We start from the raw sequence: 56,957 nt of genomic DNA, 5'->3' as shown, positions 1-56,957 counted from the left end.
AGCTCGCGTCTGATCTCGTCCTTCGACTCCAGCGTGACCGCGCCGAAGAGCCCCGTCCTCTCGACCGTCTCGGTACGCTCGCAGGTGGGCAGGGCCGACGGGGATGTCGCCACGAGCAGGCACGTGCTCTCTCCGTCGTCCTTGGTCGCCGCCCAGATGACCGCGCCCTGTTCCACCGCGAGGGCGCGCAGGGATCCCTGATCGTAGCGCCCACCCGCGATCAGGGCGCTCTGCCATTCCTGCTGCTGCGCGGTCAGGGCGACCGAAGCGGTGCCGGATCTGCCGAAGAGCATCCAGCCGCATCCCACACCGACGACCAGCAGCACCGCGACGGCGATCGCGGCCGCCCGCCAGTGCACGCGCAGCAGTGGGAGGACGCGCGGGGCGATGTCGTGCGAGGCTGCGTCGTCGGCAGCCGTCCCCGCCGCAAGCGACGTCTCCGCATCCGATACCTCGGCGGCATGTGTGCCCTGGCGCTCGGTTCCGGTGTCCGGGAGATCGACCGGGGATCGTCCAGCCGCCTCCGACGCGGAGGAGGTCACGGCATCGACGGGTGACGCCTCGCCGCGCGGCGCGATCGGACGCGCGACCCGGCGCTCCTCCAGCTCGCGCAGTCTGGCCGCGTCGGCGCCCGTGAGCGAGGAGTCCCGGGCATAAGCCCGCGCCTGCAGGGAGCGCAGTTCCTCGAGCTCCGCCGCGTCCAGCACCGGTCAGCCGAGTCTCTCGAACTGCATGCCGGCCCAGACCAGCCAGCCCAGGCTGTAGACCGTCGCGCAGAGACCGAGCACGAGCGCCCACCGCGCGATCGCCCGGCTCTCGACAGGGCGACGCAGCGACATGATCGCCGCGATCACCGAGACCACCGCGACGGGGATACCCCAGCCGACGAAGAACGATGCCCCGAGAGCCACGATCGCGGCCAACAGCGCCCAGGGAGCGAGACGGGTGTCGTCGATCGGCACGGATCCCGTCGACGGCTCCCACTCCGTGTCATCGGGCGCATCGATGTCCGGACCGGTCGCGACGACCGGTTCGATGCCGACAGGCCCGGTCGGCATCTTGGTGTAGCCGTCACGGCGGGCGCCGGGCAGACGAGCGTTCCCGGCCGGATGCTCGACCTCGCCGCTGGGACGTTCGATGCGCGCCGCCGGCGTCGTCGAGGGTGTCGCCTCGGGAGAGCCGGAAACGTCGCTCATGCCGACACCGCCTCCGCGATCTGGATCTCGGTCACGGGAAGCGTCGAGTCCGCACCGAAGTCCAGGGTGGACGGACGGCGGCCGGACGAGATCAGCTCGGCGGCGAGCGCCGCGATCATCGCGCCGTTGTCGGTGCACAGGGACAGTGGCGGAATGCGCACCGTGACCCCCGCGGCTCCGGCCCGTTCCAGAGCGACCTCACGCAGACGCCGGTTGGCGATCACGCCGCCTCCGAGCAGCAGCCGCGGCACACCGAGGTCGGCGCAGGCGGCCAGCGCCTTCGTGACCAGAACGTCCACCACCGCTTCCCGGAAGCTCGCAGCGACATCGGCGACCGGGACGTCGACCCCCTCGGCTTCACAGCGCTCGACCCAACGGGCCACCGCGGTCTTCAGCCCCGAGAACGAGAAGTCGTAGCGGTGCTTCGCCAGGTCGGAGGCACGGGACAGCCCGCGGGGGAACCGGATCGCGTTCGGGTCGCCGTCGGCCGCTGCGCGGTCGATCTCCGGTCCGCCGGGATACGGCAGCGAGAGCAGGCGGGCGACCTTGTCGAAGGCCTCTCCCGCCGCGTCGTCCATCGTCTCCCCCAGCAGCTCGACGTCGGTGGTGAGGTCGCGCACATGCAGCAGCGAGGTGTGTCCACCGGACACGAGCAGCGCGACGGTCGGATATTCGAGCGGAGCGGAGTCGGCGGTGAGGATGTCGGCGGCGATGTGCCCGACCAGATGGTTCACCGCGTACAGGGGCTTGTCGAGCGAGACCGCCAGGCCCTTCGCCGCGCCGACGCCGACCATCAGGGCCCCGGCGAGCCCAGGGCCGCTCGTGACGGCGACCGCGTCGAGGTCGTCCAGGCGCACATCGGCCTCGGCGAGTGCCGCATCGATCGCCGGCTGCAGCGCCTCGAGGTGCGCTCGGGCGGCGACCTCGGGCACGACGCCGCCGTATCGCGCGTGCTCGTCCATGCTCGAGGCGATGGTGTTCGAGAGCAGGGTACGTCCGCGTACGATGCCGATCCCCGTCTCGTCGCAGCTCGTCTCGATGCCGAGGACCAGCGGTTCGCTCATGACTTCGCCTCCTCGGCCGTGGTGCCCGGCACCGGGTGACCTGGCAGTTCTCGACGCATCACGATCGCGTCGACGTCGTCGGGCTGATAGTAATGCGGGCGGCGGGCGATCTCTTCGAAACCCTCGGCCCGGTAGAGCCCCTCGGCAGAGGGGTTGTCGGCCCTCACCTCGAGGAAGATCTCGCGCGCACCACGCTCCGAGGCCGCCGCGAGCAGCGCACGCAGCAGCGTCCTGCCCCGCCCCTGGCCGCGGTACTCGGCGAGCAACGCGATGGTCTGGACGTCGGCGTCGGCGCTTCCCTGCAGGGCGCGCACCCCGCCGTACCCGACCACCGCCCCCTCATGCTCGTCGACCAGGTACCGTCCGTGCGGGCTCGCCAGCTCGGCGGCCATGGTCTCCGAGCTCCAGGCGTCCGACGGGAACGACCGGTTCTCGATCGCCATGATCGCGTCGAGGTCTTCGACGGTGGCGTGGCGAAGCGTCATGTGCCCACCTTCTTCGGGGCGCCGGGGAGCGTGACGTCGGGGTGACGCATGTAGAGAGGCTCGTCGCCGGCGAGGGTGCGACCGGCCGCGAGCGCGCGTGCGCCGACCCGCGCCAGATCCGTCCCCGAGAGCGTCGCCACATCGATACGTCGGATGCCGTCGAGGTGCGCGTCGGCCTCTGTGGCCCGCACGAGCACGGTGTCGGAGACGGTCACCGGGATGCCGTCGTCGTCGAGGCCGTGGAACACGGTGATGGCGACCTCGCGGCGGCGGGCGTCCGTCACGATCGCGAACGGTACGGTCGCGGCGTCGGCCTCGAGAGCAGTGAGTGCTGCCGCGAGATGGCTGGGAACGGGGATCACCGGCAGTCCGCGCCCGAGGGCGAAGGTGCGCGCTGCGGCGATGCCGATGCGCAGCCCGGTGAAGGGACCGGGTCCCATGCCCGCGACCACGTGGGTGATCTGGGCATCGCCCGCCTCGTGGAGAGCACGGACGAGGAGGTCGCCGATGACCTCGGCATGGCCGAGCGGGTCGACGGCACCGGCTTCGGCGCGTCGCGTCCCGTCGGCATCGATGAGGGCGACAGCCGTGCCCAGGGAAGTATCGACGGCAAGGATCACGACTCCAGATTAGCCGCCGTCCCCTGAGGAGAGCGGCCGACGCGAGCCCAGGTCCGGGGTCAGCCGAGCGGGGCGCGCAGCGGGTAGTCCTGATCCTCGAGGATCACCTGCGATGCGGCTCCCGTCGTCCGGTTGACGATCACCGGGGCGAGGAGATTCACGCTCACCCCCTCAGCGGACGGATGGGCGACCACGAGGATCAGCGCGTCATCCGGCGATCCCAGCGCAAGCCCCTCCGCCTGCTCGTCGGTCAGGATCGGCGCGTACTCGCTCAGAACGCTCCGGGGATCGACGAGGTAGAGGCGCAAGGCGGAGTCGTCGACGGCGCGCATCGAGAAGAGCCCGTCGGATCCGTCGACGGGTGCGAGCGCGAATTCGACGTGGGGGGCGAGTCCCGGCGGCGGGGCGAGGAAGGTCAGTGCGGCGGTCATCGGAGGAAGTCCATGAGCGAGGGCTGGAGGACGCGCGCATTCACGGCGAGCGCCGAGCGGTACACGAGCTCCTGTGCCTGCAGGCGCACGAGCACCTCGATCGAATCGACGTCCTCCACCGCCGTCCTGCGGGACTCGAGGGACACGGAATTCTGCACTGCCGCCTCCTTGGCGCGTTCGATCTGAGCCTGTCTGGTGCCCACGGAGCCCTGCACCGCGAGCATGGCCGTACGGCGACCGTCGATCTCGCCGAGACGGGGACCGACGTTCGTGCCGGATCGGAGGTCGGCGACGATCTTGTCGACGAGGGCGAAGACCGAGTCGTCTCCGGTGCCGTACACGGCGGCGCCGTCGGTGTCGACGCGGACGGATGCCGCGTCCGACACCCGTCGGGTGACCTCGGCTCCGGGCACCCCGCTGTGGCTGTAATCGGCAGCGAAGGCCGCGGTGTCGGAGGTACCGGCGAACACGGAGCGTCCGAGCAGCCGCGTGTTGGCCTGGGAGAGGAGCTCTTTGCGGATGCCCTCGAGCTCGACGGCGAGGGCCTCCTTGGCGGTGGCGTCGAGCGCGCCGTCGTTCGCGCCCTGGGCGGTGAGGTCGCGGACGCGCCCCAGCAGAGCCGTGCTCGCGGTGATGGCCGTGTCGGCGGCGGTGACCCATGCCAGGCCGTCGTCGATGTTGCGGGCATACTGCTCGGTGCGGCGCTGCTCGGCATGCAGTGCGAGTGCGGCTGCCGCGGCTGCCGGATCGTCGGATGGGGCGGCGAACGCGCGCTGGGACGTCGCCTGCTCCTGCAGACGCGCCAGCTCGGAGAGGTTGGACTGCAGCTGGCGCATGGCCGTCTGCGTCATCGCGGATGACGTCACTCGAGAGATCACGGTGCTCCTTCGCTCAGCGTCCGACGAGACCCGTGCGGTTGATGAGCACGTCGAGCGCCTCATCCACCGCGGTCATCACGCGGGCTGCGGCCTGGTAGGCGGTCTGGTAGGTGAGCAGGCTGATCGTCTCCTCGTCGCCGTCGACAGCCGCGACCGACTGCTGTGCGCCGACCGCGGCGACTGCAGCGGAATCGGAGAGCTTGGCGCGCTGCACGTCGGCGGCCGTCGCGACGCCGAACCGGGTGACCTGATCGGACCAGATCGCATCGGGAGAGCCGGCGCGCCGGCCGATCTGGGAGATCAGGTCGGCGTTCGTCGCGTCCAACGCCCCCGACCCCGGGGCGGCGAGCGCCAGTTCGGAGGCGGATCCGACCGCGACCTTCAGACCGAGCGCTGCGGATCCGGTGGCGGGGAGGGTGAAGAAGTCGCCGCCGGCCTGGCCCGTGGAGGTGACGCCCGCCCGGTGCTGCGCGTTCATCGCGTCGGCGAGGGCCGTCGCCACAGTGTCGTAGGTCGCCGCGAGTCCGGCGAGCATGCCGCCGTCGGCCGCGGGTGCCAGAACCGAGAGCGAGGCGCCGAGCTCGCCGCCGTCGATCGACACGGGGAGATCGGGCGCGGACGCCCAGGAAAGGCTGAAGCGCTGACCGGAGTCGATCGAGGCCGGGCCCGTCAACACGAGATGGCGGGCGTCGGAACCCGAGACCAGTGCGTTGCCCCCGAGGCGGACCGTCATCGTGCCGTCGGCCTCGATCGTGGCCGCTGCCCCGGACATCCTCGCCACGTTCTGCGCGAGGACGCTGCGCTGATCCATCAGCTCGTTCGCCGAGCGACCGGAGGCGAGCGCGTCGCGGATCTCGTCGTTGAGCACCGCGATCTGGTCGGCGGTCGCATTCACCTGCGAGACCGTGCGATCGGCGGAGTCGCGGGCGTTGCTCCATTGCGTGGCGACGTTGCGATACCCGCCGGCGATGTGCGAGGCGAGCTCCTTCGCCGATTCGAGGATGCTCGATGCCGCCGCACCCGAATCCGGGGTGTTCGCGAGATCCTGCCAGCCGGACCAGAACTTCGACAGCCGCGCCGCGAGTCCGTTCGCGGTCGGCTCGGCCAGCGATGCCTCGATCGTGGTCGCGGCCACGGCCCGGGTGGACCAGTACCCCGAGGCACCGAGGGCGTCACGCACCCTGGCGTCGAGAAGAGCGTCACCCAGTCGCGCCACCCCGTCGATGGACACGCCGTGCCCCGGGAGGGCACCGACGCTGAAACGGCCGGTCTGCGCGATCGCGGCGACCGCGGAGGTCGTCACGCGCTGGCGCGTGTATCCCTCGGTCTTCTGGTTGGCGATGTTCTGCCCGACCACGTCCATGCCGCGCCGGGCGGCGGCCAATCCGCTGGCCGCCGTGTTCAGTCCACTGAAGGTCGACATGATCCCCTCTCGGTCACATCTCGGTGTCGATGATGCGCGCAGCGTCGTCGCGTGCGCGGTCACCCTTGGTCGTGTACTCGCCGGTGTCGTGTCCGAGTGCGGCGATGGTCTCCTGCGTCGCGCGGAGCACGCCGCTGAGCTGCTCGGCATTGGCGTCGCGCATCTGCTCGACCTCGGCGGCGAGCTTCGTGAGCGCGCGCAGGTGGTCGGCGAACACCTCCTGCCATGCGCCTTCGGGGGCGTGCGCGATCAGTTCGCGGATGGTCGTCGCGTCGGGAGCTCCCCACTCCTCGGCGACGGTCGCGACCTCGACGGTGCGGGCGAGCCCCGCGCCACGCAGCCTGTCGAGTACCTGATCGATCTCGCGCGCGGCAAACTGGATCCATTGGGATCTTCCGGCGGCGAGCAGCAACTGCTGCTCATCGAGTTTGAAGAGCAGCATCTCGAGCAGTTCACGCTCGCGCCACAGCTGTATCGATAGTTCGTTGGCTCCCATGATCCCCTTTTCCCCAGTGATCGCCCCGCCTGACAACGCGGCCAAAGGTCACTATCGGCCAGCGCTCGCCTAACGTTACTATGTGGAACGGCGATGGACAGTTCTCCCCATGTACAGATCACGAGAAGTGTGATATGTGCATCTGTTCATCTCCTCGGAACTTCCGGAGTGCATCCAGAGAGGTGGATCATCCCCCATGTCGTCGCGCGCTGAGCGCAATCTGCTCATCGAGAGCAACCTCCCTCTGGTCGGATACCTCGCCGCCGAGACCCATGCCCGTGCCACCCACATCCCCCGCGACGAGCTCGCCGGCGTCGGAGCGCTCGCGCTCGTGACCGCGGCCGAGGCCTTCGACCCCGAGCTCGGAGTGCCCTTCGGCGCCTATGCCCGTCGTCGCATCCTCGGCGCCTTCGCCGACGAGATGCGCTCGATGGACTGGGCCTCCCGGGGCATCCGCAAACGCATCAAGGAGACCGTCGCCGTCCGCGAGACCCTGACCGCCGGTCTCGGCCGGACCGCCACGGCGACCGAGGTCGCCACGGCGATGGGCGTTCCGAAAGAGGTCGTCATCGAAGCGCTCGGCGATGCCGCCAGGACGCTCACCACCATCGACGATCCCTCGGCCCGGGACGTCGCCGCCGACATCCCCCTCCCCGAGGAATCCGCTCTGGTCGGGGAACGGCGCGAGGTGCTCGAACAGGCCGTCGCCGCCCTTCCCGAGCGGATGCGCCGGATCGTGCAGGCCGTCTACTTCGACGAGCGTCCGGTCAAGGAGATCGCCGAAGAGCTGGGCGTGACGCACTCGGCCGTGTCGCAGCAGCGATCGGAGGCGATCCGGTTGTTGCGCGACGCCCTGGATCGGTTCTTCGCCGAAGGGACCGCACCGACCACCACGACGCGGGTCTCCGCCGGCGCCCGCGATGCCTACTTCACACGGATCGCCGACGTCGCGGGTTCCCGGATCGCCGGGGTCTTCCGCGATCCGGCACCCGCCTGAGTCGATTCCCATACGCACGGCTAACGCCCGCGTCCCCTCCGCCGATAGGTGTGACCGGGAGACCACGGATGGTCTCCCGCACAACACCATTCACGGAGGAGAACCCTTATGGGTATGCAGATCAGCACGAACGTGTCGGCCCTCAACGCCTACCGCAACCTGTCCAACACCCAGAACGACCTGTCGAAGTCGCTCGAGAAGCTGTCCAGCGGCTTCCGCATCAACCGCGCGGCCGACGACGCTGCAGGCCTCGCGATCTCTGAGGGCCTGCGTTCGCAGGTCAACGGTCTGAACGTCGCGGCACGCAACGCCCAGGACGGCATCTCGGTCATCCAGACCGCGGAAGGCGCCCTGACCGAGGTCCACTCGATCCTGCAGCGCGTTCGCGACCTGACCGCTCAGGGTGCGAACGACTCGAACAACGCGAAGTCGCGCGACGCGATCCAGAAGGAGATCAACACCCTCGGTGATGAGCTCACCCGGATCGCCGGCAGCACGAACTTCAACGGCATCAAGCTGCTCTCGGGTGGCGACACGCTGACGTTCCAGGTCGGTGCGGGCTCCGTCGCCGCCGAGGACCAGATCTCGGTCGCCCTGACCGACTTCGCCACCCTCGGTGCCGACATCAAGACGCTCGCGGCGACCATGACGGACGCGGCGACGTACGGTACCGCACTGGCGGGCATCGACACGCAGATCCAGGCGGTCTCGACCGCACGTGCCGGCTATGGTGCGCTGCAGAACCGCTTCGAGTCGACCATCAACAGCCTCAACGTGTCGGCGGAGAACCTCGCCGCTGCCGAGAGCCGTATCCGCGACACCGACATGGCGTCCGAGATGGTCAAGTTCACGTCGAAGAACATCCTGTCCCAGGCAGGTACGGCGATGCTGGCCCAGGCCAACCAGGCCAACCAGGGCGTGCTCCAGCTCCTGCGCTGAACCATGCCATAGGGTCCGGGCGCCCACCGGCGCCCGGACCCTGTCCGCTCCCGACCTGGAAAGGCGACCATGTCCCTCTCGCTCGACGGCCTCGTCTCCGGCCTGAAGACCACCGAGGTCATCAAGGCGCTGATGGATGTCGCGGCCATCCCCCGTTCGCTGCTCAAGGCGAAGATGGATGACAAGAACGGCATCGTCACCCAGCTGCGGACACTGAACACCGCCGTGCAGAACCTCGCCACGGCGGCGGAGAAGGCCGCGACGCGCGACGGGCTGGCCCGCTTCACCACCACGTCGTCCTCTCCCACGGTCACCGTCGCCACCCGCGAGGGTGCGGCGCCGCTCGCGGCCGACATCGTCGTCGACAAGGTCGCCAAGAACCACACCATCGTCTCGGCCGCCTCCAACGGCTGGCCCGTCGACCCGCCCGTGATCACCCTCGAGAACGCGAAGGGCGAGCGCGTGCAGGTCACGGCCGACTCCACGTCGATGCAGGATGTCGCGCGGGCCGTGAACGAAGCGGGCTTCGGCATCGTCGCCGCGGCCGTTCCCGCCGGACGCGACGCCGACGGCAACCCCATGCACCGCCTGCAGCTGCGTGCCGCGGATTCCGGGGAAGCCGGACAGTTCCGCGCCTATCGCGGAGACACCGCGGCGGTCGCTGCGGGCACCGCCTCCGACATCTCCACCGAAGCAGGAGCAGCCGTCATCGACGTCGGCGCCGATGCGCAGGTGCGGCTGTGGGCGGGCACCAGCGCCGAGCAGGTGTTGACGTCGTCGAGCAACACGTTCACCGACCTGTTCGACGGCGTCGACGTGACCGTCTCCGCCGTCTCCGCGGCCCCCGTCACCATCGGCGTCGCCGTCGACACCGCGGCACGCACCAAGGCGTCCGCCGACTTCATCGCCGCCGTCAAGGACATCCTGACCCGCATCGACAACGGCTCGAAGGCGACCGTCGCCGCCAAGCAGGGCGACAAGACCACACTGGGCGTCTTCACCGGCGACAGCGCGGTCCGAGGACTCCGCACGGCCCTCGCCGACGCGGTGCAGCACCCCGTGAACGGCGTCTCCCCGTCGTCTATCGGCATCTCGACCGACATGTACGGCGTGCTCAGCTTCGACGAGAAGAAGTTCGCCGAGGCACTCGCGAAGGACCCCGACGCGGTCGCCGGGCTGTTCTCCGACATCGCCTCGCGGGTGCAGGACACCTCGAAGGTCTACTCCGACAAGTACGACGGCCTGCTCACCACGCGCATCACCGGCCAGGAGAGCGAGGTGAAGGGTCTCGGCGAGCAGATGGAACGCTGGGACGTCCGCCTCGCGCAGCGCAAGTCCACTCTCGAGCGCACCTACGCCCGCCTCGAGGTCATGCTGTCGCAGCTGCAGTCGCAGTCCTCGTACCTGTCGTCCCAGATCGCCGCCCTGCCGGGCTCGAGCTCGAACTCCGGGAAGTGAGCATGAACGCCGCCCTGCGCGCCCAGCAGCGCTACCGTGACGACGCCGTGCTGTCGGCACCGCCCGAGCGTCTCGTCACGATGCTCTACGACCGTCTCCTGCTCGACATCGAACGCGGAGAGGTCGCCCAGCGCGCCGAGGACTGGGAGGAGGCGAACGCCCAGCTGCAGCACGCGCAGGCGATCGTCTCGGAACTGTCCTCGTCGCTCACCGACGACTGGAACGGCAGTGCGGGTCTGCGCTCGCTGTACGTGTTCCTGTCGCAGACGCTCATCGGGGCCAACATCGGTCGCGATCCCGAGCGCACGCACGCCTGCCACGAGATCATCTCCCCCCTGCGCGACGCCTGGCACGAGGCCGCGCGCACGGTGGCCGAGGCGCGGGCGTGAGCGTGGAAGAGTGGACCTCGCTGCTCGACCGACTCGAGGAGGAGGCCGAGCAGATCCTCGACGCCGCCCCCGGTGCCGCCGCCGAGGCCACCCTCGCCCCATGGACGCCGCCGCGCACGCCGCTTCCCCCTTCTCTCGCCGACCACGCCCGGCGGGTGATCGACCTCCAGCGCTCAGCGATGGACCGTGCCCGTTCCGACCTCGACGGCATGCGTCGGCATCTCGGCGCCGTGAGCCGCATCCCGAGCACGCGCCGTCCCGAAGAGCCCGCCTACCTCGACGTCGACGGGTGAAACCGCTTCCTAACATCGCGGACGACCCTGCCGATAGAGCAGGGCGAGCACGGATGGCTCGCAAGACTCGGCCATGGATCGGCCATACCAGCCACACACGGGGAGCCGGTTCGTGTTCGATTCTGTGACCATCAACGCACTGACGAGTGCGCTCGACGGCCTCGCGCAGCGCCAGCGCGCGATCTCCGACAACATCGCCAACATCAACACCCCGAACTATCACGCCAAGCGCGTGCAGTTCGAAGAGGCGCTCGCCCGCTCGATCGATGCGGGCGACGGACGGGTTGGCGCGACGGTCGGCACCTCGCTCGAACCCACGCGCCTGAACGGCAACAACGTCAACCTCGACACCGAAACCCTGTCCAGCATCGACACGATGCTGCGCTATCAGTTCGCGACGCAGGCCGTGAACGGATCGTTCACGTCGATGCGCACCGCGATGAGGACCTCATGACCTTCGACGCCATCGGCATCGCCGGCACCGGCCTGACCGTGCACCGCAAGTGGCTCGACGCCATCAGCGACAACATCGCCAATATCAACACCGCCGCCCCCAGCAACGGGGCGGCCTTCCGGGCCAGGTACATCCTCGCCCAGACGAGCGATCAGTCCCCGGGCGTGTACGTGGCCGGAACCGCGCAGGGCAGCGCGCAGGGACGCCTCGTCCATCAGCCCGACCATCCTCTCGCGGACGCGGACGGCTACGTGCGCTACCCCGACATCGACCTGGGTGACCAGATGAGCCAGCTCATCCTCGCCCAGCGCGGCTACCAGGCGAGTGCGGCCATCGTCGACCGCGCACGCAACTCCTACGAATCCGCCCTCCAGATCGGACGCAGCTGATGGCCTCACTCCCCGGCATCGAAGCCATCTCCTCCGGTTTCACGCTCGCCCCGCCCGCCCCCGCGACGACCACGGCCACCGACGACACCGCCTTCGCGAGCAGCGTGACCGGGGCCATCGACGAGCTGCGTTCGCTGCAGTCCGAGTCCGACAAGCTCAAAGTCGCGGCCGTCACCGGCGACCTCGACGACATCCACTCCGCGATGATCGCGTCCTCGCGCGCATCCGTGACCCTCGAACTCGTCGCCGCCGTGCGCAACAAGGGTGTCGACGCGTTCAACGAGATCATGCGGATGCAAGCCTGATGCCCCAGGCCGTCACGAACGTGTTCCAGCGCATCGGACGCGTGATCGCGGGCTTCTCGCTCGCCCAGCGCACGATCGCCATCATCGGCGTCGCCGTGCTCGCCCTCGGCATCGTCGCGCTCTCCAGCTGGCTCAGCCGCCCGACGTACACGCCGCTGTTCTCCGGCATGAGCGCCTCCGACGCGAACGCCGTGGTCGAACAGCTGCGGTCGTCATCGGTGCCGTACGAACTCGCCGACGGAGGAGCGACCGTCCTCGTCCCCGAGAAGGACGTCTACGACCAGCGGCTCGCCGCCGCGTCGGCGGGGCTCCCCGGCACCAGCTCCGGCGGATACTCGCTGCTGGACAAGATGGGCGTCACGACGAGCGAGTTCCAGCAGTCGGTGACCTTCAAGCGGGCCATCGAGGGCGAGCTCGCCGCGACGATCTCCTCGATCAAGGGTGTGACCGCCGCATCGGTGCAGCTCGCGATCCCCGAGGAGAGCGTCTTCGTCTCGGAGACCGTCGATCCCACCGCCTCCGTCTTCGTGGAGACCTCCGGCAGCTCGACGCTGTCGCCGAAGCAGGTCGAGGCCATCGTGCACCTGACCTCTGCCGCGGTCAGCGGCATGAAGCCCGAGAACGTCGCCGTCGTGGACCAGAGCGGGCAGACCCTCTCCGCCGCGGGTGTCGGGACCACCGGCGGCATCGACCAGCAGGCCAGCGACTACGAGGCGCGGGTCACCGCGAACGTGCAGCAGATGCTCGACACCGTCGTCGGGCCCGGCAACGCCAAGGTGACCGTCGTCGCCGAGATCGACCACTCGGTCAACGAGCGCGTCGAAGAGACCTACACCCCGGCCGAAGGCGCTCCCCCGCTCACGGAGCAGACCAGGACCGACCGGCAGAACGGCTCGAGCTCGAACGCCGGCGTGCTCGGCCCCGACAACATCGCCGTCCCGTCCGCCGACGGCGACGGAACCTCCGAGTCCACCGAGACCTCGAAGACCAACGCCGTCAACAAGAGCACACAGAGCACGTCCACTCCCGCCGGATCGCTGCTGCGCCAGTCGGTCTCGGTCGCGGTCGACGCGGGGGCGGGCGGTGACCTGAGCACCGCTCAGCTGAGCGACCTCGTCGAGAGCGCCGCCGGTATAGACACCGAGCGCGGAGACTCGATCGCGGTCGAGCTCGTCTCGTTCAACCAGACCAGCTCCGAAGCGGCGCAGGCCGCGCTCCAGGCCGCGAAGGACGCCGAGGGGGCCGCACGTCAGGCCGCGCTGCTGAACACGATCATCATCGCCGCCGCCATCGCCATCCCCCTGCTCGCCGGCCTCGCCGCCCTCATCATCCGTGCACGCCGACGCAGCAGCGCCGACACCGAGTTCGACCAGCTCTTCGGCGAGCGCCCGCCCGCGCTCACCGTCCTCGATGCCGGTGCCACCGCGGCGATCGACCAGGCGCCGACCACTCCGCTCGCCTTCCTCGAGACGGCTCCCGACCCGGAGCCGGAGCCCGACCCGGAACCCGCGCAGGTCAGCCTCGAGCGCCGCCGCGCCGAGATCGACTCCCTCACCCGGCAGGACCCGAAGCGCACGGCCGACCTGCTGCGGACCCTCATCGACGACAGGCAGCAGGTATGACCGGACTGACCGACAGGCAGACAGCGGCGGTCGTGCTGATGAACCTCGATCGCGCGCAGGCGATCGAGGTGATGAAGCACCTCTCCGAATCCGAGGCGGAGGCCGTCGCCGCCGAGATCATCGACCTGCAGAACCTCGATGCGGCGACCACAGCGCAGGCTCTCGGACAGTTCCACCGGATCGCCTCGGGCCACCTGCCGCCCGCCCGTGGCGGCCGCGACATCGCCGCAGGACTGCTGGAGGCGACGTTCGGCGCCGAACGTGCCGCCGCCGTGCTCGGCAGAGTCGGTTCCTCCTCGATGACGTCGTCCTTCGAATTCCTCGGATCCGCCGACCCTGCGCAGCTGGCGACCCTTCTGGACGGCGAGCTCCCGCAGACCGTCGCCCTGGTGCTCGCCCACCTGCCGACCGACCGCGCCGCCGCGGTGCTGGCCGCCCTTCCCGACCCCACCCGCACCGATGTCGCGCATGCGATCGCGACGATGGGAACCGCATCGCAGGAGGCCATCGCGATCGTGGCGGATGCGCTCAAGGCGCGGACCGGGACGTTCGCCGCACGCGACACCCCCGAGGTGCTCGGCGGTGTGGAACCGCTCGTCGAGATCATCGCCCGCTCCGGGGCGACGGTCGAGAAGGCCCTCCTGGCGAGCATCGAGGACAGGGACAGTGCCCTCGCGGAGGACATCCGCTCGCGCATGTTCACCTTCGCCGACATCGTCAAGCTCGACGACCGCGACACGCAGCGCGTGCTGCGGGGCATGGACATCCGCTCGCTCGCCCTCGCGCTGAAGGGTGCGCACCAGCCCATCGCCGACCTCATCCGGCGCAACGTCTCCGAACGGAACAGGGAGAACCTCGACGAGGAAGCCCGCACCCTCGGCCCGGTGCGTGTGTCCCAGGTGGAGGAGGCCAGAGCCGAGATCGTGCGCACGATCCGCGCGCTCGAGGCGGCCGGCGACATCACTGTGCAGCGCGCGGACGAGGACGAGTATGTCTACTGACGCCTTCTCTCCGGTGCTGTTCCCGCGTCTCGACGGACGCGGGAGCGGAGAGGAGCATGCCAGGGCGAAAATGCGCGGCTATGCCGACGGACACGCGGAAGGCTTTCGCGCCGGCCGCGCCGAGGCGGAGGCGGCACAGCGCGTGGCGGAGGAGGCATGGGCCGCCCGTGAGGCGGTCGAAGCCGGAGAGGTCGCGCGCGCGGTCGCCGTGCTCCACGCCGCCGCTCGGTCGCTGAACGAGCGCGAACGCGAACTGACCACGGCCGCGCAGGACCACGTGCTGCGGTGCGCGATCGAGCTCGCGGAGCTGATCGTCGCCGGGGAGCTCTCCGATGCCGGCGCCTCCGCCGCAGCCGCCGCGCGACGAGCCGTCAGCGGTGTCGACCCGTCGGAGATCCGCGAGGTGCGCCTGCACCCGGACGACCTCCGGACGCTTCGAGGATCGGCAGCCGAACCGGCCGGCATCGCGCTCATCGCCGACGACACGCTCGCCCGGGGTGACGCCATCGCGACCCTGCCCCACGGGCACATCGACGCCCGCGTCGCCCGTGCGCTCGAGCGCGCCCGCCGCGCCCTCGCCGAGGCCGGTGCATGAACGCCTGGGACGCGGTGCGCGAAGCGGTGCGACCGGAGCGTGTCGGGGAGGTCTCCCAGGTGCGCGGGCTGAGTGTGCAGGTGCGCGGACTCGAGGGAGCGGTCGGCGACGTCGTGGCCCTCGACGGCATCGATGCCGAGGTTGTTGCGATCGGCGAGGGCGGACTGCGATGCATGCCGCTCGCCCCCGTCGCCGGCCTCACGGTCGGCGCTCCGGCGCGCGCACGCGGAGGGGCGCTGCGTGTACCGACCGGTACCGCGCTGCTCGGACGGGTCCTCGACGGGCTGGGGCGCCCGATCGACGGGAAGGGGCCCCTGACCGGTGCCGTCCCCGTGAGCCTCGACCATGCTCCGCCCTCGATCATGGGGCGCGACCGGATCGACTCGCCTCTTCCCCTCGGCGTACGCGCGCTCGACACGCTCGTGAGCGTCGGACGCGGGCAGCGTGTCGGCCTCTTCGCCGGCTCCGGTGTGGGCAAGTCCTCGCTGCTGTCGATGATCGCGCGCGGCACCGAGGCGGAAGTCACCGTGATCGCCCTCGTCGGCGAGCGCGGTCGCGAGGTGCGCGAGTTCATCGAAGACGATCTGGGACCCGACGGGCTCGCCCGCTCGGTCGTCGTCGTCTCGACCTCGGACCAGCCTGCCATGGCGCGCATCCGTGCGGCCTACACCGCCACGCGGATCGCCGAGGCGTTCCGCGACGACGGCGCCCACGCGATCCTGATGATGGACTCGCTCACCCGCGTGGCGATGGCGCAGCGGGAGATCGGCCTCTCAGCCGGGGAGCCTCCCGCCACCCGGGGCTATCCGCCTTCGACGTTCTCCCTCCTCGCCGGCCTGCTCGAGCGGGCGGGCACCGACACCCGCGGCTCGATCACCGGCATCTACACCGTGCTCGTCGACGGCGACGACCACAACGAGCCCATCGCCGACGCCGTCCGGTCGATCCTCGACGGTCACGTGGTGCTCGATCGCGCCCTCGCTCTCTCCGGTCACCATCCCGCGATCGACGTGCTCGGCTCGGTGTCACGGGTGGCCGGCAAGGTCACCGCTCCCGAACGCCGGGCGCATGCGGCCACGCTGCGCGCCGTGCTCGCGGCGCGGCGGCGCGCGAACGATCTCATCGACATCGGCGCGTACCAGGCCGGGGCGGACGCCCGCATCGACGCGGCGGTCGCCCACGAGAAGGCCATCAGCGCCTTCCTCACCCAGTCCCTCGACGAGACGAGCGAGATCGGCGAATCATGGCGGCGGCTGGACGAACTCGTCACGGCGTTCGGAGGAGTCTCATGACGCGGTCCTTCTCCCTGGCCGGTCTGCTGCGCGTACGCGAGATCCAGGAGCGCGCGGCAGCTCAGCGGCTCTCGCGCGCCGTGATCGACGCCCAGCACACCGAGGCCCGCGACCGCTCGCTGCGCGCGCACCTGTCGGGCGTCGGGAGCGAGGCCGTCGACGTGCGCTCCCTCGCCGCCCTCGCTGCCGCCCGTGTGGCCGGCCGGACCCTGCTCGCCGACCTCGCGACGCTTTCGGAGATGCAGGAGCAGACGGTCGATCAGGCACGAACCGAGCACGCGGACGCGCGGCGAGCGATGCGCGGACTCGACAGGCTCGCCCAGGCGCACGCACTGCAGGTGCGGGCCGCCGAGCTGCACGCGGAGCAGGCCGAACTCGACGAGATCGGCGCGCGCGCCCAGACGGACAGGGAGGGCCAGGCATGACGTCTCTCGGCATCGTGGATCTGCTCGGCGCGCGGACGAATCGCGCATCGGGTACACCCGCACACTCCCGGCAGGTCACGCCGGGAGCTGCGGCATTCGCCGACGTCATCCTGGATGCCTCGCGCGCCTCGACCGATGCTCTCGCCGGATCATCCGCCGCGTCGTCTGCCGGCGGATCATCGGCGGACGGTTCGGCGTCGGACGCGCCGATCCCGTCTCCCCCGCCTGTCCTCCCTGCGCCCACGCCGAGTCACCCGGCGTCTCCGGATGGTGCCGTGGTCGGCATCGACGGCTCTGCGGCCCGAGCCCCCCTCGTGCCGGGGCCTGCGCCCGACGGCGCGGATCCGACGACGATCGCCGAGGGGACGATCGAGGACGAGGCCGGTGCCGCAGGGCTTGCCGCGCACACCGGGTCGATCGGCGCTCCGGCTTCTCCGTCGGCGGCTCCGGCAGCGGTCCCCGCGAACGCAGAGACCCGCATGCTCGCGTCGTCGCAGAGTTCCACTCCCGGACCCACGGCCGCTCCTGTTCCGGGAGGCGTCGCGCCTGCGGTGACGGCCGCGATCGGCACGGCCGGCCACGCAGCGCCGTCGGCGACCCCGGCTCTCCCGACCGTCCCCCGCATCAGCGTCGGTGGGAATCCGAGCCCGACCGTCCTCGGCGGTCCCGGAACCCCGATCCCGACAACCCGGACAGGAACGTCGGAGACGTCCGTGACCGTCGGCGACAGCTTCCCGGATGCCGCGACATCCGCTGCTGCGGCGACCTCGACTCCCGTCGCCACGGCGTCTCCCTCGCCGACAGCCACGCCGACAGCGACGCCGGGTGACGCGGCCCTTCCTCCCGTGGGCACCACGCCCGCCCCTGCGCCCGTGACCTCCGTGGCGGCTCCGGTCGCGGTCCCCACCGCCCGGCCCGCGCTGCTCCCGCAGATCGCCGCGCCCGTGGTGTCGCTCGCCCAGGCTCCGGACGGCGACCACAGCCTCACCCTGACGGTGTCGCCCGAGAACCTCGGTCCCGTGACCGTGCGGGCGCACATCTCCGGCGGTGCCATCCACATCGAGCTGCACGCGCCGAACGACCTCGGCAGAGAGGCGCTCCGTGCGATCCTCATCGACCTGCGCCGCGACCTGGCCGCTGCGGCACCGCACGCCTCGCTCCTGCTGTCGAGCGCGGACGACGGCGCGGCGTCGTCGAACCCGCAGCATTCCGCCCCGGGCAACGGCACCGGTTCCGGGAGCAACGGCGGTTCCGGGAACGGCGCCACCGGGACTCACGGCGGCCAGCCGGGAACCGGCACGGGTCGCGACGCGAATGCCCTGCCCACCACGCCCGACGGCGCTCTGCCGACTGATCCGTCGTCACCCGCAGACCCCGCCTCTCCCCCGTCCCTCATCGCGCCGCACGGCGGCATCGACGTCTTCGCCTGATCCGAGAGGAACCCATGACCACGGTCGACCCCATCTCCGGCACCATCCCGCCCTCCGGCGTGCAGACGGGCAGCACCACGCCCCCGACGGAGCGCAAGAAGACTCTCGACTCCGAGGTGTTCCTGAAGCTGCTGGTCACACAGCTCACGAACCAGGATCCGAGTTCGCCCATGAACACCAACGAGATGATCTCGCAGACCACGCAGCTGGCCTCGATGGAGCAGTTGACCGCGCTCACGGCGACCTCGACCGAGAGCTTCGCGCTCAGCATGCGCCAGACCGCAGCCGCTCTGATCGGCCATGAAGCGCAGTACGTCGATGAGAAGGGTGTCACACAGAAGGGCATCGTCACCTCGGTGTCCTACGCCGGCGCCGTGCCCCTCGTCACCATCGGCGACGCCTCCATCCCTCTCGACGCCGTCTCCGGCGTCGCCCTCGCTCCCCGTTCGCAGTCCTGACCAGTCCCTTCCAGAAAGGCATCACCATGCTCCGCTCTCTGTTCGCCGGAATCTCGGGTCTGCGTTCGCACCAGACCATGCTCGACGTCACCGGCAACAACATCGCCAACGTCAACACGACCGGGTTCAAGGCCTCGGCCGTGCAGTTCCAGGACTCGCTCTCGCAGCTCGTGCGCAACTCGATGATGCCGCAGCAGGCCGCCGGCGGGCAGAACCCCGCCCAGGTCGGTCTCGGCGTGCAGGTCGCCGGCATCAGCACGAACTTCGCCTCCGGGGCTCCGCAGCCCACCGGCGTGCCGACCAACCTCATGATCGCCGGCGACGGGTTCTTCGTCGTGCGCTCGGGTGGCGAGACCCTGTACACCCGCAACGGCGGTTTCTCGTTCGACGCGAGCGGCAAGCTGGTCTCGGCGGACGGCGCTCTCGTGCAGGGTTGGACGGCCCAGAACGGAGTGATCGTGCCCGGTCAGGGCATCGGCGACATCCGCCTTCCGGTCGGAGCGCTCAGCCCCGCCACCGCCACCACCACCGCCCGCGTCACCGGCAACCTGCCCTCCGGTGCCGCCGTCGGCGAGCAGCTGGTGCGCGACATCAAGACCTACGACGCCGAGGGCACGGCCACGTCGCTCCGTCTCACCTTCACCCGCACCGCCACGGGCTGGAACGTCACCGAGCCCGGCGGCACCAACACCGCCCTCACGTTCACCGACGGCAAGCAGCCGGCGGCCTCCTCCATCGTCTCCGGCGGTGTCACGGTCGACCTCTCGGCGGTCACCGGGTTCGCAGACGTCAGCGATGTCGCGATCAAGGAGCAGAACGGCAAGCCGGCCGGCACGCTGAGCTCGTACGCGCTGATGAACGACGGCAGCCTCGTCGGCACGTTCAGCAACGGCGACACCGAGGTGCTCGCCCGCGTCGCACTGGCAGGATTCGTCAACCCGGGCGGACTCGAGAAGGCCGGATCCTCCCAGTACCGCCCGAGCGGGAACTCCGGAGAGCCGACGCTCGGTCAGGCCGGCACCGACGGGCTCGGCGGCATCATCAGCGGCGCGCTCGAGATGTCGAACGTCGACCTGTCGCAGGAGTTCACCAACCTGATCGTCGCGCAGCGCGGCTTCCAGGCGAACGCCCGCATCATCACCACCAGCGACGAGGTGCTGCAGGAGCTCACGAACCTCAAGCGCTGACCCCGCCCTCGCACATCACGTCTGCGTCGTCGCTCTCACCCGCTGCGGGTGAGAGCGACGACGCATCCCCTGGACCGCAGGTGTGCGCTTACATAGAATCCTCAGGACATGACCACGTGGGCTCCGGCGTCGCACCACATCTGATCCGCTCATGCGGCATCGGCAGCCTGTACTCCTTCGTTGCCCTCGCGGCTTCCCCACGAAACGAGCACAATGTCCAGGACGAATCGACCCGCCGAGAACCAGCTGCGCCGCTTCCTCTTGGCCCTCATCGCCATCATCGGGCTCGTCGGTGCCGGACTGGTCGTCCCGCTGGCCGCCCAGGCCGCAGAATCCTCGCTCCGCATCGACAAGCTCGTCGACGGACTCGATACGCAGGACTCCCTGCAGCCCGGCGATGAGTTCACCTACACGGTCGATCTGGTCTGCGACGATGTGGACTGCCTCAACGTGGTCCTCACCGACACCCTTCCGGCCGAGTTCGCCGGCTTCGAGTTCGTCGGCTCGTCGTACACCCCCTCCACTCTGCCGCTGAACGTCACGACGACCGGATGCGTCGAAGAAGGCGGTGTACCCGTCGAGGTCACCGACGACTGCTCGGTCAGGGTCGTCTTCGAGCAGCCCGTGGATGGCGGGGTCGGCCTCGAGGCCGGCGGAACCCTCAAGCTCAGCGTGGTGCTGCGCGCACCGCTCGACCTGCCCGCCGACTGGGCGTACAACGGCGACACCGTGACGAACACGGCGACGGCGGACTGGGACAACGGTCCAGGAGACGTCCCCGCGACCATCTCGGACACGGCGGATGCGGTCGTCACGATCGACACCGTGATCGGCGTCGAGGCCAGCAAGAACTGGTCGCCCGCCTCGCAGCAGTTCGACGCCGGTGCGACCTCCCAGATCACGATCGGCGCGCAGAACCAGTCGAACATCGGCGGCGACGCACTCGTGATCCAGGAGCCGACGGGCGCCGTCGACGGAGCGGCGACCCTCAGCGCCGACAATCCTTTCCGCATCGTCGACTTCCAAGGGTTCGTCTCCACGACCCTTCCCCCGGACGCGACCACGGTCCAGGTCGATGCGTATGTCTACGACGAGGGAACGGGGACGTGGAGTTGGCAGACCGGCACACCGGCCAGCACTCCCGGGCTGCCGACCGGCGTCGACCCCGGTGATGTCGGCGGCATCCGCCTGACCTATGCCGGTGGCACGATCGCCTCGGATTCCGCAGCCTCCACGGGCTTCACCGTGGAGCAGCGCGCGACGGATCGCAACGACGAGAGCTCGCTCGCCACGGGCGCCTCCGTCACGAACAGCGTCACGTCCACCGTGAACGCACCCGGCGGTGCGACGGCGAGCGACGAGGCAACGGCGCCCTACGAGATCGGTCCGCTGACCGTCGACGTGGTCGCGGGCAAGACGATCACTCCGGCGGAGCTCCCCGCCGGCGGAGACGCGATGGCGGAGCTCACGGCGACGAACACGTCGAACGGCCCTGTGCAGAGCCTCAGCATCTCCGATCTCGGCTTCTTCGACGCCGAGATGCTCTTCGGCGGCTTCCCCTCCGGCATCCCGTACCCGGACGGAGCCACCGCCGGCACGATCACCTGGTACATCGACGGGGTCGCGCAGCCTCCCGTCCCGTTCGCGGACGGGGACGCGCCGACCCCGCCCACAGGCACCGTCACCGGTTTCGTCATCGACTTCACCGGCCAGATCCCTGCCGGCACGGTCGCGACGATCGACGTGGGAATCGAGCCCTCGCTCGCGCTCGTCAGCACCGAAGCACCGACGCACCAGCGGACGAACAGCATCGACGTGACCGCGACCAACGACGTGGGTACCGCTGACGACGCAGCGGTCGATGACATCACGGTCTACTTCCCGCAGATCGGGGTCGCGCTCGACAAGCAGATCACGCCGGGCGGCGCCGTCGAACCGGGCAACAGTGTGGTCGCCAGCCTGACCGCGACCACCGAGACGGGCGTCGCGCAGGTGGATCCGACTCAGATCGTCGTCGAGGACTCCTGGCGAGACGACCAGGCGGACGACTTCTGGAACGCGTTCGACATCGTGGCGATCGCGCCCACCCAGGTCCCGCCGAACACCACCGCGACGGTCGAGTACCAGCGGCCGGACGGATCGTGGGCGACGCTCGCCACGGTCAGCACAGGCGAGACCGCGCAGACGTTCCAGATGAGCCGTGCAGAGTTCGCGGCCGCGCTCACACCACCCGATCTCCCCTCCGACGTCACCGGGATACGGTTCACCTTCGACAACCCGGACGGATTCTCCCAGGGGTTCAGCGTCGTGCCGAACGTCGTCTTCGATGCGCGGGCCGACCTGCGCGACGGATCCGGCCCTACCGACCCGCGGGATGCCCCCGAGGACGAGCAGTCCGCGCAGGAGCCCACCGTCTATGAGAACGAGGCGAGCGCGCAGAGCCACGGCGAGGTCGACGGCCTGCCTGAGGGGATCGACAGCGATGTCGTGACCGACCAGGACACGATCGGTGTGCAGACTCCCGCCACCGGCGAGGGCGTGGGCGTCGACGCGAACAAGCGGTGGGTCCAGACGAGCGACAAGACCACCGATGCCGACTTCCTCGATGCGCAGTCCGGCGCGATCGTCTCCACGCGCAACGAGTGGCGGACCGGGTCCCGCGGGATCGACACCCTCGTCCTCACCGATCCCGCCACGGCTCCGGACATGGATCCCCCGGGCGCAGCGAGCACCGTGTTCCAGGCTTTCGACCTGCTGAGCATCGATCCGGTCACTCTCGCCGACGATCCCCTGCTCGCCTGGGACGACATCACCGAGGTCTGGCTCTTCGTCGATGGCGTGTGGACCCCCATCGCCGCGCCGGGAGGAACCTGGATGGGAGCCGACGGATTCGTCGGCTACACGCTCACGCCCGCGCAGACCGCCGGGACGACGGGAGTCCGCCTGGTCTACGAGCCCGATGACGCCGCACGCACGGCGAGCACGGATCCCACGCGACCCGAACCAGGCTCCGGACTCGCGACCTCCGCTGTCGGAGAATATCGGCCGACCTTCCTCACCTGGGAGCTGCGCAACGTCGTGCGCGACGACACAGCGACAGGCGACCGCTGGGTGAGCGCCGACGAGACCTTCAACGACCCCGACCCCGGCATCGTGTGGAACAGCCTCCGCGGTGACTGGACCTCGGCAGCGGGCAACGGCAGCGACTCGGAGCAGGACAACATCACCCTGATCGACCAGCCGCCCCTCGTCTCGGTGGAGAAGACCGTCACGCCGTCGAGCGTGACGATCCCGGAGTCCGCCGACGTCGACCCCGCGAACTATCCGGACGTGACGTTCGACATCGATGCCAGAAACGACAGCACCGCACGCGCGTCGTACGTGCGCGTGACCGATCCGATCCCCTGCGCGGCCGGAGCGGCGGACCAGTGCGTGAGTGCTCCCGGCGCCTGGGCGGATGATCCGTTCGACGACGCGGTCTACGACGCGGACACCAACCCCTACGAGCGCCTCACCGTGCAATCGCTCACCTTCGCCTATCCGGTCGAACAGGTGGACCCCGCCGCGTCGACCGTCACGCTCTGGGACCGTGCGACCGATGGCACGCTCAGCACCCGCACGCTCTCCGTGACCGACGCGGGAACGCTCACCGCCGGCGATCTGGCCACCGTGGTCGGGGTCAGCGTCGTGTTCCACGGCATCGACCCCACGACCGAGGGCGGCAGCATCCGCGCCGGGGAGGACCTGAGCGTCGGGATCGTCACCAAGGTGCGGCAGTACGAGCGTTCGGATGCCGATCAGCTCGTGGAGCCCGGCACCGTCGCCAACGACGTGATCGCCCAGTCCTACGACCCGGTCCTGACTCCCTCCGGCAACGCGTCGACGCCGAGCGACACCGCGAACGACACCGTGGTGCTCGTCAGCGCCCTGCTCGACGCGACGCTCGCGAAGACCATCGATCCGGAATCGATTCTCGAGACCCAGCTGCAAGACCCCGTCACCGTGACGCTCGACGCGACGGACGGCTCCTCCACAGCGGCGACCCAGCAGGTCACCATCACGGATGCGGACGCCGCCTTCTGGAACGCGGTGCAGCTGGCTCCCGACCCTGCGCTGAGCGTGGTGCTGCCGGCCGGTGCCGACCAGGTGCGGATCGACGCGCTCGTGGGATCGACTTGGGTCGAAGGTGCGTTCGCGGCGACTGCGGCGCTCCCCACGGCGGCGGATCCGGCCGCGATCGTCGGCCTTCGGGCGGTGTTCCGCAATGCCGCCGGAGAGGTCTTCTCGCGCAATGCACCGCCCGACGACTGGACCGCGCAGCTCGCGTTCGACATCGTCGCGCTCACGACGCAGCGAGACGGCACCGACCTGTCGCTGCCGACGACGCTCCCGAACACGGCGACGGTCGTGAGCGAGCGACTCGATGGACTGTATGCGGATGCCGATGCCGACGCCGATGCCGACCTGACGATCGATCCCGGCACGCACGAGCTCGATGTCGTGAAGTCGCAGCCCGGAACCAGCCACGTCGTGTCCATCGGCGCCAGCCTCCCGTGGACGCTGCAGTTCACCAACACCGGCACCGGTTTCCTCACGATCGACCAGGTCGTCGACACGCTCCCCGAGTACCTCGACTGGGACTTCTCCCCGCCGACTTATCAGACCTCGGCGGGGGGCACGCTGTCGACGGACGTGTCGGCTCTGATCGACGACACCGGCAAGAACGTGACCTTCACCTGGCCGGAGGCCGGGAATCGGATGTCACCCGGTGAGGTCTTCACGATCACCGTGAACCTCGTGCTGGCCCCGGGACTCGCCCTCGACGAGTTCACGACCAACACGTTCGTCGTCACGACCGATGAGGCGCTCACCGCATGCACGAATGCGTCCGGCAACGGGGAGGGCACGGTATCCGGCCTCGACGACGACCAGTGCGGAACGACCAACTATGTCCAGCCGTCGCCGGGAGGATCCCTCGCGGCGTACAAGTACGTCAAGGGCGAAGTCGACGGCGACCTGGTCGACGGCGAGGTCAACCTGAACAACCCCGACGCGGCCTGTCCGCTCGACCCTGACGGCTACACCCGCACACCGTGCGCCGCCTACACCGCTGTCGGCGCCACGGACGACTGGCGGCTCTCCGTCGTGAACAGCGGCACGGTCGGATTCGAGACCGTATCGATCGTCGATCCCCTGCCGCGGATCGGCGACCGGCTGCTGGCGACCGGCGCTGCACGCAACACCACATTCGACCCGGTGCTCCTCCCCGAGTCCCTGGCCGCGAACATCCTCCCGGTCGGAGCGACCCTGACCCTGGACGTGACGACCTCGGCTTCGCCCTGCGTGGGCACGGGATCGAGCTCGGCATGGTTCGGCGATCTGCTCTGCGACACCACCGCGACCTGGGTGCCCGTCCGCTCCTACGCCGGCGCGTGGGAGGAGGTGACCGGAATCCGGGTCACGATCGACTTCACCGCCACGGCGGCCGGGTCGTTCGGCCCTGGCCAGGTGCTGTCGCTGCACTATGAGACGCAGAACGTCCCGGAATCGCCGGAGTATCCGGACCTCGCTCCGATCACCGTCCCCGATGCCGGGGGCTTCGCGTGGAATCAGATGGGCGCGGTGGGCACGGATGCAGGAGGGCGCGAGTACTCCGTGGCCCCCGTGCAGGCCGGGGTCACCCTGCTCGATGGCGACCTCGGGGTGCAGAAGGTGCTGGCCGGCGACACGGGGCGAGCTCCGGACAGCTTCGATTTCCTCGTCGAGTGCACGGTCGCCGGCGTTCCCCTCGTGCTCCCCGCGGGCGGCACCCTCACCGTGTCGAGCGCGGACGACCTTCGCACGCGCCTCGACGGTATCCCGCTGGGCTCGGTGTGCCGAGTGTCCGAGACCGGTGCGGTCGGTGCCTTCGGAGAGGGGTCGAGGCTCAACGACGGCCAGATCGTCACGATCACCGCCCCGGCCACCGGAGGCGAGCCGCCGACGTCTCAGATCGCGGCGATCACGAACGTGTACCTGGTTCCACCCCCGGATCCGGCTCCGGACGGCGGCGGCGGCCTCCCGTCCACCGGAGTCGACGCGCCCGCCGTGTCCCTGTTCGCAGGGATCGGGATCCTGCTCATCCTCGCCGGGGGACTCCTGGTCCGCCGTCGACGTCACGCGGTCGCCCTCACCTGACCGTCTCGTCGTCGGGAGGTTCGGTCCGGCTGTTCTGCCGCGGGATCCACACCTTGCGGATGACGATCAGCATCGATGCCGTCAACGGGATGGCGACGAGCGCCCCGAGCAGGCCCAGGAGGGTCGCCCCCACCATCGCACCGATGATCACGAGCACACCGGGCACGGCCGCCGCCTTGCCAATGATTCGCGGCGTGACGATGTAGGCCTCCACCTGGATGTACACGAGGTACGCGACCACGAAGACCACCGCGGCCGTCGGGCTGACGAACAGCGTCGCTACGCCGCCGATGATCAGGAACACGAGAGAGCCGATCATCGGCACCAGAGTGACGAAGAAGGCGATGATCGCCATCACCGCCGGAACCGACGAACCGACCGCGAGTTGGATCACGAAGACGACGAGGGCGTTAATCGCCGACAGGGTGACGCCGCCCGCGACCACACCGCCGACTGATCGCGTGATCTCCTCCAGCACCTCGGTGAACCGAGCCCGCCGATACAGCGGAACCAGTTGCGCCGCCGCTGCCTTGATGCTCTGCAGCGAGGAGACGAAGTACAGGGTGAGCACGACCACCATGACGAAGCTCGACACTGCTCCGATCACACCGAATCCCGCCTTCAGGACTCCTCCCGAGATCGCCAGGAAGGAGGACAGCGTCGTGAGGGAACGAATGCCCTCTGCGATGACGGCCGAGAGATCGATCCCGAGGCTCTCCTCGAGGGACAGGTACCACCCGCTCTGCTGCACCGCCGCGATGGTCTCCGGGGCCGCCTCGATCGCCGCCGAGATCTGACGGATCGTCGCCGGCACCAGCAGCAGCAGGATCACCGCGACGACGAGGAGGAAGATCACGGCCACGATCGTCACCCCCGCGGCACGACTCATCCCCCGGCGTTCGAAGGCTCGAACCGACGGATCGAGACCGAGCGCGAGGAACATCCCGAGGAAGATCGAGATGAGCACGGTCGAGATGCCGGCGACGGTGGCTGCCAGAGCGATCGCGAGGAGGACGCCGACCGCGACGGCGAATCCCGACGCCAGCGGCTTCGCGGGCAGCACCAGCTGCAGCCGCGACGGCTTCGGTCGGCCCTCTCGTTCCGGATCGGGCGCATCCATGCTCTCGTCCACACGCTGCACGCTACGCGCGGGCAACCGCGCACGCGCGCACTCCCTCACCCCTTCCTGATGATCGCCCCGCCCTCTCGCGACGAACCCGTCAGCAGAGCACGGCGTCTTCCGCGATCCTTCACCCCGGCAGGATGAACGAGCGCTTCCGTATCCCGCCGAAGAGCACGAGGATCGGGCCATGCCGCAGGAACCCAGGAAAGAGTCGGTCCGCACGACCCGCGTGCTCGATATCGTGACGGTCGTGCTGCTCTCGGTGACCGCGGTGCTGACGGCGTGGTGCGGGTTCGAGGCCTCGAAATGGGGCGGAGAGATGTCCATCGCGTTCAGCCAGGCGTCCAGCGCCCGTGTGCAAGCCGCCTCCGCGCAGTCGACGGCGCAAGCCGCGCGCCAGTACGACCTCACGCTCTACACCGAGTGGGTGCTCGCCGGGGCCGAGGGACGCGACGACCTGGTCCGGTTCGTCGAGGAACGCTTCACCGAAGAGTTCGCCGTCGCGTTCGACGCGTGGACGGCCGAAGGTCGCACTGCCCGAGGACCCTTCGTGATGAACGAGTACGTCCCGCCGGGTTCGGTCGAGTCCGAAGAGCTGAGCGCCCGCGCCGACGCGAAGTTCGACGAGGCTCTCGCCAACAATCAGCGCGGCGACGACTACTCCCTCCTCACGGTGCTCTTCGCCCTCGTCCTGTTCTTCGCCGCTCTCTCGCAGCACCAGGCGGCTCCATGGCGGCGCTGGGTGTTCCTCGGCTTGAGCGGGGTCATCGTCATCGCGGGGATCGCGACGCTGCTGACCTTCCCCATCAAGATCTGAGGCGAGCCCGTCCGGGTCACCCCCTGGGGGTGACGTGGGGCCCACAGACGGGACACGCCTGGGTAGCGTCGCGGATGGTGGCGGGTTCACCGCCCCATCTCGAGACGGGGGTACCGGCATGGCTGAACAGTTCAACGGCAAGATCGCGCTCGACGTGCGGGACTCGGTGCCGGACTGGAAGCCGTACCTCTTGCCGACCGCGCCCGAGAACGCCCCGAACGTCCTCGTGATCCTCTACGACGACACCGGGATGGCATCGTGGTCGCCGTACGGCGGCCGGATCAACATGCCCACTCTCGACCGGCTCGCCGCGAACGGACTCACGTACACGCAGTGGCACACCACCGCGCTGTGCTCGCCCACTCGCTCCGTCTTCCTCACGGGGCGCAACCACACGCGCAACAGCATCGCCTCGCTGATGGAGTCGACCAACGGGTTTCCGGGCAACTCCGGCCGGATCCCCGATGACTGCGCATCGATGGCTCACATCCTGCAGGACAACGGCTACTCGACGTTCTGGCTCGGCAAAGATCACAACGTCCCGGAACAGGACAACGCCGCCGGCGGCAGCCGCCGCCAATGGCCGCTGCAGATGGGATACGACCGCTTCTACGGATTCCTCGGTGGTGAGACGAACCAGTGGTATCCGGACCTCGCTGAGGACAATCACTTCATCGAGCAGCCGTACACCCCGGAAGAGGGGTACCACCTCTCCAAAGACCTCGCGGATCAGGCGTTGCAGATGTTGCGCGCCCAGCAGGCGACCAACCCGTCCAAGCCCTGGTACATGTGGTTCTGCCCTGGGGCCAACCACGCGCCGCACCAGGCGCCCCAGGAGTACATCGACAAGTACAAGGGCGCCTTCGACGACGGATACGACGCCTACCGCGAATGGGTTCTCGGCCGCATGATCGAGCGCGGCATCATGCCCGCGGACACCGACCTGACGCCGTTCAATCCGATGCCGGAAGATCAGGCGAACTCCGCGGACCATGTGAAGCCCTGGGACACGCTCAGCGAAGACGAGAAGACGCTCTTCCGTCGCATGGCGGAGGTCTTCGCCGGGTTCAGCGAGTACACCGACTCACAGATCGGACGCATCGTCGACTACCTGGAGGAGACGGGCCAGCTCGACAACACGATCATCTTCTACTGCGCCGACAACGGCGCGTCCGGAGAGGGGTCGTCCGATGGTTCCGTGAACGAGAACAAGTTCTTCAACAACTACCCCGACGACCTCGCGGAGAACCTCACCCGCATCGACGACCTCGGAGGGCCCGAGGCCTACAACCACTATCCGACGGGCTGGGCAGCAGCTTTCTCCACCCCGTTCCAGATGTTCAAGCGCTACAGCCAGTATTCCGGCGGCACCTGCGATCCGATGATCATCCACTGGCCCGCCGGCATAGAAGCGAAGGGTGAGATCCGCCACCAGTACCACCACGCCACGGACATCGTGCCCACGATCCTCGACGTCGCCGGCTTGGAGATGCCCGAGGTGTATCGCGGTGTCGAGCAAGCCCCGCTGCCCGGCGTCTCTATGCGGTACTCGTTCGACGCCGCCCCCGACGCTCCCACTCGGAAGAAGCGCCAGTACTACAACATGATCGGCACCAGGGGACTCTGGCAAGACGGCTGGAAGGTCGCCGCCACGCACGCCCCGATCACCGGACACGGTCGCTTCGACGAGGACGCGTGGGAGCTGTACCACGTGGACCGAGACCGCTCGGAATCGAAGAACGTCGCGGCGGACCACCCCGAGAAGGTCAGAGAGCTCGTCGACGCCTGGTTCGAAGAAGCCGACGTCAACTTCGGACTCCCCATCGATGACCGCACCGCGATGGAGCAGCTCACGATCGAGCGCCCCTCTTCCGAACCTCCGCGCCACCGCTACATCTACTACCCCGACAGCGGGGCGGTGCCGGAGGGTGTCGCCGTGAACGTGCGGGGCCGATCGTTCAAGATCATCGCGGACGTCGAGATCGAACACGACACCGAAGGCGTGATCTTCGCCCACGGGTCACGGTTCGGCGGCCACGCGCTGTTCATCCAGGACGGACGACTGCACTATGTCTACAACTTCCTCGGCATCCCGCCGGAACAGACGTTCGTGTCGGAGCCCCTCACCGCAGGGAAGCACTCCCTCGGCATGGAGTTCCATCGCGAGGGACCGGGCGAGTACAAGGAGTCCATCGGCACCACGACGCTCTATGTCGACGACCACGCGGTGGCGAGCGGCCCCATGCGCGCCCAGGTCGGGAAGTTCACCTTGTGCGGAGACGGACTGTGCATCGGATACGACAGCGCGGACTCGGTGAGCCGTTCCTATCGTGCTCCCTTCGCGTTCACCGCTGGAAGGATCCACGGTGTGGCGGTCGATGTGAGCGAGGAGCAGTACCTCGACCTCGAACTCGAAGCGCAGGCCGCCTTCGCACGGGAGTAGGGACCGCGGAGCAGTCCGCGCGAACCTCTTCGATCCGCGCGGACGATGCTCCCGGTTGCGGGTCGTCCGGCTATCCGAATTCGCGCAGCTCCGCGGTCATCTCGCCGCCGGCATCGCCCGTGTTGACGGTGCCCTTCGGCTCGAAGAGGATCGCGTGGACCTCGTGGTCGGCGCGCGGGCAGTGCTCGACGCCCTTCGGGACGACGAACACATCGTTCGGTCCGAGCACGACATCGCGGTCGCGCAGCTGGATCGTCAGCTCTCCCTGCACCACCATGAAGAGCTCGTCGGTATCGGGGTGGGTGTGCCAGACGAACTCGCCGAGCAGTTTGACGACCTTGACGTCGTAGTCGTTGATGCTCGTCAATCGATGGGGCTGCCAGTGCTCGGTGATGCTCGCCAGCGCCGCCTGCACGTTCCGTGTGTCTTCGTCCACCCCGTCAGCCTAGGCCGCCGGGTTTCGCCGGTACTGTCGTCTGAGGGAGAACGGAGCCGGTCATGAACGCGGTCGACGCTGTCGGCACCATCGCCGAGGTCCTCTCGTGGATCGGCCTCGGCATCGGGCTCCCGCTGCTCGCGATCGTGCTCCTGGTGAAACTGCACGACGGCTCCTGGGTGCCGCACGAGGTGGTCATCGTCGAGGACGACGGCGGCCGGGCGCGAGCACGCTGGTTCGCCGCCGGTGACTTCTGGGAGCGCCCGCTGCGCGCGGAGGAATCGGTCCATTGGCACGGGCGGGAAGAAGCCGACGCGTTCCTCAGCGAACGGCACCCGAGCCTGATGCGGTTCGAACCCCGACGGCCCCTGCTGCATGCGTTCCAGGTGCTGGGGATCACCCTGGCCGGGGTCGGCGCGGCCTCCGTCATCCTGTCGATCGTGCTCCTCTTCCTCGGCTGAACGGATGCGGTGTCCGCTGAGAGGGATCCCGGGCAGGATGGAGGCATGCCCGAATCCCCGCTCGCCTCCCGACCCTGGCTCGACTCCTACGCGGAGGGTGTCCCCGCGGAGATCGCGGATCCGTCGCAGACTCTGCCCGAGATGCTGTCGGCGAGTGTGAAGTCTTTCGGGCGGCGCCCGGCACTGGACTTCTTCGGAGCGGTCACGACCTATCGCGAGCTCGGGGAGCAGGTCGAACGGGCGGCAGAGGGTCTGCGGCGCCTCGGCGTCGGCCACGGCGACAGGGTCGCGCTGGTGCTGCCCAACTGCCCACAGCACGTGGTCGCCTTCTACGCGATCCTCCGGCTCGGCGCGATCGTGGTCGAGCACAACCCGCTCTACACCGCGCGCGAGCTGCGGCATCAGTTCGAGGATCACGGCGCCCGCGTCGCGGTCGTGTGGGACAAATCGGTCGACACGGTCGCCGGATTCCCCGACGATGTCAGGGTCGAGCACATCGTGAGCGTCGACATCACCACGGCGATGCCGCTGTCGAAGCGCCTCGCGCTCCGCCTGCCCCTGCCCCGGGCCCGCGAGGCCAGGGCGAAGCTCACCGGCGCCCCGAAGGCGCGGCACCTGATCGCGTGGAAGAGCCTCGCCGATCACCGACGCCTCTCCCGACGGGTGGCGGGACCGGGCCTGGAAGACATCGCCCTGCTGCAGTACACGAGCGGGACGACGGGTGTCCCGAAGGGAGCGATCCTCACGCACGCGAATCTCCGTGCCAACGCGATGCAGGGACGGGCGTGGGTACCGGGTCTCGTCGACGGCGAGGAGACGTTCTACGGCGTGCTGCCGCTGTTCCACGCCTACGGCATGACCCTGTGCCTCACCTTCGCGATGAGCATCGGCGCGCGACTCGTCCTCTTCCCGACGTTCGACCTCGGATTGGTCACCGCGGCGGCACGTACGACGCCGCCCACCTTCCTTCCCGCCGTGCCGCCGATCTACGACGCGCTCGCACGTGCGGCCGCCCGCGGGACCATCGACCTCTCGACGGTCCGCTTCGCGATCTCCGGGGCCATGAGCCTTCCGGTGGCCACCGTGAAGCGCTGGGAGGAAGCGACCGGTGGCCTGCTCGTCGAGGGCTACGGCATGACCGAGAGCTCACCGGTCGCGCTCGGCAATCCGATGGGTCCCACCCGTCGCCCCGGCACCGTGGGGGTGCCCTTCCCGAGCACGGAGATCCGCATCGTCGATCCAGTGGACCCTGCGGTCGACCTGCCCGCCGGCGAGTCCGGCGAGCTCCTCATCCGCGGACCGCAGGTCTTCCAGGGGTACTGGGGGCGTCCGGGCGAGACGGCAGATGCCCTGCTGCCGGACGGCTGGCTCCGATCCGGCGACATCGCCCAGGTCTCCTCCGACGGGTTCGTGAGCATCGTCGACCGCCTCAAGGAGCTCATCATCACCGGCGGGTTCAACGTGTCTCCCAGCGAGGTGGAAGACGCGCTGGTCGCCCACCCCGATGTCGTCGCCGCGGCGGTCGTCGGCCTGCCGCGACCCCACGGCGGAGAAGAGGTCGCCGCCGCCGTGGTGCTCCGCGACGGTGCGGCCCTCGACGTGGATGCGCTGCGCGACTTCTGCCGCACCCGGCTCACCCCCTACAAGGTGCCTCGCCGGATCACCGCCGTCGACGACCTCCCCCGGTCGCTCATCGGCAAGGTGCTGCGTCGTCAGGTGCGCGACCGCCTGCTCGCCGACCGCTGAGCCGTCTCGGTCGCACAGCGAGCAGGAAGCATCTCGGAGCGACACCCACGTGATCGCAGTCCCGCCGGTTGGCCCTTCAGTTGCCCATCTCCGCCTGGATCCGCCGGTCGAGGTCGTCGAGCTCCGCGAGCAGTTCGGCGGCGACCCAGACACGGTCCCGCTTGCGTCCGGTGATCTCTTGTACGAATCCTGCCGCTTCGAGCTGAGCGATGGCCTTGTAGGCCTGTTGCTCCGACGAACTCGCGCTTCTGCTCCCCCGCCGACGGAAACTTCGTCGCGCGCACCTCCCTGAACCGGGCTCGGCTAACGTCCGACCGCCGCCGGCCGACAGTCACCCCCGACAGCCCAGGACGGGCCGTCGGGTCCGTGCTCCCCGGAACACGGACGGATCTTTCCAGGATGGAGCCCATGATCGTCCTCACGCGCCTGAACCGTTCGCGGTTCGCGGTGAACCCCGACCTGATCGAACGTGTCCAGGCCACGCCGGACACGACGCTCATCATGGTCGACGGTGCGACCTTCGTCGTCACCGAGACGATGGATGACGTGATCGCGCAGATCACCCGGTTCCGCGCCGGAGTGCTCGCCACGGCCGCCGCCCTGATCAGCACCGCCGGATCGGATTCCGCCGCCCCCGATGCCGAGGTCGGTCTCTGATGGATCCGTCTCTCATCCTCGGACTGGTCCTCGCGTTCGGCGCACTGATCGCCATGATCAACCTCGAGGGCGCCACCATCGGATCGCTGCTGATCCCCGCCCCGATGGTGCTGGTCTTCGGAGCCACGATCGCCGTCGGCATCGCGAGCGGCACGGTGCGCGATGCGCTGCATGCGGTCAAGTCGCTCCCCCGCGCCTTCCGCGGCGAGCGCCGCACCGCGTCGAGCATGATCGACACGGTGGTCGGCTACGCCGAGAAGGCGCGCGCCGAAGGGCTCCTCGCCCTCGAGCAGGGACTCGAGGACGAGAAGGACCCGTTCCTGCGCCAGGCACTGCAGAGCATCGCGGACGGGACCGACGCCGAAGACCTGCGAACACTGCTGGAGGATGAGCTCACATCGACCGCCGCCCGCAACCGCACCGCCTCACGCTTCTACATGACGCTCGGCGGCTTCGCACCCACGGTCGGCATCATCGGCACCGTCGTCTCCCTCACGCACGTGCTGGAGAAACTCGACAAGCCCGACACGCTCGGTCCCATGATCGCGACAGCGTTCGTCGCGACACTGTGGGGTCTGGTCTCGGCCAACTTCATCTGGTTGCCCATCGGCGGACGCCTCCAGCGTCTCGGCGAGCTCGAACTCGAACGCATGACCGTGCTCATGGAGGGCATGCTCGCGATCCAGGCCGGCGCACCGCCGCAGTTCGTCGGCGAGCGCCTGCGAGCCCTCGTGTCCGAACGCTCCTCCGCCCGCTCCGGCCGGAAGGCCCGCACCCGAGCAGCCGAGGAGACGGAGCAGGCGTCATGAGCGTCCGTGCCCGTCGCCGCGTGCCGCAGGAGGAGCACAGCGGCCCGGACGAGCGGTGGATGGCGTCCTACATGGACATGGTCACGGTGCTGATGTGCATGTTCATCGTGCTGTTCGCGATGTCGACCGTCGACCAGGAGAAGTTCGAGGCTCTCAGCGCCTCCCTCGCGACCGGCTTCGGGCAGGAGCCCTCGGACGAGATCGACGCCACGACAGGCGTGGTCGTGCCTCCCGAACTGGTCGATGAGAAGGGCGAGGACTTCGCCGACATCGACCTCGCCGCTGCGCAGACCGAGTTCAACGAGCTGTCGGCGCTGCGTGAGCGCCTGCGTCAGGTGCTCGCCCAGAACGGTCTCGAAGCCGACGTCACCTTCACGATCGATGAGCGCGGCCTCACGATCGGCCTCGTGAGTGCCGAGACCTTCTTCGACACGAACAGCACGACGCTCAGTGCGAAAGCGCTCCTCGTCCTCGACGCGCTCGGCTCGGTGCTGGTCACCACCGCCAACGAGATCTCGGTCGAGGGCCACGCCGACGTGCGCGGATCGGTCGCCCCGTACCCCACGAACTGGGAGCTGTCCGCCGGACGCTCCACCCAGGTGCTGCGGCACCTCGTCGAGGCCTCGGGGCTGCCGCCCGCGCACCTGAAGTCGGTCGGATTCGGCGACACGAGGCCGGTCGCCCCAGGCGACTCCCCCGATGCCCTGGCCCAGAACCGACGGGTCGACATCGTCGTCCTCTCCGATGCGGACGAGGAGGTGCGCGCGCTCATCCCCCAGGCACAGGCGGGAAAGCCGTCCTCCTGACCCGCCTTCTCACCTAACGCACGCCGTTCACCGCCCGATAGTCCGGTTCGTGGTGATCGAGGACAGCGTGCGCTCCGACGTGCGCGCGGGAACGGCGACGAAGAGCGCCGACGTCGAGGTGTACGACTTCGGCCGTTCGGCGACCCTCTCGCGCGAGCACACCCGAGCACTGGAACTGGCCTTCGAGACCTTCTCCCGCCAGTGGTCCGCGCAGCTCTCGGCGAAGATCCACGTGCGCGCCACCATCGCGGTCGAGCACGTCGGCATGATGACATACGGCGAGTACGCCCAGTCGCTGCCGACGACGACCACGATGATCGTGTGCGCCCTGCCCGACTCGGAAGAGCGCCTCATCGTGCAGCTGCCGACCTCCGCCGCGACCGCCTGGATCGTGCAGATGGTGGGCGGACGAGCTTCCGCAGCCTCAGAGGACCGCACGTTCACCCCGATCGAGCAGGCCCTGATCCGATCGCTGATCGTCGACGCGATCGACCACCTCACCGGTGCGCTCGACGGTCTTCTCCCCACCGGGGTCGCCTTCAGCGGCATCCAGTACAGCTCGCAGTTCGCCCAGGTGGCGGCATCCGGCGAACCCGTCATCGTCGCACGGTTCTCGATGCGGCTCGCCGGTCGCACCGTGCCGACGAGCGTGATGCTGCCGGCCTCCGTGCTCGCCGGTTTCACCGTGCGTCCGTCCGACGACGAGCGCACCGCGGCACCCGCCCGGATCCGTCGCCAGGTCGAGATCGCCCCGGTCGAAATCGCGCTGCGACTCGCACCGCGAGCCGTGCTGCCCCGCGAGGTCCTGGATCTGTCCGTCGGCGACGTCATCGCGTTCCCGCACTCCGCCGATCGTCCGATGGTCCTCTCCGTCGGTGATCAGACCGTCGCCACGGCGGCCGTCGGCAGTGCCGGAGCGCGCCTGGCCTGCGTCGTGACCACCACCGTCCCCGATCCCGCTTTCGCCGAGGAGCCCGCGTGACCAGCACCACCACCTACGAGTCCGCCGTCGCCGCCGCCTTCGCCGCATCGTTGCCGACCGCCTCCCCTCTCGTCGCGCGCGCCTCGCAGGTCTCCGGCGACACCGGCGACGCCCTGGTCGTGCAGTTCGTCGGCGAGGCGAGCGCGCAGTTGGCTGTGCAGCTGTTCGAACCCGAGATCCTGGTCGACGGCCTCGGCGGCACGCCCCTGGCCGACCGGCTGCGCGATGCACTGGAGAGCGCGACCAGCGCGCTCGGTGCCGGTGCCCTCGGCGCAGGCACGGTCGGCGATGCCTCTTCCCTCTTCGCCGACCCGGCCGTGCAGCTCTTCGACCTCCAGGACGACGCCGACCACACGGTCGGCCGGCTCGCCGTCGTCGTGACGCGCGCGCCCGCCGGTGCCTCCTCGTCCTCGCGGCGGCTGCACCGCATCGCGGGCGTCGAGATGGAGCTCACCGTCGAGATCGGGCGCACCAGGATGGCGGTGCGCGATGTGCTCGATCTGGAACCGGGACGCATCGTCGAGCTCGATCGCTCCGCCGGCGCTCCGGCCGACATCAAGCTCAACGGACGCATCATCGCGCACGGCGAGGTCGTCGTCGTCGACCAGGACTATGCGGTGCGGATCACCCGCATCCTCGAGAACGTCGAGGCCTGACCCTGGACGACCTCCTGCTCGGCCTACGGGTCGTGCTCTCGCTCGCCGCAGTGCTCGGGGTGCTGTGGTTCCTGCAGCGACGCGTCGCGCGCACGCAGGCGCGTCGCCGCGACAGCGAGGCGATCACGGTGCTCGGGCGCCAGGGGGTCGGCCCGAAGGCGCAGATCGTCGTGATCCAGACGGAGGACGCCCGGTACGTGCTCGGCGTCACCGAGCACGGCGTGAACGTCGTCGACCGTCTGCCGGTCAGACCCGCAGATGAGCCGGAGGAGACCGCACGGTCGACGTGGTCGGCGACGACGTCAGAGGCGGCGTCCGACGCCGAGGAGTTCGACCGCATCCTCGCCGCCACCGCCCTGACCGAATCGGCGGCCGGCCCTCCCGTGACGCCGGCGCCGCAACGCCGGGTCCGTCACCGGAACGACCCGCTGCGTGGCTCCATCCTCTCCCCCGAAACCTGGCGGCAGACCGCCGAGGCCATCCGGCGCACCCGATGAGCGTCGCCCGTGGGGTCGTCGACGGGCGCGCGCTGCGGCGAATCGCGCTGATCCTCGCCGCGGCCGCGGTGCTGGTCGTCGTGATGACGCTCCTGTCGGGCACGGCCGCCCACGCACAGGTGACCCCCGACGACCCGGGCGAGGGCGTCACGATCGACATCAACGGCGTCGACGGCGGTCCGTCCGGCTCGATCCTGACCCTGCTGGGCATCACCCTGCTCTCGGTCGCCCCCGCGCTCCTGCTGATGATGTCGTCTTTCACGAAGATCTTCGTGGTGCTGGCGATGACCAGGAATGCCCTCTCGCTGCCGACCATCCCGCCCAACCAGGTGCTGGCCGGCCTGTCGCTCTTCCTGTCGCTGTTCATCATGTGGCCGGTGCTCACCGAGATCAACACGGTGGCAGTGCAGCCCTACATCGACGGCACGCTCACCTTCACGCAGGCCATCGACGTCGGCCAACTGCCTCTGCAGGAGTGGATGCTCCGCTTCACGCGCGAAGAGGACCTCGCCCTGATGACCCGGATGGCGGGTCAGCCCAACCCCGAGGACCCTTCGAGCGTCCCGATGTACACGCTCATCCCCGCGTTCATGATCTCCGAGCTGCGGGCCGCGTTCATCATCGGCTTCGTGATCTTCGTCCCGTTCCTGGTCATCGACCTCGTCGTGGCCGCGGCGCTGATGTCGATGGGCATGATGATGCTCCCGCCCGTGATGATCTCGCTGCCGTTCAAGATCCTGCTGTTCATCCTCGTCGACGGCTGGGGGCTCATCATCCGGGCGCTGCTCGAGAGTTACGGAGGGGTGGGATGAGTCCCGAAGCCGTCATCGACATCGGAACGCAGGGGCTGCTCATCGCGGCGAAACTCGCCGCGCCCGTGCTGGTCACCGCCCTCGTGGTGGGCTTCGCCATCTCGCTGCTGCAGTCGATCACGCAGGTGCAGGAGGTGACGCTGTCGTTCGTGCCGAAGATCGTCGCCGTCGGGATCGCCCTGCTCATCGCGGGCAACTGGATGATCGCGGAGATGATCGCCTTCACGAACGAGATGTTCGCCCGTATCCCCTCGCTGCTGAGCGGATGACGACGTGTACATCCCGATCGACTTCGCCTGGCTGGAAGCCACGATGCTCACCGCCGTGCGCATCACGGCCTTCATCATGATCGCCCCGCCGTTCTCGTACGGGGCGATTCCGGTGCGGGTGAAGGCGATGCTCGCGATCGGGCTCTCCCTCGCGGTGGGCACGGCCGTGGCCCCCGGCTACGTGAACCTCGACACCGGCCCGTTCCTCGGGGCCCTGGTTCTGCAGCTGGTCACCGGTGCCCTGCTCGGCTTCCTCGTGCTGTTGTGCTTCTCGGCGCTGCAGGCGGCCGGCAGCCTGATCGACGTGTTCGGCGGGTTCCAGCTCGCTCAGGCCTTCGACCCGCACTCGCTCGTGAACGGCGCCCAGTTCACCCGGCTCTTCCACCTGACCGCGCTGACGCTGCTGTTCGCGTCCGGCGGGTATCAGCTGATCCTGGCCGGGCTCGCCCGCAGCTTCGAGGCCGTGCCCGTCGACGGCATGTTCCAGGCGGCGGGACCCGCAGAGCTCCTCGTCGACGGGGTCTCGCAGATGGTGCTCGCCGCCGTGCAGATCGCCGGGCCCCTGGTGCTCGTGCTGTTCCTCGCCGATGTCGGGCTGGGACTCATCACCCGCGTCGCTCCCGCGCTGAACGCGTTCGCGATGGGCTTCCCGGTCAAGATCCTGCTGACGCTGCTGCTCGCGGGCGCCGTCTACGCCGTCCTCCCCGGCATCGTCGACTCCCTCGCCGCGCAGGCCCTGCGCATGATGCAGGGGGTGCACGAATGAGCGGCACGGACAGCGGCGAACGCAGCGAGAAGGCGACGGACAAGCACCTCAGCGAGGCCCGCAAGAAGGGGCGGCTGTCACGCAGCCAGGATCTGACCGCCTGGCTGGGGATCGGCGCGGCGGCCGTCACGATGCCGGCGGCCATCGCCCTGGGGGCTTCGGCGGGAACCGAGCAGCTGCTCACGCTGACGTCCCTGGTCGATGCTCCGACACCGCAGGCGGCTCTGGCGGCCCTCGGGCGCGGTCTCGCCTCCGTGCTCCCGACGCTCACCGTGATGCTGGCCGCCGTCGCGATCGTCACCCTGATCGGCGCGGTCATCCAGGGCGGGGTGCATCTGAAGCCGCTCACCGGCCGTTTCGAACAGTTCAACCTCGTCACAGGGATCCGCCGGGTGTTCGGCATGCAGGCCCTCTGGGAGGGCGCCAAGGCTCTCATGAAGACCGCGGCCATCGGCATCGCCCTCTGGTTCGTGATCGCGAGCCTGATGCCCGTGCTGACCGCGAGCGGCGCGCACTCGATCTCCCGCCTGCTCGGCACCGCGAGCGAGGGCACGACCGCGCTTCTGCAGACCGCGATCGGGGTCGGCCTGGCCCTCGCCGCGATCGACATGTTCGTGGTCATGCGGCGCAACCGCAAGCACACACGCATGACCAAGCGCGAGATCCGCGACGAGAACAAGAACTCCGAAGGCGATCCGCTGATCCGCCAGCAGCGACGTTCGCGTCAGCTCGCCGTCAGCCGCAACCGCATGATCGCGGCCGTCGCCGGCTCCGACGTCGTCGTGGTCAACCCGACGCACATCGCGATCGCCCTGCGGTACGAGCCCGGCCGCGCCGCCCCCAAGGTCGTCGCCAAGGGCAGCGGGGTGATCGCCGAGCGCATCCGCGACGAGGCCGTGCGCGCCGGTGTGCCGCTGGTGCGCGAGATCACCCTCGCCCGGGCCCTGCACGCCGCGTGCGAGCTGGGCCAGGAGATCCCCGAAGACCTGTACAACGCCGTGGCACGCGTGCTCGTGTTCGTCGACTCGCTGCGACGACGCGGGGCGGCCCGCGGCATCCACTCCCTTCCCTACCGGAGGACCGCATGAGACAGCTGCTTCCCAAGCTCGGGGTGCCGATCGGCGTCGTGGGCATCATCATGCTCCTCGTCGTGCCGGTGCCGCCGTTCCTGCTCGACATCCTCATCATCCTGAACATCATGTTCGCGCTCGTGATCCTGCTCACGTCGATGTTCGTCAAGAAGCCGCTCGATTTCTCGGTCTTCCCCTCGCTGCTGCTCGTGGCGACGCTGTTCCGGTTGGGACTGAACGTCGCCTCGACCCGTCTGGTGCTCGGCGAGGCGTACGCGGGGCAGGTGATCGAGGCGTTCGGCGCCATCGCGGTCGGCGGCTCGCTCATCATCGGCGCCGTCGTGTTCCTCATCCTGGTCGTCATCCAGTTCGTCGTGGTGACGAAGGGCGCAGAGCGCGTCGCCGAGGTCGGTGCACGGTTCACGCTCGATGCGATGCCCGGCAAGCAGATGGCCATCGACGCCGATCTCAACGCCGGACTCATCACCGATGCGGAGGCGCGCGAGCGTCGCGCCGAGGTCGCCGCCGAGGCCGACTTCTACGGAGCGATGGACGGTGCGTCCAAGTTCGTGAAGGGCGACGCGATCGCCGGTCTCGTCATCATCATCATCAACGTCGTGGGCGGCATCGCCATCGGCATCGTGCAGCACGGCATGACGATCGACGAGGCCGTGAACACCTACAGCCTGCTCACGATCGGTGACGGTCTGGTCACGCAGATCCCGGCGCTGCTGATGGCGGTCTCCACCGGCATGATCGTGACCCGCTCCACGGCGGAGGCGGAGATGGGGACGGCGGCATCCGCCCAGCTCGGCCAATCCCGCAATGCGCTCATCATCGCCGGCTGCGCCGCGATCATCATGTCGCTCATCCCGCACATGCCGATGCTGCCGTTCGTCGCGATCGGCGCCCTCCTCCTCCTCATCGCCCAGCGCATCAAGGCGACCCAGAAGCGCGAGGAGGCGGCCGCCGCCGCGCAGAGCCCCTCCGCCGCCCCGGCCGACCAGCCCGAGGAACTCATCGAGAAGATGCGCGTGCATCCGCTCGAGATCCTCCTGGCCCCCGACATCATCGATCTGGTCACCGGCGGACCCGACGATCTGCTCGCGCGTGTGAAGGCCCTCCGACGCCGGATCGCCCTCGATCTCGGGCTCATCGCGCCGCCCGTCCGCACCCGCGACAGCATCGAGCTGCCGCAGGCGACCTACGTCATCCGCATCGCCGGTGTCGAGACCGGCCGCGGCACGGCGCCGGTCGGTTCCGTGCTCGCCCTCGGGCAGGGGCTGGACAGCCTCCCCGGCACCGCGACGCTCGACCCGGTCTTCGGACTCGAAGGCAAATGGATCCCGATGGAGATGCGCCACAGCGCCGAGTTCGCCGGTGCGACCGTGATCGACAGGGCGAGCGTGATCATCACGCACCTGTCCAGTGTGATCCACGCCCACGCTGCACGCCTGCTCAGCCGCGAAGACGTGCGCCAGCTCACGGACGCCCTCAAACAGGTCTCCCCCGCTGCCGTCGAGGAGCTCACGCCTGCGCTGATGTCCCTGGCCGAGGTCCAGCGCGTCCTGCAGGGCCTCCTCGCCGAGCGGGTGCCGATCAACGACCTCAGCCGCATCTATGAGGCGCTCGCCCTGCGCGCCAGGGTCTCCACCGAACCCGAGGGCCTGATCGAAGCCGCACGGGCCGCGCTCGGCCCCGCGATCGCCGCCCGGTTCGCGGATGCCGGCACCCTGCGCGTGGTGATGATCAACCCGATGCTCGAACAGGCGATGCTCGAGAGCCTGCGCCCGGGCGACGACGGCAGCCAGATCGTGTTCGATCCGCAGCGCATGGAGGCGGTGGTGGATTCCGTGAAGCAGGCCGTCGCCTCGGTACACGAGGGCGGCGAGCCGGTGCTGGTGTGCGCACCGTCGCTGCGGCCGGCCGTGCGACGCCTCGTCTCGGCGCAGACGGACGGCCTCCCTGTGCTCTCGTACACCGAGGCGACCGCGGCCGCCCTCACGATCGAGACCGTCGGTGTCGTACGAGACATCCCCACGCCGTCGGTCGGCGTCGTCCCCGCAGCACTAGGCTGAACGAATGCTGGTTTTGACGAGGCGGATCGGTGAGAGCGTGCGCATCGACGGCGACATCGAGATCACGCTGCTCGAGATCAAGGGCGACAGCGTGCGGATCGGCGTGAAGGCACCGCGCGAGACGCGCATCCAGCGCACCGAGATCATCGAGGCGGTCGTCGCCGAGAACGTGTCCGCCGCCGCGGAGACCGATGCCGAGGCCGAAGGAGCGATCGCCGCCGCCCTCGCCCGCGGCCGGGAATCCCGCCCCGCCTAGCCGGACATCTCCTCAGGCCGACGTGAGATCCGCCGCGGTGGCGCGCTTCCACTGATCGCCGCCGGCATCCCGCGCCCTGACCGCTGCTCTGCCCGCCGCGGCGACGAGGGCGTCGTAGTCGTAACCGACGACCGAGGCGGTCGCCCAGCCGATGCTCGCCGAGGATCGGATCCCGGTGACCGCCGTCTCCCTGTCGATCACCGAGATGCGGGTCAGGATCCCCCGCAGGTGGTGCCGGACCGACTCGTCGCCACCGCGGATGACGACGATCGCGCGACCGTCGGCGACCCGATCGGCGTCGGCCGACGCGGGGAGCCCCTCCTGGATGTCGTGATGGAAACGGTCGACGATCATGGCGAACGCGGAACCCGTCGACGCCTCCCGGAGGTCGGCCGGATCGTCGAGCCGGATGTCGAGGACCGACCACGGCAGGTCGTTCTGCGCCTCGGCCTTGCGGAGCCGGCGACGGGCGCGGTCGGCGATGTCATCGGCGTCCCTCGTCTTCTGCTCCGAACGCACCAGCAGCACCAGGGTGAACGCCGCGCACGTGCTCACCACCACCGTGCCGACGGCATTCATGCCGCGCAGTGCGCTCAACTGCGCCTCGGTGCCGGCGCCACCGGAGACGAGGGCGGACACGGCGCTCACGACCGCCACCACGACGAAGCCGCATGAAGCGAGGGCCAGCGGCAGCACGATGTCCCTGACGGCCGGCCTGTCCCGCAGCAGCTCGTAGGCCACCAGGCCTGCGAAGACGGCGCTCCCGAGGAAGACGAGCTGGAACGAGGGCAGATACCAGACGCTGCCGGCCGTGGCCACCAGGAGCGTGGGAGAGACCAGGATGAAGACGACGACCGGCCACCAGCGCGCTCGCCGACCGAGGTGCATCCGCAGGCCGATCCAGACCAGCGGTTCGAAGCAGAGCATCAACGCGGAAGCGGCTCCGCGCAACACCGGTTCCTCGGTCTGCTGGCCCGCGAGCCAGAGGTAGGCCGCCAGCATCCCCAGGCCGAAGGCCGCTCCCCAGGTCACCGTCGCCTTCGACGGGCGGGCGAGGGTGCCGAGGCCCACGACCATCACCGTGAGCACGGTGACGACGGCCACCATGCTCGTCGTGATGTCGACGTTGACGGGGACGAGCGGGTTCACGTCTGCACCTCTTCCGGGGAACGCGGCGGGAAGCGGAGTGTCACCCGGGTGCCGACCGCGATCTCGCTGGAGACGTCGATGCTGCCCTCATGCGCGGCGACGATCTCGCGCACGATCCCCATTCCCAGTCCCGTGCCGCTGATGCCGGCACGCACAGCGCTCTCGGTGCGGAAGTAGGGCTCGAACACCCGTGACAGATCCTCCGGGGTCATCCCGAATCCGTCGTCGACGATCGTGACCTCCGCCTGACCCGTCGTGGCCGTCCCCAGACCGATTTCGATGCGCCCTCCTGCAGGGGTGTACTTGGCGGCGTTGCTGAGGAGGTTGTCGAGCACCTGCCGCAGCCGGAAGGGATCGCCCGAGATCACCAGGCGTGCGGCGCCCCCGATCCCGAGTTCCTGTCTGTTGCCGGCGATGACGGGTGCGTACGAGGCGGCCGCCGCCTCGACCACCTCGCGCAGATCGACCGGGGCGAACGGCTCCTGCGCGGAGCGGCTCGTCTGCTGCAGGATGCTCGAGACCAGGTCCTGCATCCGCTCACCCGCGTGCGCGATGATCTCGAGCTGCGCCGGCACGCGTCCCGGCAGGTCGTCGCGCTCGCGGAGCAGATCGACGTGACCGAGGATCGCGGTGAGCGGATTTCGCAGTTCATGGGAGACGACCGCATTGAAAGTGCGTCGTTCCTCGTCGACTTCGAGCAGCGCCGTCACGTCGTCGATCACGACGAGCGTGATGTCCTCGCCCTCTCCCGCGGTGGCCATCGGCTGTGTGCTCACCTCGAGCGCACGCCACTGTCCCGTGCCGTCGAACAGCCACACCCGTTCCGCCTGCAGCCGCTCGCCACCGGCGGCTCGGGCGAGCGAGGTGCGCGATGGCGGAAGCGCCGTGCCACGCCGCGCGTCGTACTCGACCGCGGCCGAGGGCAGAGCGGCACCGAAGCGATCACGACCGTAGAGCGTGCGGTAGGCGTCGTTCATCTGCAGGACGCGCCCGCCGGTCGTCACGACCACGAGCGCCACGCTCAGCGCGTCGACGATCTGCGTGACGCGTCGCTGGTTCGCCTCCGCCCGCTCGGCGGCGCGGTTGACCTGCTCGGAGCGGCGCTGCAGGAGGCGGCGCGCGGCGCGGGAGCGCTGCGCGCCGATGCGGACCGTCACCCCGAGGAAGCCCAGGGTGATCACGAGGGTGAGCAGCCGCAGCAGGATGTCGGCCGGGGCACCGCTCTGATCGGCGAACAGCACGAGAGTGGCGCTGATGAAGGCGATGCCTCCGAGCACCCAGGGCATCGTGAAGTAGCTGGCCAGCCACACGACGGGAAAGACCCAGAGGAACCCGAGGCGGAGGTCGGGCGCGTTGGTCGTGAAGCCCACGGCGAGCGCGTCCAGGAGCGGCACGACGGTGGCGGCCGTGCGCGGGAGCCGGTGCCACGGCAGCGCCAGGGTCATGAGCGTGGTGACGATCACGAGACCGACGCCGGCGACCACCAGTGGGTTGGCGAAGGTCTGCGGCTTGAACGCGGTGATCATCACGACGATCGCCACGATGCTGCCGGTGAAGACGAGCTGCCAGCGCCAGATAGACACAGTGCGGACCATCAGCGCTCACCCTCCCCCTCGAACCTCAGCTTTGCCGCAAGATTACTCAAAGATCGATGCAGCCCGCTCTTCAGGCGGCCTCGCACCCCTAGCATTCTGAGTGGGGGCCGATACTGCGACTGGGGAACAACGCAGACGCTGGGGCCACGCGAGTGGGGATTCGCAGGCAACCGGGGCCGTGGTTGGGGAACCACGGTCCCGCCCCGCGGCATTCACGGACCATCGGCCGGCGTGAGACGATAGCCGACGCCGCGCACCGTCTCGATGTAGCGCGGCTGCGTCGTGCTGTCGCGGAGCTTGCGCCGCAGATTGGCGATATGGGTCTCGATCGCCCGTTTGTCCGGCTCGCTCACGTACTCGTTCGAGCCCTCGGGTGCCCCGCGCAACCCTCGCGCGAGATCGGCTTTGCTGCGCACGCGGAGCCCGGCCTCGAGCAGCATCGCGAGCAGGTCGAACTCGGTCGGCGTGAGGTCGATGCGCCGCTGCCCGATCAGGACCATCCGCGTGTCGAGGTCGAGGCTGAGATCCCGGTGGACACGGCCCCGCCAGGTGAGAACGGTGGCACCGTCGGCCGCCGGGTCGGGCTCGACTGCCGCTCGTCCGGTGTCCGGGAGCCGGGGAAGCACGGAGCGGGGTTCGGAAGGGTGGGGTTCCGAGGGGCGGGGATCGGCGACGCGGGGGCGCCGCAGCAGCGCCTCGATGCGCGCACGCAGTTCGCGCGGACGGAACGGCTTCACCAGATACTCGTCTGCTCCCGACGTGAGACCGAGGACCACGTCGGATTCCTCGGAGAGCGCGGAGAGCATGATGATGAAGGTGTCGCTGATCCGCCGGATGCGTCGTGCGACCTCGAAGCCGTCGATGCCGGGGAGATTGATGTCGAGCGTCGTGATCACCGGCTGGTGCTGCTCGATGGCCGCGAGCCCCTCCAACCCGGAACCGGTGAGGATCGTCTCGAAACCGGCGGCGAGGAACACCTCTTCCAGGAGAGATCGCACATCGGGGTCGTCCTCGACGATCACGGCGACGAGAGCGCGATCCACGGCCGGGGTCATACGATGCTCTCTCGCACGATCGTGACGACCCTCGGCGCGTCGGCGTCGAGCTCCGACGGGTCCAGATCGGAGGATCCGACCGGGCGCTCCACCTCGACATCCCACCACGAGTCGGCCAGTTCCTCGGCCATACCGCGTCCCCACTCCACCACCACGACCGATCGCTCGAGGTCGAGATCGAGGTCGTCGAGCTCCGCGGCGGAACCGAGCCGGTAGGCGTCGACATGCACGAGTGGCGCACCGCCGACCAGCGAGGGATGCGTGCGGGCTATGACGAAGGTCGGACTCTGCACGGGACCGCGCACTCCGAGCCCCTCGGCGAGGCCGCGCGTGAACGTGGTCTTCCCCGCGCCCAGCGGGCCCGTCAGGACGAGCAGGTCGCCGGCTTCCAGCTGTTCCCCGATCCGCACGCCCAACTGCTCCATCGCGTCGGCGGTCGCGATCTCTCGTCGGCCGAGGAACGCAGGGTCCACGCTCACGAGGTCCGCCGGGGGACGCGCGGACCGATGCGGGTGACGATCTCGTAGTTGATGGTGTCGGCGGCATCCGCCCAGTCCGTCGCGGACGGTACGCCGAGGGTGGGGTCGCCGAACAGGACCACCTCATCGCCGATCGAGACCGGAGCGTCGCCGACGTCGACGACGAACTGGTCCATCGCGATGCGCCCCACATTCACGAACCGGCGTCCGCCGATCGAGACCGGGAGCTTTCCCGATGCGTTCCGCGGCACCCCGTCGGCGTATCCGAGAGGCACCAGGACCAACGTCGTGTCGCGGTCGGTGCGATGGTCGTAGCCGTAGGAGACGCCGGTTCCTGCGGGCACTCTGCGGACGGCGGCGATCGCACCGCGGAGCGTCATCGCCGGGCGCAGACCGAGCTCCGCGGAGCTGCGGTCGTCGAACGGCGAGAGGCCGAAGAGTCCGACGCCGATGCGCACCGCGTCGAGGCGCATCTCCGGCAGGTCGATGGCGGCGGCCGTCGCAGCGATGTGCCGGATCTCGGGGCGGATGCCGAAAGCCGCCGCCGCGGCGACGCCTTCCTCGAACTTCGCGAGCGCAGCTCTGTCGTCGTCGACCGACGTGTTGGAGAGGTGACTGAACAGCCCGACGATGCGCAGTCGTCCGATGCGCTGGAGGCGCGCGGCCTCGGCCAGCACGCGGCCCCAGTCGGCGGGGGCGATGCCGTTGCGCGACAGCCCGGTCTCGAACTTCAGGTGCACGCCGACCGGACGGTCGACCGCGGCGGCAGCTCCGGCCGCCTCGAGCTGGTCGAACGACGAGATCCCCACCTCGATGTCCTGCGCGGCGGCGTGCTCGAATCGTTCCCCCGGCGCGTGCAGCCACGCCATGATCGGTGCACGCACGCCCTGTCGGCGCAGTTCGAGCGCCTCGGGGATCTCGGCGACGCCGACGCGGGTGGCACCGGCGGAGAGCGCCGCGACGGCCGCCGCCGCCGCGCCGTGGCCGTAGGCGTTGGCCTTCACGATGGCGATCACCTCGACCCCGGTGAGTCGTCGGAAATGACGCACGTTGTCGGCGATCGCGTCGAGATCGATGGTCGCTTCGCGGAACGGGACGGTCACAGCGGTGCTCCTTCGGCGACGACGAACGCTGCGGCGAGACCGGCGTCGTGGGTGAGTGTCAGATGCAGCGTCAGGATGCCGCGTTCCTCGACGACGGCGGCCGTCGAGCCGGAGAGCACGAAATGCGGGCGACCAGACGGCTCCGACGCGATCTCGATCTCGGTCCAGTGCACGCCGTCCGAGCCACCGAGCGCCTTGATCAGCGCTTCCTTGGCCGCGTAGCGGGCGGCGAGGGACGGAAGGCGGAGGGTGCGCTCCGACGGGGCGAAGAGCCGTTCGCGCAATCGCGGCGTCCGTGCCATCGTCCGCTCGAATCGCGGGATGTCCACGAGGTCGATTCCGGTGCCGATGATCACCCGTTCAGCCTACCGAGCCTGATTCCGGTTGAAATCGCCCAAATGGCTCCGTTTCCACTGGAAACGAAGCCATTCGCGCGATTCGAAGGGCGGGTCTACTCGACCGTGACCGACTTGGCGAGGTTGCGCGGCTGGTCGACGTCGAGGCCCTTCGCCGTGGCCAGCGCCATCGCGAAGATCTGCAGCGGCACGACGGCGAGCAGCGGCTCGAACATCGCTCCGGCGAGCGGGATGTGGATGACCTCGTCGGCGAACGGCAGCACGGCGGCGTCGCCCTCCTCGGCGATCACGATCACCCGGGCACCGCGCGCGCGGATCTCCTGGATGTTCGAGACGACCTTGGAGTGCACGAGCGCGGAGTGGCGCGGCGACGGAACCAGCACGAACACCGGCTGCCCGGGTTCGATCAGTGCGATCGGTCCGTGCTTGAGCTCGCCGGCGGCGAAGCCCTCGGCGTGGATGTAGGAGATCTCCTTGAGCTTGAGAGCACCTTCGAGGGCGATTGGGTACCCGACGTGGCGTCCCAGGAACAGCACCGAGCGGGTGTCGGCCATCCACCCGGCGAGCTGGGTGACGTGCTCCTGCTCGCTCTCGAGCACCTGGGCGATCTTGTCGGGAAGCGCAGCGAGTTCGTCGACGTCGACCGAGGCATCGGCGACCGCACCGCGCACCCGGCCCATGTGCAGGCCCAGCAGCAGGAGCGCGGTGATCTGCGCGGAGAACGCCTTGGTCGAGGCCACGGCGACCTCGGGGCCGGCATGGGTGTACACGACGGCATCCGACTCGCGCGGGATCGTGGCGCCCTGCGTGTTGCAGATCGACAGGGTGCGCGCACCGCGTTCCCTGGCGTACTTCACAGCCATCAGGGTGTCCATGGTCTCGCCCGACTGGCTGATCGACACGACGAGGGTGTCGGCGCCGATCACGGGGTCGCGGTAGCGGAACTCGTGGGCGAGCTCCACGTCGACGGCGACACGTGCCCACTGCTCGATCGCGTACTTGCCCACCAACGCCGCGTATGACGCCGTGCCGCAGGCGGTGATGATCACGCGGTTGATACCCACGAAGAGCTCGTCCAGTCCGTCGAGCTCCGGGATGACGACCTGTCCGTCGTGGATGCGACCGCGGATGGTGTTGGCGACGGCCTCGGGCTGCTCTGCGACCTCCTTGGCCATGAAGCTCGACCATCCGCCCTTCTCGGCAGCGGCGGCATCCCACGACACGTCGAACGGCTCGGGCTCGACGGGCGTGCCGGCGAAGTCCATCACCGTGACGGCGTCGGGGGTGATCGAGACGATCTGATCCTGGCCGATCGCAAGCGCCTTGCGCGTGTGCTCGATGAACGCGGCGACGTCGGAGCCGAGGAAGTTCTCGCCCTCGCCGAGTCCGATCACGAGCGGGGAGTTGCGGCGGGCGCCGACCACCAGACCGGGGTGGTCCTGGTGCATCGCCAGCAGGGTGAACGCACCTTCGAGGCGGTTCACGACGCTGCGGAAGGCGAGCTGCAGGTCGCCGCCGTTGCCGGCGTACTCGCGTCCGAGGAGCGCAGCAGCGACCTCGGTGTCGGTCTCACTGCGGAACACGACGCCGTCGGCGAGGAGCTCGTCGCGCAGTGCGGCGAAGTTCTCGATGATGCCGTTGTGGATGACGGCGAGCTTGTCGTCGTCGGCAAGGTGCGGGTGCGCGTTGCCGTCGGTCGGTCCTCCGTGGGTCGCCCAGCGGGTGTGCCCGATGCCGGTCGACCCGTCAGGGAGCGGCGCGTCGGCGAGCGAATCGCGCAGCACGGCGAGCTTTCCCGCCTTCTTGCGCATGCCGAGCGAGCCGCCGCCATCGATGACGGCGACACCCGCCGAGTCGTATCCGCGGTACTCCAGGCGTGCGAGGCCTGCGAGAAGGATGTCCTGGCTGGGGCGCGGGCCCACGTATCCGACGATTCCACACATGCGATCAAGAGTAAGACGAGTTTTTTGCGAGTCGTCCGTACATTCTTCCGCCCCGTCGCGGGTCGCACGCGGGGTCAGAGCTTGCGCAGCAGCACCGTCTCGACATCGTGGTCGGCACCCTTGCGCAGCACCAGGCGCGCGCGGTGCCTGGTCGGCATCACGTTCTCGATGAGGTTGGGCATGTTGATCTCGTTCCAGTAGCCGAGAGCCGTCGTGATCGCCTCGTCGTCCGTGAGGTGCGCGAACACGTTGAAGTAGGACGAGGGGTTGCTGAAGGCCGCCTGCCGGAGTGCGAGGAAGCGGTCGACGTACCACTTCTCGATATGCGACGTATCGGCGTCGACGAAGATCGAGAAGTCGAACAGGTCGCTCACGGCGACATCGTTCGGAGCCGGCGGCGGCTGCAGCACGTTCAGCCCCTCCACGATGACGACGTCGGGGCGACGCACCACGACGTTCGCGTCCGGCACGATGTCGTAGCGCATGTGCGAGTAGAACGGGGCGCGCACCTCGGTGGCACCGCTCTTGACCTCGGTGAGGAACTCGATCAGCGCGCGCCGGTCGTACGACTCGGGGAAACCCTTACGGTCCATGATCCCGCGGCGCTCGAGCTCGGCGTTCGGGTACAGGAAGCCATCCGTGGTGACCAGCTCCACCCGCGGCGTCCCCGGCCAACGGCTCATGAGCTCGCGCAGCAGACGGGCGATGGTCGACTTGCCCACCGCCACGGAACCGGCCACGCCTACGACGAACGGCGTCGTGGTGTCGTCCTCCTGGAGGAAGGAGGAGGTCGCCGCCCCCAGCCGTTTCGTCGCCGTGGCGTACAGGCTCAGCAGGCGGCTCAGGGGCAGGTACACCTCGCGTACCTCGGTGAGCGAGAGACGGTCCCCGATACCGCGGAGCTCGACGACCTCGGTCTCGGTGAGCGGCTGGTCGAGCCCGGCCGCGAGCCGCGCCCATTCCGCGCGTCCGATCTCCCGATAGGGCGACAGCGGCAGTGTGGGGTCGGCGGTGGTCACGGAGTACATCGTATCCGGGGGGCGAGTAGTCTCTTCCCGTGCGCCTGGGAGTCCTCGACATCGGATCCAACACCGTCCACATGCTCGCTGCCGACGTCCGTCCCGGTGGACGGCCGCTCGCGACGACGAGCGATAGGACGGTGCTGCGCCTCATGCGCTATCTCACCCCCGACGGCTCCATCTCGGAGGAGGGCGTCGCCGCGCTCGAGGAAGCGGTCGCGCAGGCACGGCGTGTGGCCGAGAGCGAGCGTGTCGACGCGCTGCTGGCCACCGCGACGAGCGCGGTTCGCGACGCGCGCAATGGCAGCGAGGTCATCGCCCGTATCGAAGCAGCCCTCGGCCAGCCGTTGCAGGTGCTCGACGGTGAGACCGAGGCAGAGCTGACGTTCCTCGCGGTACGGCGCTGGTTCGGCTGGTCCGCCGGTCAGATCCTGCTCCTCGACATCGGCGGCGGCTCGCTGGAGATCGCCGCCGGCGCGGAGGAGATGCCGGACGCGGCCGCGTCCGTTCCGCTCGGCGCCGGACGCATGACGGTGCAGTTCCTGCCGCACGATCCTCCGGGCGAGGCCGAGGTGGAGCGGCTGCGCGCGCACGCGACGACAACCTTGGCCGATGTGCTGCCGCGGTTCGTCGCCCTCCCCCGCCCAGACCATGTCGTCGGATCGTCGAAGGCGATCCGCTCCCTTGCCCGCCTGGTCGGGTACCCGGTACCGGGATGGTCGGGAAGCGAGCGGATGCTGCTCCCCCGCGCCTCCCTCGGGTCGTGGATCCCGCGCCTCGCACGCCTTCCCGCCTCCGCGCGGCAGGAGCTGCCGGGCATCACTCCGGACCGGACGTTCCAGATCGTGGCCGCCGCGGTCTCTCTGCATACGGCGATGACGGCCCTCGACGTCGACGAGCTCGAAGTGTCGCCATGGGCTCTGCGCGAAGGCGTGCTGCTGAGGTACATCGAACAGCTCAGCTGGTCCGCCTCTCGAACCTGAGCGGCGTCCGCCCCTCGAACATGAGCGGAGGACGACGCGGCACGAACACGCCCTGTTGCCGCGTACCTCCGTGCGGGTATCCTCTGACGAAGCGAGCACCTCTCCCGCGGTCGCAGACCGCTGGCGGGAGGTACGAGCCCGGCGAGCCGACCTCATCGTTCGGCGCCGCCCATCGATCATCGGCGTCGGGGGGTGCTGAGTGAGCCCGGGAGAGGCATTGGCCATCGGCTCGGCCGAACTGATCTCGCACGGCGTACGCGCAGTCGACGATCTGTCGACGATCCGCGCGACGCGGCGGACGCCCGGGCCTGTGATCCTGCTGTCGATGCAGGGCACGGCGACCGAACTGGCGATCGACACCACCACTGCGCACCCGCACCACGCCGTCTTCGCCTTCGTGGAGGCAGGGGGAATCTCGGCGAAGGAGCAGCACGGCCCGTGGGTGCCGCTCGGCAACGGGCTCGTGATCGCCCCGCCCGGGATCGACCAACGTGTTCAGTGCGACGGTGCCTGGCGCATCATCGCCGCCTTTGTTCCCCGCTCCGCGCTCGGGTCGTTCGTCGCGACGCTGCCCGCCACCAGTCGAGTCCTCGAAGAGCGGCGCCCGTTGGATCGCGCCATGCAGGCGTTCATCGAGCAGGTCCTCACCGTCGACGACGACGCGACGGCGATCGAGCGATATGCCATGGAGCATCTGATCGTGGAGATGAGCGGAGCGATCCTGCTCGACCGCGTCGACACGGCGTCCCCGCAACGCTCTCCCCACGCCGCGCTGCGCGACCGCGCCATCGCCGTGATCGCACAGCAGTGCGGCGACCCGGCGTTGAATCCTGACCTCGTCGCCCGCGAGGTTCAGGTCTCCCTCCGTCAGCTCCAGCTGGTCTTCGCCGAAGTGGAGAACAGTGTGGCCGGCGAGATCAGACACCAGCGCGCGCGCCGCGCCCGATCGCTTCTCATCGACAGCCGTTTCGATGCGCTGAGCATCGAGCAGGTGTCCCAGCGCTCCGGCTTCCATTCCCCCATCAGCCTCCGTCGCGCGCTCCAGGAGGACTACGGAGCCACGCCGCGGGCACTGCGCGCCCACAGCGGCACGGGATCGCAGAGCGACACGGGATCACGGAGCGGCGAACGCGAGACGGCCGATCGCTGAGATCAGCGATCGGCCGTCGTAGCGTCAGGTCAGGTCAGAGCGACAGGCGCTCTTGGACCACCTCTGCGAGGCGTCCGGCGTATGCATGCACGGATTCGGCATCGGCCGCCTCCACCATCACGCGCACCAACGGCTCGGTGCCGGACTTGCGCAGCAGCACCCGTCCGGAGTCGCCCAGCTCGGACTCGATGTCACGGACGGCTTGCTGCACGACCTCGTCATCGGACACGCGATCCTTGTCCACGTCGCGCACGTTGATGAGAACCTGCGGGTAGACCGTCATCACCGAGGCGAGCTCAGCGATCGACTTCTTCTGCCGCGCCATCTCGGCCACCAGGTGGAGGCCGGTGAGGATTCCGTCGCCTGTCGTGGCGTACTCGCTCATGATGACGTGACCGGACTGCTCACCGCCGAGGGCGTACCCGCCCTCGTTCATGTCCTCGAGCACGTAACGGTCTCCGACGGCCGTCTGGCGCACGGTGATCCCGTGCTCGCGCATGGCGACATGCAGACCGAGATTGCTCATCACCGTGGCGACCAGCGTGTCGTCCGTGAGGTGGCCGCGCTCCTTCATGGACACTGCGAGGATGGCCATGATCTGGTCGCCGTCGATGTGATTGCCCTCGGCGTCCACGGCGAGGCAGCGGTCGGCGTCGCCGTCGTGAGCGATGCCGATGTCGGCCCCGAGACGCACGACGGCCTCGGCCAGGTTGTCCAGGTGAGTCGAGCCGACACCGTCGTTGATGTTCCAGCCGTCAGGGTCGGCACCGATCACGGTGACCTCTGCTCCCGCATCGCGGAATGTCTCCGGAGAGACACCGGAGGCCGCGCCATGGGCGCAGTCGAGCACCACGTGGATGCCGTCCAGCCGGTTCGGGAGCGATCCGAGAAGATGCACCACGTAGCGGTCCTCCGCGTCGGAGAACCGGTCGATGCGACCGACGCCGGCACCCGTCGGGCGCAGCTTGTCGCCGGTCAGCGCTTCTTCGATGCGCAACTCGACCACGTCAGGGAGCTTGCGTCCTCCGCGGGCGAAGATCTTGATGCCGTTGTCGGGCGCAGCGTTGTGCGACGCCGAGATCATCACGCCGAAATCGGCATCGCGATCGGCGACGAGGAAAGCGAGAGCGGGCGTCGGGATGACTCCCGCCTCGAGCACGTCGACTCCGGAAGAGGCGAGACCCGCGGCGACGGCCGCGGCGATGAAATGTCCGGAGACCCGGGGGTCCCGGGCGACCACTGCGGTGAGTCGCTTGCCTTCGGCTTTGCGAGCCTCCGCAGTACGGCCCTGGCCCAGGACGACAGCAGTCGCCTGGGCCAGGGTGAGCGCCAGGTCGGCGGTGAGGGTGCCATTGGCGAGTCCTCGCACGCCGTCCGTGCCAAAGATCGGCATCGGAGCAGTTGACCTTAACGCTTCGAGTACTGAGGCGCCTTACGGGCCTTCTTGAGTCCAGCCTTCTTGCGCTCCTTGACACGGGCGTCGCGCGAGAGGAAGCCGGCCTTCTTCAGGGTCGGACGGTTGTTCTCCTCGTCGATGCCGTTCAGCGAACGGGCGATTCCGAGGCGAAGCGCACCGGCCTGACCCGAGGGGCCTCCGCCGGAGATGCGTGCGATGACGTCGTACGCACCAGCGAGGTTCAGCACGGTGAACGGGTCGTTGATCAGCTGCTGGTGCAGCTTGTTCGGGAAGTAGTCCTCGATCGTGCGGCCGTTGACCGTGATCGTGCCCGAGCCGGGGACGATGCGCACGCGGGCGATGGCCTGCTTGCGACGGCCGACAGCGGCGCCCGGGACGCTGAGGACGGGGCGGGGAGCCGCCTCGACCACGTCGGTCTCGGGAGTCGACGTCGAGAAGTTCTGGGGGGTTTCGGTGGTGTCCTGGATGTCAGCCACGAGTATGTCCTTAAGTCTTTACGGCGCTTACTGGGCGACCTGGTCGAGGGTGTACGGCGTCGGCTGCTGTGCGGCGTGCGGGTGCTCGGCACCGACATACACCTTGAGCTTGGACAGCTGCTGGCGGCCGATGCTGTTCTTGGGGAGCATGCCACGGATGGCCTTCTCGACAGCGCGGACCGGGTTCTTCTCGAGGAGCTCGGCGTAGGTGACCGACTTCAGGCCGCCCGGGTAACCGGAGTGGCGGTAGGCCATCTTCTTCTGGAGCTTCTGACCCGTGAGCGCGACCTTCTCCGCGTTCACGATGATGACGAAGTCACCCGAGTCGATGTGGTTGGCGAAGGTCGGCTTGTGCTTGCCACGCAGGAGCGTTGCGGCGTGCGAGGCCAGACGGCCGAGAACGACGTCAGTGGCGTCGATGACGACCCAATCGCGCTGGACTTCGCCAGCCTTGGGGGTGTAAGTGCGCGTCACGATAGTGCTGCTTTCTTGTGTCGAACGGAGAAGTTCGTGAATCCCACTCCGGGGTGGTTCTTCCCGACAGGGAGGAACACGCCAGTGGAGGGCTCACGTTCGGACGATGCCCCTTCTCCGCGGACGGGGAAAGGCACCAAAGAGAAATCATACGCCACGCCGTGCGTATGCCCAAACCCTGGCCTCAGTCGGGCTTGACCGTGACGAGGATGGGACGGTGATCGCTCGCGCCCTGCGGGAGAGTCGTGATGCGTTCGATCTCGAAGCCGGTCGACGTGGCGAAGTCGTAGTGCCCCCGGAACACGCGGTAGCGCGTATACGTGTGGTCGTCGCTGAGCGACAGCGCATACCCGTGCTCTCGAACGGCCTGACCGAGGTTCTCCTTGAAGATCGGATAGTTGTAGTCCCCGACCATCAACTGCGGCAGTCCCTCGCCGAGCGCAGCGAGCTCGGTGAGGGCGGCGCGGATCTGGTGACGTCGCAACGAGTTCAACGCGGTCAGCGGCGCGGCATGGAAGGAGGCGACGATGAAGTCCTGGCCATCGTCGATGTCGCGCAATCGTGCGCCGAGGACGCGCTCGTGCGCCGGCTTCGCGATGCGGTCGTGCAACGACTTCTTGAGGCCGAGCATGCGGATGGCCTGCAGATGGAATGTGCTCGCTCGATAGAAGAGCGCAAGCCCGAGACGATTGCCCTGCGTGGCGTCAGCCAGCACGAGGTCGCCGATCTGCGCGGGCAGCTCCGGAACATCGCACTCCTGCAGGCAGAGGACGTCGGGGTCGTGCGCACGCACGAGCGCGGCGAGTTCGCCGGCTGCCCGGTGCTTCTGGAGGTTGTACGAGATGACCTTCATGATCGTTCCCACGCTACTCCCGACCGCTGTGCGTGGGCTCCGCGCAGCCGCCGGACGGCGTGTCCTGGACGTGATCGGTACCGGCGCCCGTGCCGATGAGGGCGCCGGTACCGACACGCATCGAGCCCTGTGCGGGGATGGGGAGTTGTCCCCATCGACGGTGTTCTCGCGGCCACCTCGCCGTACGACGAGATGGTCAAGGGCATGATCAACGACG

The 56,957-nt window shown here is 69.2% G+C and carries 58 protein-coding genes (1 of these 58 running past the window's edge); 35 read left to right on the top strand and 23 right to left on the bottom strand.

Going from position 1 to position 56,957, the window contains the following annotated elements; all coding sequences use genetic code 11:
* The 9 genes in view from DW307_RS08810 to DW307_RS08770 are tightly spaced (at most 59 nt apart) and all read right to left on the bottom strand, a layout consistent with a single transcriptional unit that may run on beyond the window.
* Positions 1-707: the 5' portion of a hypothetical protein gene (locus DW307_RS08810; protein WP_136024537.1), read on the bottom strand. 436 nt of this gene lie to the left of the window's left edge; the window shows 707 of its 1,143 coding nt (coding positions 1-707); the start codon lies at positions 705-707; the stop codon falls past the left edge of the window.
* A gap of 3 nt (positions 708-710) precedes the next feature.
* Positions 711-1,196, bottom strand: a complete 486-nt coding sequence (locus tag DW307_RS08805; RefSeq protein ID WP_029258611.1) for a hypothetical protein — start codon at positions 1,194-1,196, stop codon at positions 711-713.
* A complete protein-coding gene (gene tsaD, locus DW307_RS08800; protein ID WP_029258612.1) occupies positions 1,193-2,260 on the bottom strand; it encodes a tRNA (adenosine(37)-N6)-threonylcarbamoyltransferase complex transferase subunit TsaD in 1,068 nt (355 codons plus the stop codon). Before tsaD ends, DW307_RS08805 begins: the two co-directional genes overlap by 4 nt.
* Positions 2,257-2,745, bottom strand: a complete 489-nt coding sequence (rimI, locus tag DW307_RS08795) for a ribosomal protein S18-alanine N-acetyltransferase (RefSeq protein ID WP_029258613.1) — start codon at positions 2,743-2,745, stop codon at positions 2,257-2,259. The genes tsaD and rimI overlap by 4 nt, the downstream gene beginning before the upstream one ends.
* Positions 2,742-3,365: a tRNA (adenosine(37)-N6)-threonylcarbamoyltransferase complex dimerization subunit type 1 TsaB gene (tsaB, locus tag DW307_RS08790; RefSeq protein ID WP_136024536.1), complete on the bottom strand. Its 624-nt coding sequence runs from the start codon at positions 3,363-3,365 to the stop codon at positions 2,742-2,744. The genes rimI and tsaB overlap by 4 nt, the downstream gene beginning before the upstream one ends.
* 59 nt (positions 3,366-3,424) lie before the next feature.
* Entirely contained in the window at positions 3,425-3,796 is a 372-nt protein-coding gene (locus tag DW307_RS08785) for a flagellar assembly protein FliW (RefSeq protein ID WP_029258615.1), read from the bottom strand.
* A complete protein-coding gene (locus DW307_RS08780) occupies positions 3,793-4,674 on the bottom strand; it encodes a flagellin N-terminal helical domain-containing protein (protein WP_029258616.1) in 882 nt (293 codons plus the stop codon). The genes DW307_RS08785 and DW307_RS08780 overlap by 4 nt, the downstream gene beginning before the upstream one ends.
* A gap of 13 nt (positions 4,675-4,687) precedes the next feature.
* Positions 4,688-6,097, bottom strand: a complete 1,410-nt coding sequence (gene flgK / locus DW307_RS08775; protein ID WP_021198925.1) for a flagellar hook-associated protein FlgK — start codon at positions 6,095-6,097, stop codon at positions 4,688-4,690.
* Positions 6,098-6,110: 13 nt separating this feature from the next.
* The gene (locus DW307_RS08770; RefSeq protein ID WP_021198926.1) at positions 6,111-6,593 is read right to left on the bottom strand and encodes a flagellar protein FlgN; all 483 of its coding nucleotides are present in this window, start codon (positions 6,591-6,593) and stop codon (positions 6,111-6,113) included.
* Positions 6,594-6,789: 196 nt separating this feature from the next.
* Between DW307_RS08770 and DW307_RS08765 the strand changes: the two genes are divergently transcribed.
* From DW307_RS08765 to DW307_RS08685, 17 genes are all read left to right on the top strand, one after another.
* Positions 6,790-7,590, top strand: coding sequence for a sigma-70 family RNA polymerase sigma factor (locus tag DW307_RS08765; RefSeq protein ID WP_136024535.1), 801 nt, complete (start codon positions 6,790-6,792; stop codon positions 7,588-7,590).
* 108 nt (positions 7,591-7,698) lie between these two features.
* Complete coding sequence (locus DW307_RS08760) at positions 7,699-8,529, top strand: flagellin N-terminal helical domain-containing protein (protein WP_021198928.1); 831 nt, start codon at positions 7,699-7,701, stop codon at positions 8,527-8,529.
* 69 nt (positions 8,530-8,598) lie between these two features.
* Positions 8,599-9,987 (top strand): flagellar filament capping protein FliD, encoded by a 1,389-nt coding sequence (gene fliD / locus DW307_RS08755; protein WP_136024534.1) that lies wholly within the window; start codon positions 8,599-8,601, stop codon positions 9,985-9,987.
* A 2-nt stretch (positions 9,988-9,989) separates the two neighbouring features.
* Positions 9,990-10,376 carry a flagellar export chaperone FliS gene (gene fliS, locus DW307_RS08750; RefSeq protein WP_029258619.1) on the top strand — a complete coding sequence of 129 codons (387 nt, stop codon included), beginning with the start codon at positions 9,990-9,992 and terminating at the stop codon, positions 10,374-10,376.
* Positions 10,373-10,669 (top strand): hypothetical protein, encoded by a 297-nt coding sequence (locus DW307_RS08745; RefSeq protein ID WP_136024533.1) that lies wholly within the window; start codon positions 10,373-10,375, stop codon positions 10,667-10,669. Before fliS ends, DW307_RS08745 begins: the two co-directional genes overlap by 4 nt.
* A 112-nt stretch (positions 10,670-10,781) precedes the next feature.
* Positions 10,782-11,123 carry a flagellar basal body rod protein FlgB gene (locus DW307_RS08740; protein WP_021198932.1) on the top strand — a complete coding sequence of 114 codons (342 nt, stop codon included), beginning with the start codon at positions 10,782-10,784 and terminating at the stop codon, positions 11,121-11,123.
* Positions 11,120-11,512, top strand: coding sequence for a flagellar basal body rod protein FlgC (locus DW307_RS08735; protein ID WP_021198933.1), 393 nt, complete (start codon positions 11,120-11,122; stop codon positions 11,510-11,512). Before DW307_RS08740 ends, DW307_RS08735 begins: the two co-directional genes overlap by 4 nt.
* On the top strand, positions 11,512-11,817 hold the full coding sequence (gene fliE / locus DW307_RS08730; RefSeq protein WP_021198934.1) for a flagellar hook-basal body complex protein FliE: 306 nt from the start codon (positions 11,512-11,514) through the stop codon (positions 11,815-11,817). Before DW307_RS08735 ends, fliE begins: the two co-directional genes overlap by 1 nt.
* Positions 11,817-13,439, top strand: a complete 1,623-nt coding sequence (gene fliF / locus DW307_RS08725; protein WP_136024532.1) for a flagellar basal-body MS-ring/collar protein FliF — start codon at positions 11,817-11,819, stop codon at positions 13,437-13,439. Before fliE ends, fliF begins: the two co-directional genes overlap by 1 nt.
* Positions 13,436-14,440 (top strand): flagellar motor switch protein FliG, encoded by a 1,005-nt coding sequence (gene fliG / locus DW307_RS08720; protein WP_029258622.1) that lies wholly within the window; start codon positions 13,436-13,438, stop codon positions 14,438-14,440. Before fliF ends, fliG begins: the two co-directional genes overlap by 4 nt.
* Positions 14,430-15,035: a FliH/SctL family protein gene (locus DW307_RS08715; RefSeq protein WP_081859756.1), complete on the top strand. Its 606-nt coding sequence runs from the start codon at positions 14,430-14,432 to the stop codon at positions 15,033-15,035. The genes fliG and DW307_RS08715 overlap by 11 nt, the downstream gene beginning before the upstream one ends.
* Positions 15,032-16,327 carry a FliI/YscN family ATPase gene (locus DW307_RS08710; protein WP_029258624.1) on the top strand — a complete coding sequence of 432 codons (1,296 nt, stop codon included), beginning with the start codon at positions 15,032-15,034 and terminating at the stop codon, positions 16,325-16,327. Before DW307_RS08715 ends, DW307_RS08710 begins: the two co-directional genes overlap by 4 nt.
* The gene (locus DW307_RS08705) at positions 16,324-16,752 is read left to right on the top strand and encodes a hypothetical protein (protein ID WP_029267013.1); all 429 of its coding nucleotides are present in this window, start codon (positions 16,324-16,326) and stop codon (positions 16,750-16,752) included. Before DW307_RS08710 ends, DW307_RS08705 begins: the two co-directional genes overlap by 4 nt.
* Entirely contained in the window at positions 16,749-18,182 is a 1,434-nt protein-coding gene (locus DW307_RS08700) for a flagellar hook-length control protein FliK (RefSeq protein ID WP_136024531.1), read from the top strand. Before DW307_RS08705 ends, DW307_RS08700 begins: the two co-directional genes overlap by 4 nt.
* A gap of 14 nt (positions 18,183-18,196) precedes the next feature.
* Positions 18,197-18,640, top strand: a complete 444-nt coding sequence (locus tag DW307_RS08695; RefSeq protein WP_021198940.1) for a flagellar hook assembly protein FlgD — start codon at positions 18,197-18,199, stop codon at positions 18,638-18,640.
* Positions 18,641-18,666: 26 nt separating this feature from the next.
* The gene (locus tag DW307_RS08690) at positions 18,667-19,827 is read left to right on the top strand and encodes a flagellar hook protein FlgE (protein ID WP_029258627.1); all 1,161 of its coding nucleotides are present in this window, start codon (positions 18,667-18,669) and stop codon (positions 19,825-19,827) included.
* Positions 19,828-20,040: 213 nt separating this feature from the next.
* Positions 20,041-26,004 carry an LPXTG cell wall anchor domain-containing protein gene (locus DW307_RS08685; RefSeq protein ID WP_136024530.1) on the top strand — a complete coding sequence of 1,988 codons (5,964 nt, stop codon included), beginning with the start codon at positions 20,041-20,043 and terminating at the stop codon, positions 26,002-26,004.
* Here the strand turns inward: DW307_RS08685 and DW307_RS08680 are convergent.
* A complete protein-coding gene (locus DW307_RS08680; protein ID WP_168441010.1) occupies positions 25,997-27,136 on the bottom strand; it encodes an AI-2E family transporter in 1,140 nt (379 codons plus the stop codon). The two genes, DW307_RS08685 and DW307_RS08680, sit on opposite strands and share 8 nt — an antisense overlap.
* Positions 27,137-27,314: 178 nt before the next feature.
* On the opposite strand from DW307_RS08680, the gene DW307_RS08675 reads away from it, so the two are divergent.
* Together DW307_RS08675 and DW307_RS08670 are read left to right on the top strand one after the other, a co-directional pair.
* Positions 27,315-27,944 carry a hypothetical protein gene (locus DW307_RS08675; protein WP_029258630.1) on the top strand — a complete coding sequence of 210 codons (630 nt, stop codon included), beginning with the start codon at positions 27,315-27,317 and terminating at the stop codon, positions 27,942-27,944.
* 118 nt (positions 27,945-28,062) lie between these two features.
* Positions 28,063-30,387, top strand: coding sequence for an arylsulfatase (locus tag DW307_RS08670; protein WP_136024528.1), 2,325 nt, complete (start codon positions 28,063-28,065; stop codon positions 30,385-30,387).
* A 70-nt stretch (positions 30,388-30,457) separates the two neighbouring features.
* Here the strand turns inward: DW307_RS08670 and DW307_RS08665 are convergent, their stop codons facing one another.
* Entirely contained in the window at positions 30,458-30,823 is a 366-nt protein-coding gene (locus tag DW307_RS08665; RefSeq protein ID WP_136024527.1) for a cupin domain-containing protein, read from the bottom strand.
* Positions 30,824-30,885: 62 nt separating this feature from the next.
* Here DW307_RS08665 and DW307_RS08660 point away from each other — a divergent pair, with 62 nt between their 5' ends.
* The 14 genes from DW307_RS08660 to csrA all read left to right on the top strand — a co-directional run bounded on the left by DW307_RS08660 (position 30,886) and on the right by csrA (position 42,688).
* Complete coding sequence (locus tag DW307_RS08660; RefSeq protein ID WP_021198946.1) at positions 30,886-31,284, top strand: hypothetical protein; 399 nt, start codon at positions 30,886-30,888, stop codon at positions 31,282-31,284.
* 45 nt (positions 31,285-31,329) lie between these two features.
* Positions 31,330-33,030, top strand: coding sequence for a long-chain-fatty-acid--CoA ligase (locus tag DW307_RS08655; RefSeq protein WP_136024526.1), 1,701 nt, complete (start codon positions 31,330-31,332; stop codon positions 33,028-33,030).
* A 408-nt stretch (positions 33,031-33,438) separates the two neighbouring features.
* Positions 33,439-33,687, top strand: coding sequence for a flagellar FlbD family protein (locus DW307_RS08645; protein ID WP_021198949.1), 249 nt, complete (start codon positions 33,439-33,441; stop codon positions 33,685-33,687).
* Entirely contained in the window at positions 33,687-34,496 is an 810-nt protein-coding gene (locus DW307_RS08640) for a motility protein A (protein WP_136024525.1), read from the top strand. Before DW307_RS08645 ends, DW307_RS08640 begins: the two co-directional genes overlap by 1 nt.
* Positions 34,493-35,302: an OmpA/MotB family protein gene (locus tag DW307_RS08635; protein WP_029258633.1), complete on the top strand. Its 810-nt coding sequence runs from the start codon at positions 34,493-34,495 to the stop codon at positions 35,300-35,302. Before DW307_RS08640 ends, DW307_RS08635 begins: the two co-directional genes overlap by 4 nt.
* A gap of 49 nt (positions 35,303-35,351) precedes the next feature.
* Positions 35,352-36,284, top strand: a complete 933-nt coding sequence (locus DW307_RS08630; RefSeq protein ID WP_051668043.1) for a flagellar motor switch protein FliM — start codon at positions 35,352-35,354, stop codon at positions 36,282-36,284.
* Complete coding sequence (fliN, locus tag DW307_RS08625; RefSeq protein WP_021198953.1) at positions 36,281-36,940, top strand: flagellar motor switch protein FliN; 660 nt, start codon at positions 36,281-36,283, stop codon at positions 36,938-36,940. The genes DW307_RS08630 and fliN overlap by 4 nt, the downstream gene beginning before the upstream one ends.
* A gap of 32 nt (positions 36,941-36,972) precedes the next feature.
* A complete protein-coding gene (locus DW307_RS08620) occupies positions 36,973-37,437 on the top strand; it encodes a FliO/MopB family protein (protein WP_021198954.1) in 465 nt (154 codons plus the stop codon).
* On the top strand, positions 37,434-38,249 hold the full coding sequence (gene fliP / locus DW307_RS08615) for a flagellar type III secretion system pore protein FliP (RefSeq protein ID WP_021198955.1): 816 nt from the start codon (positions 37,434-37,436) through the stop codon (positions 38,247-38,249). The genes DW307_RS08620 and fliP overlap by 4 nt, the downstream gene beginning before the upstream one ends.
* Positions 38,246-38,518, top strand: a complete 273-nt coding sequence (gene fliQ / locus DW307_RS08610; protein ID WP_021198956.1) for a flagellar biosynthesis protein FliQ — start codon at positions 38,246-38,248, stop codon at positions 38,516-38,518. Before fliP ends, fliQ begins: the two co-directional genes overlap by 4 nt.
* 4 nt (positions 38,519-38,522) lie before the next feature.
* Entirely contained in the window at positions 38,523-39,284 is a 762-nt protein-coding gene (locus tag DW307_RS08605; protein WP_021198957.1) for a flagellar biosynthetic protein FliR, read from the top strand.
* On the top strand, positions 39,281-40,372 hold the full coding sequence (locus DW307_RS08600; protein WP_021198958.1) for an EscU/YscU/HrcU family type III secretion system export apparatus switch protein: 1,092 nt from the start codon (positions 39,281-39,283) through the stop codon (positions 40,370-40,372). Before DW307_RS08605 ends, DW307_RS08600 begins: the two co-directional genes overlap by 4 nt.
* A complete protein-coding gene (locus DW307_RS08595; RefSeq protein WP_036271494.1) occupies positions 40,369-42,432 on the top strand; it encodes a flagellar biosynthesis protein FlhA in 2,064 nt (687 codons plus the stop codon). The genes DW307_RS08600 and DW307_RS08595 overlap by 4 nt, the downstream gene beginning before the upstream one ends.
* Positions 42,433-42,436: 4 nt before the next feature.
* Positions 42,437-42,688: a carbon storage regulator CsrA gene (gene csrA, locus DW307_RS08590; protein ID WP_029258637.1), complete on the top strand. Its 252-nt coding sequence runs from the start codon at positions 42,437-42,439 to the stop codon at positions 42,686-42,688.
* A 12-nt stretch (positions 42,689-42,700) separates the two neighbouring features.
* Here the strand turns inward: csrA and DW307_RS08585 are convergent, their stop codons facing one another.
* The 8 genes from DW307_RS08585 to coaA form a co-directional block, all read right to left on the bottom strand.
* Positions 42,701-43,837, bottom strand: coding sequence for a hypothetical protein (locus tag DW307_RS08585; RefSeq protein WP_029258638.1), 1,137 nt, complete (start codon positions 43,835-43,837; stop codon positions 42,701-42,703).
* Positions 43,834-45,432, bottom strand: a complete 1,599-nt coding sequence (locus DW307_RS08580) for a sensor histidine kinase (RefSeq protein WP_029258639.1) — start codon at positions 45,430-45,432, stop codon at positions 43,834-43,836. Before DW307_RS08580 ends, DW307_RS08585 begins: the two co-directional genes overlap by 4 nt.
* Positions 45,433-45,644: 212 nt before the next feature.
* Positions 45,645-46,487 (bottom strand): response regulator transcription factor, encoded by an 843-nt coding sequence (locus tag DW307_RS08575; protein ID WP_029267024.1) that lies wholly within the window; start codon positions 46,485-46,487, stop codon positions 45,645-45,647.
* On the bottom strand, positions 46,484-46,966 hold the full coding sequence (gene tsaE, locus DW307_RS08570) for a tRNA (adenosine(37)-N6)-threonylcarbamoyltransferase complex ATPase subunit type 1 TsaE (protein WP_029258641.1): 483 nt from the start codon (positions 46,964-46,966) through the stop codon (positions 46,484-46,486). The genes DW307_RS08575 and tsaE overlap by 4 nt, the downstream gene beginning before the upstream one ends.
* Positions 46,963-48,069: an alanine racemase gene (gene alr / locus DW307_RS08565; RefSeq protein ID WP_029267025.1), complete on the bottom strand. Its 1,107-nt coding sequence runs from the start codon at positions 48,067-48,069 to the stop codon at positions 46,963-46,965. Before alr ends, tsaE begins: the two co-directional genes overlap by 4 nt.
* Positions 48,066-48,425 carry a holo-ACP synthase gene (locus tag DW307_RS08560; RefSeq protein WP_029258643.1) on the bottom strand — a complete coding sequence of 120 codons (360 nt, stop codon included), beginning with the start codon at positions 48,423-48,425 and terminating at the stop codon, positions 48,066-48,068. Before DW307_RS08560 ends, alr begins: the two co-directional genes overlap by 4 nt.
* A 95-nt stretch (positions 48,426-48,520) precedes the next feature.
* Positions 48,521-50,368: a glutamine--fructose-6-phosphate transaminase (isomerizing) gene (glmS, locus tag DW307_RS08555; RefSeq protein WP_029267027.1), complete on the bottom strand. Its 1,848-nt coding sequence runs from the start codon at positions 50,366-50,368 to the stop codon at positions 48,521-48,523.
* A gap of 74 nt (positions 50,369-50,442) precedes the next feature.
* Complete coding sequence (coaA, locus tag DW307_RS08550) at positions 50,443-51,396, bottom strand: type I pantothenate kinase (RefSeq protein WP_021198968.1); 954 nt, start codon at positions 51,394-51,396, stop codon at positions 50,443-50,445.
* Between the two features lie 29 nt (positions 51,397-51,425).
* Here coaA and DW307_RS08545 point away from each other — a divergent pair, with 29 nt between their 5' ends.
* Positions 51,426-52,370 carry a Ppx/GppA phosphatase family protein gene (locus DW307_RS08545; protein WP_021198969.1) on the top strand — a complete coding sequence of 315 codons (945 nt, stop codon included), beginning with the start codon at positions 51,426-51,428 and terminating at the stop codon, positions 52,368-52,370.
* Between the two features lie 199 nt (positions 52,371-52,569).
* Positions 52,570-53,520 carry a helix-turn-helix domain-containing protein gene (locus tag DW307_RS08540; protein ID WP_136024524.1) on the top strand — a complete coding sequence of 317 codons (951 nt, stop codon included), beginning with the start codon at positions 52,570-52,572 and terminating at the stop codon, positions 53,518-53,520.
* 34 nt (positions 53,521-53,554) lie between these two features.
* Here DW307_RS08540 and glmM read toward each other — a convergent pair whose 3' ends face one another.
* The 4 genes from glmM to DW307_RS08520 form a co-directional block, all read right to left on the bottom strand.
* A complete protein-coding gene (glmM, locus tag DW307_RS08535; RefSeq protein ID WP_021198971.1) occupies positions 53,555-54,913 on the bottom strand; it encodes a phosphoglucosamine mutase in 1,359 nt (452 codons plus the stop codon).
* 14 nt (positions 54,914-54,927) lie between these two features.
* Positions 54,928-55,413, bottom strand: coding sequence for a 30S ribosomal protein S9 (gene rpsI / locus DW307_RS08530; RefSeq protein WP_017828210.1), 486 nt, complete (start codon positions 55,411-55,413; stop codon positions 54,928-54,930).
* Positions 55,414-55,440: 27 nt separating this feature from the next.
* Positions 55,441-55,887, bottom strand: coding sequence for a 50S ribosomal protein L13 (gene rplM / locus DW307_RS08525; protein WP_017828209.1), 447 nt, complete (start codon positions 55,885-55,887; stop codon positions 55,441-55,443).
* Positions 55,888-56,071: 184 nt separating this feature from the next.
* The gene (locus tag DW307_RS08520; RefSeq protein WP_021198972.1) at positions 56,072-56,740 is read right to left on the bottom strand and encodes an endonuclease/exonuclease/phosphatase family protein; all 669 of its coding nucleotides are present in this window, start codon (positions 56,738-56,740) and stop codon (positions 56,072-56,074) included.
* Positions 56,741-56,957: the final 217 nt, after the last annotated feature.

The sequence above is a fragment of the Microbacterium sp. K27 genome, from assembly GCF_004794435.1.
GTDB classification, from domain to species: Bacteria; Actinomycetota; Actinomycetes; order Actinomycetales; family Microbacteriaceae; genus Microbacterium; species Microbacterium maritypicum_A.
The sequence above is the reverse complement of the archived record's forward strand: the minus strand, read 5'-3'. Positions and strand labels throughout refer to the sequence as shown.

Bases quoted from the DNA above. Each gene is read 5' to 3' on its own strand.
- DW307_RS08805 (WP_029258611.1), bottom strand. From the start codon at position 1,196: ATGAGCGACGTTTCCGGCTCTCCCGAGGCGACACCCTCGACGACGCCG.
- tsaD (WP_029258612.1), bottom strand. From the start codon at position 2,260: ATGAGCGAACCGCTGGTCCTCGGCATCGAGACGAGCTGCGACGAGACG.
- rimI (WP_029258613.1), bottom strand. From the start codon at position 2,745: ATGACGCTTCGCCACGCCACCGTCGAAGACCTCGACGCGATCATGGCG.
- DW307_RS08785 (WP_029258615.1), bottom strand. From the start codon at position 3,796: ATGACCGCCGCACTGACCTTCCTCGCCCCGCCGCCGGGACTCGCCCCC.
- flgK (WP_021198925.1), bottom strand. From the start codon at position 6,097: ATGTCGACCTTCAGTGGACTGAACACGGCGGCCAGCGGATTGGCCGCC.
- DW307_RS08770 (WP_021198926.1), bottom strand. From the start codon at position 6,593: ATGGGAGCCAACGAACTATCGATACAGCTGTGGCGCGAGCGTGAACTG.
- DW307_RS08765 (WP_136024535.1), top strand. From the start codon at position 6,790: ATGTCGTCGCGCGCTGAGCGCAATCTGCTCATCGAGAGCAACCTCCCT.
- DW307_RS08760 (WP_021198928.1), top strand. From the start codon at position 7,699: ATGGGTATGCAGATCAGCACGAACGTGTCGGCCCTCAACGCCTACCGC.
- fliD (WP_136024534.1), top strand. From the start codon at position 8,599: ATGTCCCTCTCGCTCGACGGCCTCGTCTCCGGCCTGAAGACCACCGAG.
- fliS (WP_029258619.1), top strand. From the start codon at position 9,990: ATGAACGCCGCCCTGCGCGCCCAGCAGCGCTACCGTGACGACGCCGTG.
- DW307_RS08735 (WP_021198933.1), top strand. From the start codon at position 11,120: ATGACCTTCGACGCCATCGGCATCGCCGGCACCGGCCTGACCGTGCAC.
- fliE (WP_021198934.1), top strand. From the start codon at position 11,512: ATGGCCTCACTCCCCGGCATCGAAGCCATCTCCTCCGGTTTCACGCTC.
- fliF (WP_136024532.1), top strand. From the start codon at position 11,817: ATGCCCCAGGCCGTCACGAACGTGTTCCAGCGCATCGGACGCGTGATC.
- fliG (WP_029258622.1), top strand. From the start codon at position 13,436: ATGACCGGACTGACCGACAGGCAGACAGCGGCGGTCGTGCTGATGAAC.
- DW307_RS08715 (WP_081859756.1), top strand. From the start codon at position 14,430: ATGTCTACTGACGCCTTCTCTCCGGTGCTGTTCCCGCGTCTCGACGGA.
- DW307_RS08710 (WP_029258624.1), top strand. From the start codon at position 15,032: ATGAACGCCTGGGACGCGGTGCGCGAAGCGGTGCGACCGGAGCGTGTC.
- DW307_RS08705 (WP_029267013.1), top strand. From the start codon at position 16,324: ATGACGCGGTCCTTCTCCCTGGCCGGTCTGCTGCGCGTACGCGAGATC.
- DW307_RS08700 (WP_136024531.1), top strand. From the start codon at position 16,749: ATGACGTCTCTCGGCATCGTGGATCTGCTCGGCGCGCGGACGAATCGC.
- DW307_RS08695 (WP_021198940.1), top strand. From the start codon at position 18,197: ATGACCACGGTCGACCCCATCTCCGGCACCATCCCGCCCTCCGGCGTG.
- DW307_RS08690 (WP_029258627.1), top strand. From the start codon at position 18,667: ATGCTCCGCTCTCTGTTCGCCGGAATCTCGGGTCTGCGTTCGCACCAG.
- DW307_RS08685 (WP_136024530.1), top strand. From the start codon at position 20,041: ATGTCCAGGACGAATCGACCCGCCGAGAACCAGCTGCGCCGCTTCCTC.
- DW307_RS08675 (WP_029258630.1), top strand. From the start codon at position 27,315: ATGCCGCAGGAACCCAGGAAAGAGTCGGTCCGCACGACCCGCGTGCTC.
- DW307_RS08670 (WP_136024528.1), top strand. From the start codon at position 28,063: ATGGCTGAACAGTTCAACGGCAAGATCGCGCTCGACGTGCGGGACTCG.
- DW307_RS08660 (WP_021198946.1), top strand. From the start codon at position 30,886: ATGAACGCGGTCGACGCTGTCGGCACCATCGCCGAGGTCCTCTCGTGG.
- DW307_RS08655 (WP_136024526.1), top strand. From the start codon at position 31,330: ATGCCCGAATCCCCGCTCGCCTCCCGACCCTGGCTCGACTCCTACGCG.
- DW307_RS08645 (WP_021198949.1), top strand. From the start codon at position 33,439: ATGATCGTCCTCACGCGCCTGAACCGTTCGCGGTTCGCGGTGAACCCC.
- DW307_RS08640 (WP_136024525.1), top strand. From the start codon at position 33,687: ATGGATCCGTCTCTCATCCTCGGACTGGTCCTCGCGTTCGGCGCACTG.
- DW307_RS08635 (WP_029258633.1), top strand. From the start codon at position 34,493: ATGAGCGTCCGTGCCCGTCGCCGCGTGCCGCAGGAGGAGCACAGCGGC.
- fliP (WP_021198955.1), top strand. From the start codon at position 37,434: ATGAGCGTCGCCCGTGGGGTCGTCGACGGGCGCGCGCTGCGGCGAATC.
- fliQ (WP_021198956.1), top strand. From the start codon at position 38,246: ATGAGTCCCGAAGCCGTCATCGACATCGGAACGCAGGGGCTGCTCATC.
- DW307_RS08600 (WP_021198958.1), top strand. From the start codon at position 39,281: ATGAGCGGCACGGACAGCGGCGAACGCAGCGAGAAGGCGACGGACAAG.
- DW307_RS08595 (WP_036271494.1), top strand. From the start codon at position 40,369: ATGAGACAGCTGCTTCCCAAGCTCGGGGTGCCGATCGGCGTCGTGGGC.
- csrA (WP_029258637.1), top strand. From the start codon at position 42,437: ATGCTGGTTTTGACGAGGCGGATCGGTGAGAGCGTGCGCATCGACGGC.
- DW307_RS08580 (WP_029258639.1), bottom strand. From the start codon at position 45,432: ATGGTCCGCACTGTGTCTATCTGGCGCTGGCAGCTCGTCTTCACCGGC.
- DW307_RS08575 (WP_029267024.1), bottom strand. From the start codon at position 46,487: ATGACCCCGGCCGTGGATCGCGCTCTCGTCGCCGTGATCGTCGAGGAC.
- glmS (WP_029267027.1), bottom strand. From the start codon at position 50,368: ATGTGTGGAATCGTCGGATACGTGGGCCCGCGCCCCAGCCAGGACATC.
- coaA (WP_021198968.1), bottom strand. From the start codon at position 51,396: ATGTACTCCGTGACCACCGCCGACCCCACACTGCCGCTGTCGCCCTAT.
- glmM (WP_021198971.1), bottom strand. From the start codon at position 54,913: ATGCCGATCTTTGGCACGGACGGCGTGCGAGGACTCGCCAATGGCACC.
- DW307_RS08520 (WP_021198972.1), bottom strand. From the start codon at position 56,740: ATGAAGGTCATCTCGTACAACCTCCAGAAGCACCGGGCAGCCGGCGAA.